Genomic DNA, 57,671 nt, shown 5'->3' with positions numbered 1-57,671 from the left:
GCTGAGTGGGTGAATCCGGCACGATCAGGTCCGGATGCTCCGCCTCGATTCGCTCCAACTCCTTGAACAGCTTGTCGTACTCCGCGTCCGGCAGATCGGGCTGGTCTAGCACGTAGTACGCGTAATTGGCGCGTTCGAGTTCCGCGCGCAGCCACGTGGCCCGCTCGGCGGGCGTGCTGGTTGCAGGGTTAGAGGCGGGGGTTCGGGCCATGCTGTCGGAAGCTTCTTCAAAGGAATTCAGACATTGGATTATCGCAGGAAGCGTGCCCCTTTACATCGGCCGAATGGCCAGTTTCGTGCGTTCGTTTTTCCGCCCCAAACGCTGTCCCAAACGCCAACGGCCGCACAGTGTGCGGCCGTCGAATACTGCGCAATTGCAAAGCCCTTACTGGCTGAACAGACGCCGCGTGGCCGGCGAACCCGCCGGAATACCCGCCTGTTCGAGCTTCGCGTAAAGCGTCATCAACTGCTTTTCGATCGCCAGCAGCGCGGTTTCCGGCAGCGGACGGCGCCCATCGTCGACCACCCGGCCGCCAATACGCTCAGCCAACGATTTCGCGTAGTCGCACATCAGGCGGAACGGCAGGATGTCTTCGTCCGCGACCGGCACGTCGAGCACCAGCGTGATCATCTGGCCGCCCTTGTAGGTCAGGTCGTCGCGCAGGAAATTGGTGTCGCCGAATTGCAGCATGAAGACCGGGCTCTGCTTCGCGTCGAGCTTGACGAAGCGCGTGCCGTCGCGCGAGAGCAGCAAGCCATCTTGCGAAGCGACGGCCTGGACATAATTGGCCGACCACGGCGCGCCATCGGAGAGCACGTTGATCGACAGCTGCGCATCGCACTGCGCGGCGAAACCATCGAGTTCGCGCGCCATCGCGACTGTTTCGAGCATGTCGGGAAATTCCGGCGACGCATCGAGCGCGTCGGCAAACTGCTGCACGCCGGTCACGAACTCGGAGAACTCCAGTTCGTTGAGCGCGCCACTCCGATTGGCCAGTTGCGCGGCCGCGCGGAGCTCTTCATAGCGCGCGCCGTTTTGCAGCAATTCCCACGCGCCGCCTTCGAGCTTGCCTTCGATATGCACCGGCTTGCTGCCGGCGCGGCGCAGACGCTGCGCAAGCGGAATCACCTTGTCGCCGGCCACCGGGCCGTTCAAACGAATCGGCACGATGCAGTCGATGCGGCGATCGACGATAGCCGGCGGCGCCGACGAAATCGTCGTGGCAGCGGGCAGGATCGGCTCATCGGCCGTCGCGGCATGGCCGCTTTCGGCTTCAGCAATGCCTTCCGCTTCGGGATAGCCATTCGGCGTAGTCGTCTCGGCCTGAATATCGGCCGGCGTATCGAGCGGCGGGGCGGTCGCGCCAAAAGTCGGTTCGACGCGCGCCGCCGAGGTTTCCGCCGCCTGCTCCGAACCCACTACCGGCTCGCGCCGCGTGGTCGGCCGGGCCGGTTCGATAAACGGGCTCTGCTCCTCCTGATCGTCCCGCGCGAAACTTTCGGCGGTATCGGCCGGCATTGGACGCGGCATCTTGCGGCGCACCTTCGCGCCTTGCCATGCGTTGTATACGACCACGCCCCCGACCACCACGGCACCCGCGCCGATCAAACCGAGTGTCAACTCGTCCATGCATGCTCCATCAGCAATTCTTCTGTCTGCGCGGCTTTGCGCCCGCCCCACGTGTCGCGCGGCCGATGGCCGCAGCGCTGAACGCGGGCGCCCGCGATGATCAACCTAAACGAAAACTTAAACGATATTCTGGGCGAAACCAGCCGCCGTTTCCATGTCGACCGCGACGATCCGCGATACGCCCTGCTCCTGCATGGTCACGCCGATCAGTTGCTGCGCCATTTCCATCGCGATCTTGTTGTGCGAAATGAACAGGAACTGCGTCTTGTCCGACATTGCGCGCACGAGGTTCGCGAAGCGTTCGGTGTTGGCGTCGTCGAGCGGCGCGTCCACTTCGTCGAGCAGACAGAACGGCGCGGGATTCAGCTGGAACATCGCGAACACCAGTGCGGTAGCGGTCAGGGCCTTCTCGCCGCCTGACAGCAGGTGAATCGTCGAATTCTTCTTGCCCGGCGGCTGCGCCATCACCTGCACGCCGGCGTCGAGAATCTCGTCACCGGTCATGATCAGCTTGGCCTGGCCACCGCCGAAGAGACGCGGGAACAGCTCGCCGAAATGACGGTTCACTTCGTCGAATGTGCCTTGCAGCAAGGTGCGCGTTTCGCCGTCGATCTTGCGGATCGCGTCTTCGAGCGTTTCGATCGCGTTGTTCAGGTCGGCCGACTGCGAATCGAGGAACGTCTTGCGCTCGGTTGCGGCCTTCAGTTCGTCGAGCGCAGCCATGTTGACCGGACCGAGCGCCGTGATGGCGTTGTTGATCCGCGTAACTTCGCCTTGCAGGTAGGACGGCTTCATGTCCGGCGTGAGCTTGGCCTGCAACTCCGCTTCATCGACGCCGGCTGCCGCCAGTTGCTCGATGAACTGCTCGCCGTTCAGGCGCGCGGCCTGTTCCTTCAACTGCAATTCGTTGATGCGGTCACGCAGCGGTTGTAGCGCACGCTCGGCGCTCAGACGGGTTTCGTCGGCGGCACGCAGCTTGGCCGTCAGGTCGTCCAGCTCCAGACGCGTGGCGTGCAGCGCTTCTTCCTTGACCGCGCGGATATCGAGCGCGTCCTGCAAACCGGTATGCGCGGTTTGCTCGTTGATCGTTTCCAGTTCGGCGCGCGCATCTTCCAGCGACGCGGCGACGCGTTCGCTCTGCTCGTGCGAGACCTGGATGCTGCGCTTCAATTCGTCGATGCGGTTCGCCATGTTGCGCGCGGCGAAGCGCGCGTCGGTGGCGGCCCGATCGAGATCGCGCGATTGGGCGCGCGCGGCGGTAAGCGATTCGTCGAGCGCTTCGAAGGCCATCTGGTGATCTTCGAAACGCGCCTGCAATTCGGCGAGTTCGGAATCGTGACGCTCGAAGTTCGCTTCCGATTCGCCACGCAAAGCGCGCTGCTCTTCGATCTGCCCGGTGATTTCTTCCAGCTCTTCGCGGATTTGCGTGCTCCGCTGCGTGTAACGCTCATGCGCTTGCGCGAGCTTGAGCACGTCCATCTGCAAAGCGTGCACGCGTTGGGTTGCGCGCTCCGACTGTTGACGCACATCGGTCAACGCTTGCGCGGCTTGCGTGTGCGCGGCTTCGGCGCGGATCGCGGCGGCCTTCGCCTCATCGGCGAGCAAAGCCTGCGCGCGCACCTGACGGCCCAGGTTTTCGATTTCCTGCTGACGGGCCAGCATGCCGGCCTGTTCGGAATCGGCGGCGTACAGCTGGACGCCGACGCGCGTCACGACGTGGCCGGCCTTGACGACGAACGAGCCGCCCTCCGGCAATTGCGCGCGCATGGCGAGCGCCTGTTGCAGATCGTCAGCGACGAAGGAGAGGCCGAGCCAGTCATTCAACACGGCGCGAATGCCTGCGTCGTCGATACGGACCAGCGACAGCAACGGACGCAATCCCGCCGGCGCAGCAGCCGGCTGACCAGCCGCGGGCGGCGCGTAGAACGCGAGCTTGGCGGGCGGCGCGTCGGTGGCGAACGCCTTGACCCAGTCGAGGTTCGACACTTCCAGCGCGGCGAGCCGCTCACGCAGCACCGCTTCGAGCGCGGCTTCCCAACCGGCTTCGACGTGCAGCTTCTTCCACAGACGCGGCAAGCCGCTCAGCTCGTGCTTTTCGAGCCACGGCTGGATCTTGCCTTCGGTCTGGACGTTTTCCTGCAGTTGCTTGAGCGCGGCAAGGCGTGCGTCGAGCTGATGAATCTGCGCGCTTTCCGACTGCACGCGTTCCTGGGCAGCGCGCCGTTCACCGTCCAGACGCGGCAGCGTTTCCTGCGCGTCGGCAAGACGGGCCTGCGCGTCGTGCAGGATTTCTTCGTGCTCGGCGAGCTGCGCGCGCATGTCTTCGAGCTGCGCTTCGTCGGGGGCATCCAGACCGCCCGCTTCCGACTTCAGCCGTTCGTGACGCTGCTGCAACTGCTGCAATTGCTGATCGGCATTACGCTGATGCGCCGCTTCGAGCTTGAGTGCCTGTTCGGTCTGCGCGATACCGCCGCGCTCGGCGTTCAGTTCGGTCTGCGCATCGCGCCAGCGCGCTTCGAGCGCGGGCATCGCATCATGCTTGGCGGCGGCCTCGTCTTCAGCCAGCGCGGCCTTTTCGTCGGCGACGGCCAGTTGTTCCTCAGCGTCTGCAAGATCGTCTTGCGCCTTCTGCGCCTGCGACTGCCACTGCTCGCGCTGCGCGGTCAACGCGGCAATCTGCGCCTGTGTGCGGTTACGCGATTCGACAATGAACTTGATCTCGGCCTCGAGGCGGCTGACTTCGGCATTCGCCTCGTACAACGCGCCTTGCGCGCCCTGCATCGCGTCGCTGGCGGAGTAATGCGCGACGCGCAGCGTTTCGAGTTGCGCTTCGACTTCACGCAGCTTCGCGGTTTGCGCTTCGAGGTCGATCTGCGCCTGTTCGATCGCGCGTTGCTGGCGTTCCTGCTCGCCGCCGGCTTCGTTCTTGCGCAGCAGCCACAACAGACGCTGCTTCTCTTCGCCGTCGGCCTGCAAATCCTTGTACTTGGTCGCGACGATTGCCTGCGCCTCGAGCTTCTCGAGGTTGGCACTGAGTTCGCGGACGATGTCTTCGACGCGGATCAGATTCTCGCGCGTGTCGTGCAGACGGTTCTCCGTCTCGCGGCGGCGTTCCTTGTACTTCGACACGCCCGCGGCTTCTTCGAGGAACACGCGCAGCTCTTCCGGCTTCGCCTCGATCAGGCGCGCGATCATGCCCTGCCCGATGATCGCGTACGCACGCGGCCCGAGGCCGGTGCCGAGGAAGATGTCCTGAATATCGCGGCGGCGCGCCGGCAGGTTGTTGATGTAGTAGCTCGAGGTGCCGTCGCGCGTCAGCACGCGCTTGACGGCGATTTCGGCATACTGCCCCCACTGCCCGGCGGCGCGGCCGTCGGCGTTGTCGAACACGAGTTCGACGCTGGCGCGGCTACCCGGCTTGCGCGCGGTCGAGCCATTGAAGATCACGTCCTGCATCGACTCGCCGCGCAGCTCGGAAGCGCGCGATTCGCCGAGCACCCAGCGCACGGCGTCGATGATGTTGGACTTGCCGCACCCATTCGGTCCGACCACGCCGACAAGCTGGCCCGGGACCTGGAAATGCGTGGGATCGACGAATGACTTGAAGCCAGCGAGTTTGATCGAGGTCAGACGCACGGCGATTTCGCTGTTTGAAAAGGGAAAATAAAAGGTGGCTCGTGAAGGCCGCGCCAGCCGTTCGCCGATGCAGCGAAACGGCCCGCGAACCCCCGCGACACGGGCGCCAACTGCACGCGATGAGGCATGCGCCGGCTAATGAGGGGCAATCATACCATCGCGCGCGAGCGGTTCTTAGCGTCCTTACGGTCCGCACCGAGGTCGGCGTCGCGGTCGACGTCTCGGTCAACATCAAGACCCGCATCCTGATTAGCCGGATCGGGCGGTAAAGCCTTGGTCCGGTGCACCCAACTGGACAATGCCGACGCCAGCACGATGCACGCGCCGCCTGCCCATTCGCGCGGGCCCGGCGACTCGCCGGCGAACAGCCATGCGGACAAAGCCGTCACCACGATCTCGAACAGCATGATGATCGAGGCCCGATTGGCCGGCACGCGTGCGAGCCCATACTGCACGAGCATATTGTTCGACGCCAGCAGAAAACCGAGGCCGAGCACTAGTAACGCGGCCGTGCCGAGATGCGCGCCGGTTGGCGGTGCCGGCATCGCCTCGAACAGCGACGCACAGGCGCTGAAAATCGCCGCGCCGCCGAAGATCGTCGCGGTGCGCATTTCGGGCTTCATCTCAGGCAGCACGCGGCTCGTCTTGAGGATCAGGACGTTGCTCATCGCGAAACCCATGCCGCCCGCGAGTCCCGCCCATTCGGCCAGGTTGCCGGGCACCGGGAGCCCCAGTTGCGGCGACCACAGCATGGTCATCGCGCCGGCCAGCGACAGCGCGGCAAGGCCTGCGCCCGACCAGGTGAGGCGTTCGTGCAGGATAAAGTGCGCAAAGAGCGCGGTCCAGGCGGGGGTGAGATAGAACAGCAGCAGGACGCGCATCACCTCGCCGTGGATCGATCCCCACACGAAACCGAGATTGGTTACGCCGGCTGCCAGCGCAAGGGCCGGTAGCAGCCAGTGCCAGCGCACTGTCTTGAGCGCACGATGGCGCACCAGCAGAACGAACAGACAACCGGCGGCGCTCGTCAGTGCGCTTGCCGCCGTGCCGGTCACGCCAAGCGCATTCAGCATGCGCAGCGGGTACCAGATCATCCCCCATACCGAGGCGCCCAGCATGATCGCGAGCGTGGGCCAGCCTGTGCGAAGCCAGTTGCTCATGATGTAAGGCTCCCGCGGCGGTTGCTGCTCCTGCGGGCGATGTTGCTGACTTTGCCGACGGCGGGGTTCTTGCGCCCGCTTCGTCCGAATCGTGCGGATGTCTCCATTGCTGCTACAAACATTGCTGCTCCTGCTTCTTTTTTGCGCGAACCGTCTGCGGTTCGCGTCGTTCCCGCTGCGTCGCATTGTCTGCGCCGCCTGGCGGGTTGCGCCGCGTCTTACACGCGGGGCGCCACCACGAATTTCCCGTACGCGCCGCCACGCTATAATCATTCGCTCGCCGCCGCTGCCGCCCTTTTCGCGTGTTTCATGCGTTTTACGGTCAGCATGCGTGCCAGCATTCCTCTGCGCCCATCTTCGATCAGGCTCGATCCGCCCAGTGAACCCGCTACTCGACTCCCTTCAGCCCTATCCGTTCGAAAAGCTGCGTGCGCTTTTCAAGGACGTCACGCCGCCAGCGGCCCTCGCGCACATCAGCTTCGGCATCGGCGAACCGAAACATCCCACGCCCGCGCTGATTCGCGACGCGGTGATCGCCTCGCTCGGCGGCCTGGCGGCGTATCCGGCCACCATCGGTTCGCCTGCACTGCGCGAATCGATCGCGAAATGGGCGACCCAGCGCTACAACCTGCCGCCGGTCGATCCGGCCACCCAGGTGCTGCCGGTGGCGGGCTCGCGCGAGGCGCTTTTTGCGCTCGCACAAACGGTTATCGACCCCAAGCTCAACGCGAACGGCGAGCCTGCGATCGTACTCTGTCCGAACCCGTTCTACCAAATCTATGAAGGCGCGGCGCTTCTGGCCGGCGCTCAGCCGTACTTCGTGAATAGCGACCCGGCGCGCAACTTCGCCTGCGACTATTCAGCCGTGCCAGCCGACATCTGGGCGCGCACGCAGCTGCTGTACGTGTGCTCGCCGGGCAATCCCACGGGCGCCGTGCTCACGCTCGACGACTGGCGCGAGCTGTTTGCCCTGTCGGACCGTTACGGCTTCGTGATCGCCTCGGACGAGTGCTACTCGGAAATCTACTTCGACGAAGCCAATCCGCCGCTCGGCGGTCTGGAGGCGGCCCACAAGCTCGGCCGCGGCTTCGAGCGCCTCGTGATGCTCTCCAGCCTGTCCAAGCGCTCGAATGTGCCAGGCATGCGCTCGGGCTTCGTGGCGGGCGACGCGGCGATCCTGAAAGACTTCCTGCTATACCGGACATACCACGGCACGGCCTTGTCGACGGTGTTCCAGAGTGCCAGCATCGCGGCCTGGAATGACGAAACGCACGTGCGCGAGAACCGCGCGAAGTACGTGCAGAAATTTTCCACCGTGACGCCGATGCTCGCCGAGGTGCTCGACGTGCGCCTGCCGGACGCCGCGTTCTACCTGTGGGCGGACGTCTCGCGCACGGGCCTCACGGACACCGAGTTCGCCCAGCGCCTCTACGCCGACTATAATGTGACGGTTCTGCCGGGCTCGTTCCTCGCGCGCACTGCGCATGGCGTGAACCCCGGCCGCAATTTCGTGCGCATGGCGCTCGTCGCCGATGTCGACGAATGCACGCAGGGCGCACAACGGATCGTCGATTTTTGCCGCGCGCTCGCGGGTTGAGGTTTTTCGCGAATTTTCATATTCGGCAACCCCGCGCACCGCACTCCCTTCTTCAGACTTCAACTCTTCAGAAAAGCACGCATATGTCGCAACAACTTCAGCAGATCATTGATACCGCCTGGGAAAACCGCGCCGACCTGTCGCCGAAGGCCGCGCCGGCCGAGGTGCGCGAAGCCGTCGCCCACGCCATCGAGCAACTGGACAAGGGCGCGCTGCGCGTGGCCGAAAAGAAGGACGGCGACTGGGTCGTCAATCAATGGCTGAAGAAAGCCGTGCTGCTGTCGTTCCGCCTGGAAGACAACGTGGTCCAACCGGCTGGCGGCTACTCACAGTTCTACGACAAGGTGCCGTCGAAGTTCGCCAACTACACCGCTGAAGACTTCGCCGCCGGCGGCTTCCGCGTCGTGCCGCCCGCCATCGCGCGCCGCGGCTCGTTCATCGCGAAGAACGTCGTGCTGATGCCGTCGTACACCAACATCGGCGCTTATGTCGATGAAGGCACGATGGTCGACACGTGGGCGACTGTCGGTTCGTGCGCGCAGATCGGCAAAAACGTCCACCTGTCGGGTGGCGTGGGCATCGGCGGTGTGCTGGAGCCTCTGCAGGCGAACCCGGTCATCATCGAAGACAACTGCTTCATCGGCGCGCGTTCGGAGGTGGTGGAAGGCGTGATCGTCGAAGAAAACTCGGTGATTTCGATGGGCGTGTACCTCGGTCAAAGCACCAAGATTTACGACCGCGAAACCGGCGAAGTCACGTATGGCCGCATTCCGGCGGGTTCGGTGGTGGTGGCGGGCAACCTGCCGTCGAAGGACGGCTCGCATAGCCTCTACTGCGCCGTGATCGTCAAGAAGGTCGACGCCAAGACGCGCGCGAAGGTCGGCCTGAACGAGCTGCTGCGAGGCGACTGATGGCACGCGGCACCAAGACCGTCGTCTACGGCATCCCGAACTGCGACACTGTGAAGAAGGCTCGTGTGTGGCTCGAAGAGCACGGCGTCGAGTTCGAGTTCCACGACTTCAAGAAGCACGGCGTGACTGAGCCGCTGGTTCAGGACTGGCTGAAGGACGTGAAGCTCGACGCATTGCTGAACCGTCGCGGCACGACCTGGCGTGGCCTGTCTGACGACATGAAGGCGGCGGCGGAAACGCAGCCGGGCGCGATCGCGTTGATGATTCACAAGCCGTCGGTGATCAAGCGGCCGGTGCTGGTGGTCAACGGAAAGGTCAAGTCGCTCGGCTTTTCCGCGGACGAATACACGGCGCTGTTTGCCTGACGCTGATTGTTAGCGCGCAGTCCCGCTTGCGTGACTCGACGCGCGGGACTGAACGCCAGGCTCAGCGCCTCGATCGAGTGCAACGAGTAGTAAAACGCGGCCTCGCCGTGTTGCTTAAAAGCTGTTGCCGGCTGCGGTGTCCCACCGCCAGCCGGCATTTTTTCATTTCAAAGTGGCTTGTACTGAATCCATGTCCGGCACCCTCGCCCTTACCGAACAACTGATCGCGCGCGCGTCTGTCACGCCCGACGACCAGCATTGCCAGCGCCTCCTGATCGAACGCCTGTCCGCGCTCGGCTTCGAGCACGAAACGATCGAATCGAACGGCGTGACCAACCTGTGGGCCGTCAAACGCGGCGTCGACGGCACGCGCGGCAAGCTGCTCGCATTCGCCGGCCACACGGACGTCGTGCCGACCGGCCCGCTCGAACAATGGCACTCGGCACCCTTCGAGCCGACCCATCGTGACGGCAAGCTCTATGGCCGCGGCGCGGCGGACATGAAGTCGTCGATCGCCGGTTTCGTCGTGGCAAGCGAGGAGTTCGTCGCGGCGCACCCGGCGCATCGTGGCTCGATCGCCTTCCTGATTACGAGCGACGAAGAAGGCCCCGCCACCGACGGCACCGTCAAGGTCGTCGAAGCGCTGCAGGCACGCGGCGAGCGCATGGACTACTGCATCGTCGGCGAACCGACCTCGAGCGCGCAGTTCGGCGACATGGTGAAGAACGGCCGGCGTGGTTCCATGTCGGGCAAGCTCATCGTCAAGGGCGTGCAAGGCCATATCGCCTATCCGCATCTGGCGAAAAATCCGGTGCATCTGCTCGCACCCGCGTTGGCCGAGCTGGTCGCCGAACGCTGGGACGACGGCAACGAGTACTTCCCGCCCACCACCTGGCAAGTGTCGAACATCCATAGCGGCACCGGCGCGACCAACGTCATTCCGGGCCATGCGGACGTGATGTTCAACTTCCGCTTCTCGACGGCGAGCACGGTGGAAGGCTTGCAGGCTCGCGTCCATGCGATCCTCGACAAACACAATCTCGAATACGACCTGCAATGGACCGTGAGCGGCCTGCCGTTCCTTACACCGCGCGGCGACCTCTCGAACGCCCTGGCTAAAGCGATCAAGGACGAAACCGGCGTCACGACCGAACTGTCGACCACCGGCGGCACCTCGGATGGCCGCTTCATCGCCCGCATCTGCGAGCAGGTGATCGAATTCGGCCCGCTGAACGCCAGCATCCATAAGATCGACGAACACATCGAAGTCGCACACATCGAGCCGCTGAAGAACGTGTATCGCCGCGTGCTCGAACAACTGATCGCCTGACCAAGGAATTTCTGCGATGACGCTCCCGTTTTCCACTGTCCGCGACCTGCTGCGTTTCGCGGTGTCGCGCTTTAACCAGGCCGAGTTGTCGTTCGGCCACGGCTCGGCCAACGCCTACGACGAAGCCGCCTATCTGATCCTGCACACACTGCATCTGCCGCTCGATCTGCTGGAGCCGTTCCTCGACGCGCGTCTCTCCCCGGCCGAAGTCGACGCCGTGCTGAACGTAATCGAGCGCCGCGCCGGCCAACGCGTGCCGGCCGCATACATCACGCAGGAAGCGTGGATGCACGGCTTTCGCTTCCACGTGGACGAACGCGTGATCGTGCCGCGCTCGTTCATCGGCGAGTTGTTGCAGGACGGCCTGCAGCCGTATGTCGAAGATCCTGAACAGGTCGGCGCCGTGCTCGAACTGTGCACCGGCTCCGGCTGCCTTGCGATCCTCGCGGCGCACGCCTTCCCGAACGCGGATATCGACGCCGTCGATCTCTCCGCGCCCGCTCTCGAAGTGGCCACGCGCAACGTCGCGGACTACCATCTCGACGACCGCATCGCCCTCTTCGAAGGCGATCTGTACGCGCCGCTCGCCGAGCGCCGCTACGACGTGATCATCAGCAATCCGCCGTATGTGAACGCCACATCCATGCAGGAACTGCCCGCCGAGTACAAGCACGAGCCGGACATGGCTTTGGCAGGCGGCGCGGACGGTATGGACATCGTGCGCCGGATCATCGCCGAAGCGCGCAACTGGCTGACCGAAGACGGCGTGCTGGTGGTCGAGATCGGCAACGAGCGCGCGAACGTCGAAGCGGCCTTCGGCGGCCTCGATCTGGTCTGGCTGTCGACGAGCGCCGGCGACGACAACGTGTTCCTGATTCAGGCCGCGGATCTGCCGGTGTAACGTTTTATCGCCGGACCGCCGGACCGCTTTATCGCACGACACGCGCGGCAGACGTTCATTGCCTGCCGCGCATGTCGCAGCGCCTGGCCGCACAGGCCAGCACCGCCCACCTCTCCCCCGCACACCCCGCTTTCGCGGAATCCCCGAAGACGCTGAACCATCACACCACCCCAACTCACGCACGTTCGGTAAGATGGGCGCGGTCAGCTGCACGCTGCGCCATCAGGCAGCAGCGGTAGCGCCCTGCCAACCCTTCGTCCGCCTATGGAATTCGACCTGCTTCACATCGGCACGCTGGTCGCCCTCGCCCATATTCTCGGCGTGGTAGCGGCGTGCCACGCGATTCTGAACACCCGCACATCGCAAGGCGCGATCGCATGGGCCGTGTCGCTGGTCGCGATGCCGTATCTGACGCTGGTGCCGTATCTGTTCCTCGGTCGCAGCAAATTCCAGGGGTATGCGGACGCTCGCCGCATCGAAAACGAATTGCTGCGCACCCGCGCCCATCCTCAGGCATGGGACACGCTGGCCTCGTCGGCCGGGCTGCCTACCCAGGAACTTGGCGCGAGACTCGTGCATTCGCTCACGCGCCTCGGTGGCATGCCGTTCCTGCCGGGCAATTCCGTGCGCACGCTGGTCAACGGCGCCGCCACTTTCGAGGCGATCTTCGAAGCGATCGAAGGCGCACGCAATTACGTGATCGTGCAGTTCTTTATCGTGCGTGACGACGCGCTCGGCGAGATGCTTAAGGACGCATTGATCGCGAAAGCGCAGCAAGGCGTGCGCGTCTATTTCCTGTACGACAGCATCGGCAGTTTCGATCTGCCCCACCGCTACGTGGCGGCGCTGCGCGCGGCCGGCGTGGAGACGCACCCGTTCGCCACCAATCGCCGTTTCGTGAACCGCTTGCAGTTGAACTTCCGCAATCACCGCAAGATCGTCTCGGTGGACGGTGAGCGCGCGTTTGTCGGCGGACATAACGTGGGGGTCGAATATCTCGGCAGCAAGCCACCCCTGTCGCCATGGCGCGATACGCATATCGAAGTGCGCGGCCCGGCTGTCGCCAGCATCCAGTTCGTGTTCACCGAAGACTGGCACTGGGCGACCCAGCAGTTGCCAGAGTTCGCCATGCCGGCTTTCCAGCCCTCCGACGAGGGCATGCACTGCCTCGTCGTGCCGAGCGGTCCGGCCGACAAACAGGAAACCTGCTCGCTCTTCTTCGTCGAAGCGATCAATGCGGCACGCGAGCGGATCTGGATCACCACGCCTTATCTCATCCCCGACGAAGCCGTATTCTCCGCGTTGCGACTGGCCGTGCTACGCGGCGTGGATGTGCGCATTCTGATTCCGTGCCGCCGCGATCACCGCGTGGTGTTCGCCGCCTCGAAACTGTATGCGTACGACTCGCTGCGCGCGGGCATCCGCATCTTCCGCTACCAGCCGGGCTTCCTGCATCAGAAGGTCGTGCTGATCGACAGCGCGGCGGCGGCCATCGGCAGCGCCAATCTCGACAACCGCTCGTTCCGCTTGAACTTCGAGATCATGGTGCTGACCGTGGACCGCGGCTTCGCCAAGGATGTCGAAGCGATGCTGCTCAAAGACTTCGCGGAGTCGCTCGAAATCGACCGCACCGAGTACCGCAACGCGAGCGCGCTGCGGCGCGTGTTGATGCACGTGGCGCGGTTGTTCTCACCGATCCTGTAGCGTCCCTGCCACCGCGCCGTGCCTTACAACTGCTTTTCGATGTCCTCGACAATCGCCTCGGGCTTGGTCAGCGGCGCATAGCGCTTCACCACGTTGCCGTCGCGGCCGATCAGGAACTTGGTGAAGTTCCATTTGATCGCTTCGAGCCCCAGCAAGCCCGGCGCCTCGCCCGTCAGATAGCGGAACAGCGGATGCGCATTGGCGCCGTTCACATCGATCTTGTCGAACATCGGAAAGGTCACGCCGTAATTCTTTTCGCAGAAACTGCCGATCTGCGTAGCGTCACCCGGTTCCTGCTTACCGAACTGGTTGCACGGAAAACCGAGCACCGCGAGGCCGCGCGCCGCGTACGTGTCATAAACCTTCTGCAGACCCGCGTACTGCGGCGTGAACCCGCATTCGCTCGCCGTATTGACGATCAGCAAGACCTTGCCCTGATAGCGCTCAAGGCTCACTTCCTCGCCACCAAGCGTACGTGCGGAAAACGAATAAATCGATGTCATATGCTCCCCCGTGAAAGCCGTCAGTCTATGCCAAAAGCCGCGCCGGTACAGTCGGCCGAATGGCCGATCCTGGCCGGGCGCCCGGTGTCAGCCCCAGCAGTCTAAAATAGCGTTTTTCTTCAGTCGGCCTCTTCGTGATCCGCTTTAACCAGTTCAGCCTCGCGCGCGGCACCAAGCCGCTCTTTGAAAACACCACGTTCACCCTCAATCCCGGCGAGAAGGCCGGCCTGGTGGGGGCGAACGGCGCGGGCAAGTCGACGCTGTTTGCCGTTCTGCTCGGCGAGCTGCACGCCGACGCCGGTGATTTCTCGATCCCGCCGAACTGGCAGATCGCTCACGTCGCGCAGGAAACGCCCGCAGCGGACAAAACCGCCCTCGCCTACACGCTCGACGGCGACGCCGCCCTGCGCGCGATCGAAGCGTGCATCGCCGAAGCCTCGGCGGCGCATGACGGCGCCGCGGAAGGCGAAGCGCACGCCGCCTTCGCCGATGCCGACGGCTACACCGCGCCCGCCCGCGCCGAAGCCTTGCTGCTCGGCCTCGGCTTCACGCTCGAACAAACGCGCGAGCCGGTTAGCAGCTTTTCTGGCGGCTGGCGCATGCGGCTGAATCTGGCGCAGGCACTGATGTGCCGCTCCGACCTGCTGCTGCTCGACGAACCGACCAATCACCTGGATCTCGACGCGATCGTCTGGCTCGAAGACTGGCTGCACCGTTATCCCGGCACGCTGATCGTGATCTCGCACGACCGCGAATTTCTCGATTCGGTCTGCAACGTCACGCTGCATCTGGAGCATCAGCAGATCAAGCGTTACGGCGGCAACTACTCGCAGTTCGAAATCCTGCGCGCGCAGCAGATCGCCTTGCAGCAAAGCGCGTATGAGAAGCAGCAGCGCACGGTCGAACATCTGCAGAGTTACATCAACCGTTTCAAGGCGCAGGCCACCAAGGCACGCCAGGCGCAAAGCCGCGTGAAGGCGCTCGAAAAGATGGAGATGATCGCGCCGGCGCATGCGTCCTCGCCCTTCACGTTCGAATTCCGCACGCCCGATTCCGCACCGAATCCGATGATGGTGATGGAAGACGTGCGCTGCGGCTATCGCGGTGAAGACGGCGAAATTCCCATCGTCGACCATGTGATGCTGTCGATCCAGAACGGTCAGCGCATCGGCCTGCTCGGCGCGAACGGCCAGGGCAAATCGACGCTGATCAAAACGCTCGCCGGCACGCTCGAAGCGCTCGGCGGCCATGTGCGCGAAGGCAAAGGCCTGCGCATCGGCTACTTCGCGCAGCATCAGCTCGAAACGCTGCGTCCGGACGACACGCCGCTGCAGCATCTGGCGCGTCTCGCACCGGATACGCGCGAACAGGAATTGCGCGACTTCCTTGGCAGCTTCAACTTTTCCGGCGAGATGGCGACCGCGAAAATCGCGCCCTTCTCGGGCGGGGAAAAGGCCCGTTTGGCGCTTGCGTTGATTATCTGGCAAAAGCCGAATCTGTTGCTGCTCGACGAGCCGACCAACCACCTGGATCTCGAAACGCGTCACGCGCTGACCATGGCGCTCGCGCAATTCGAGGGCACGCTGATTCTGGTGTCGCACGACCGGCATCTGCTGCGCGCCACCACCGATGTGTTCATGCTGGTGGCCAAGCATCGTCTGCAGGAGTTCGACGGCGATCTCGACGACTACCGCGACTGGCTGCTGCAACATGCCGCCGACCAGCGCGCAGCGCTCAAGGCGGGCACGGCATCAGACGGTGCGGATAGCGCGGACAGCGGCGTCAATCGCAAGGAGCAACGCCGTCTCGAAGCGGAAACGCGTCAAAAGCTCGCGCACCTGAAAAAACCGCTGCAAAGCCGCATCACCAAGATCGAAACGGAAATGGACGCGCTCAACGCGGAGAAGGCGAAGCTCGATGCATTCGTCGTCGATCCGGCCAGTTACGAGCCCGAGCAGAAGAGCAAACTGACGGAAGCGATCCGCCGTCAGGCAGATGTGAACGCGCGCCTCGAAACGCTCGAAGCCGAATGGCTCGAGACTCACGAGGAACTCGAACAAATCGGCTAGCGGCAGGCTGTTCGCGGTCCGCGCCGGCATCGATCGGAGGTAGCCCTTGTCACCCGTGATCTCGTCTGCGTCCTCGTCTGAGTCGTCTGATGCTTCAGCCGCGCCATCGGTTGCGCCGTCGTCCGCAGCGGCGCCTGCACCGCTGCAAGGCCTGCGTGTGCTGGACCTGACGCGCCTGCTGCCGGGTCCGGTCGCCGCCTTGCGGCTCGCAGAACTCGGCGCAGAAGTGCTCAAGATCGAAGCGCCAGGCGCCGGCGACCCCACCCGCACGATGATGCAGTCGTCCGGCGACCGCGTAGCGGGCCGCCCCGGCGCGTTTTACCGGCTGGTAAATCGTGGCAAGCGCGAAACGCGCCTCGATCTCAAATCGGATGCAGGACGTAATGTATTGCGCGCGCTGGCGGCCGAATCAGACGTGTTGATCGAAAGTTTCCGTCCCGGCGTGATGGAGCGCCTCGGCGTCGGCTACGAAACCCTGCGCGCGCTCAATCCGAGGCTGGTGTACTGCGCGATCAGCGGTTACGGCGCCAGCGGTCCGTTTGTCGACCATGCCGGTCACGATCTCAACTACATCGGCTACGCGGGCGTGCTCGATCAGTTGGCGGGCCGCGACGGCACGCCGATCCTGCCGAATTTCCAGATCGCCGACCTGCTCGGCGGCGCGTTGAGCGCGGTGACGCAGATTCTCGCCGCGCTATGGCACGTGTCGCGTGGCGGCGAAGGCCGCTTCGTCGACGTATCGATGACGCACGCCACTTATGCGCACAACGTCGTCGCGCAAGTGGCGCTCGCCAATGAGGGCGCCGCGCCCGCGGCGGGCGCCAGTCTGCTGAATGGCGGCGTGCCCTGCTACAACCTGTACCGGACGCTCGACAATCGCTGGCTCGCGGTCGGCGCGCTTGAACTGAAGTTCTGGGAAACGCTATGCATGGCGCTGGACCGGCCCGAATGGGCGACGCGCCACTGGAGCCTCGGCCAGGCGATCGGCGGCCCGGACGCCGCTGCGCTGACGCAGGAGCTGGCCGACCTGATCATCAAACGGCCGCTGGAAGAATGGGTATTGCTGCTGGAATCGCTGGACTGCTGCGTCTCGCCGGTACTGACGCCAGCGGAAGCCGCGCAGCACCCACTGTTCAACCGCGAGGCGTACGCGGCGATGAACGAAGGCCAGAACGGTTAAGCACTACCTCGCAGTGCAAAACCTTAGCGCCGCACCACCGTTTGCCGCGGCAAAACCTGGCGCGGCGTTTTTTCGTCGTCGTACAGGACATGCTTGCGGCCTTCCACGTGACGGTTGATCGTCGCGCGAACTTCGGCGGCGGTGACATCTTCGGCCACCACCCGGCGCGAAATCTGCCCGGTCGTGTCGATCCACTCGACAATCCGGCAGGCACCACCCCAAGGCTGGCGAATCGGCTCGGAGACGCGGCAGCCGCGCACCTGCATGGGCCGCTCGGCCACGGTTTCGTATGACTGTTTCAAGGCGCGATCCTTTTTCGGGCATCAGAAGGGATGCAATACCCTGCCAGCTTAGGAAAAAGGAATGTCGGGTAGGTTACAGCCAATATGGAGATATTTACTGGCCATTACGGACGGACAGGCGCCCGCAGGCGCCGGAACCCCGTCTAGTCAAGCGTGCGGACCCGATCGATGGCCTGTTCGATCCGTTCCACCGCAACAACTTGTAAGCCTTCAATCGGCTGTTTCGGTGCATTGGCCTTTGGAATGACCGCCACCGAAAAGCCCAGTTTGGCGGCTTCCTTAAGACGATCCTGACCGCGTGGCGACGGCCGAATTTCGCCGGCGAGGCCCACTTCGCCGAATACGACGAGCCCCTTGGGCAGTGGCTTGTTGCGCATCGAAGAATGGATCGCGAGCAGCACGGCGAGGTCGGCGGCGGGCTCAGTGATCTTTACGCCGCCCACCGCGTTCAGGAACACGTCCTGATCGAAACAGGCAATGCCGGCGTGCCGGTGCAGCACCGCCAGCAGCATCGCCAGGCGGTTCTGTTCCAGCCCTACGGCAAGGCGCCGCGGGTTCGGCGCGTTGGCCGCATCGACCAGCGCCTGCACTTCGACCAGCAGCGGCCGCGTGCCTTCCTGCGTCACCAGCACGCACGAGCCCGGCACGGATTGCTCGTGCTGCGACAGAAACAACGCCGACGGATTGGCGACACCGCGCAGACCGCGCTCGGTCATCGCGAACACACCGAGTTCGTTGACCGCGCCGAAGCGGTTCTTGATCGCCCGCACGAGGCGATACGACGAATGTGTGTCGCCCTCAAAGTACAGCACCGTATCGACGATGTGCTCGAGCACGCGCGGCCCGGCGAGCGCACCTTCCTTCGTCACGTGGCCGACCATGATGATTGTGGTACCCGACTGTTTGGCAATGCGCGTCAACTGCGCCGCGCACTCGCGCACCTGCGCGACCGAGCCAGGCGCCGAGGTCAGCGCGTCGGAGTAAACGGTTTGAATCGAGTCGATCACGGCGACGTCCGGCCGTTGCTCGGCGATGGTCGCCTGAATTTTCTCGAGCTGGATTTCCGCCAGCAGTTGCAATTCGCTCGCCTTCGAGCCGGGCTCCAGCAACGAAAGTCGTTGCGCACGCAACGCAATCTGCGCGGCCGATTCTTCGCCGCTGATATAAAGCGCGCGTTTGTCCGCGGCAATTTCCGCGAGCGACTGCAGCAGCAGCGTCGATTTGCCGATCCCCGGATCGCCGCCGATCAGCACTACGCCACCCGGCACGAGACCGCCGCCCAGCACACGATCGAACTCGCTGACGCCGGTCGAAAAGCGCGGCACGTCGGACGCCTCGATGTCGGCGAGACGCCGCACAGGCGCACTCTTCGCGAGCGACTGGAAGCGATGCGTGGACGGCGCCTCCGCGACCGATTCCACCAGCGTGTTCCACGCATTGCATGACGGGCACTGTCCGGCCCACTTCGGCGATTGGCCGCCACATTCACTGCAGATGTACAACGTCTTCTGTTTAGCCACGCGCCCCTGCCTGTGTTGCTGTTCTTTGGATTGATGCGTTCGCCGGGGTCCTCGGTGAGCAGTTCAAACTCCAACTCACCGTGGACCTCACTGCGACCGTCTTTGGGATTGTCTTTGCACCGTCAAGGAGACCGCCAGCGCGGCGGCCCACACAGCCAGCCTGTCAGTGCCGCGCCTTACTCCGCCCGCACCGGCACACGCGGCGCCACCGCGCACATCAGCTCGTAGCCGATCGTGCCGCACGCCTGCGCGACGTCGTCGATCGGCAGGGACGTACCCCACAGCTCGACGCGCGAGCCGACATTGGCTGTCGGAATCGGCGTCAGGTCGACGGTCAGCATGTCCATCGACACCCGTCCGACGATCCGCGTCCGCACGCCGTCGACGATCACCGGCGTGCCTTCCGGCGCGACCCGCGGATAACCGTCCGCGTAACCGCAGGCCACTACGCCGATGCGCATCGCCCCACGCGCCTTGAACGCCGAACCATAGCCGACCGTATGGCCTTCGGCGAGCGTCTGCACGGCGATCAGTTCGGAGGCGAGCGTCATGGCCGGTTGCAGGCCGGTGCCGGCGATCGCCGCCGTCACGCCCGAGGGCGACGCGCCGTACATGATGATGCCCGGGCGGACCCAATCGAAGTGGGCTTCGGGATGCCACAGCGTGGCCGCCGAATTCGACAGGCTGCGCGCACCGGCAATGCCTTGCGCGCCGCGCTCGAACGCTTCCATCTGATGGGCAACGCCACGCTCGCCGTCAGCATCCGAGAAATGGGTCATCAACGTGATCTGGCCGACGCCCTGGCAGGCCCGCGCGCGCTCCCACGCGGCGCGGAATTTTTCCACCGTGTAACCGAGGCGGTTCATGCCGGTGTTCATCTTCAGCTGGATATTGACGGGCTTGGACAGGCGCGCCATTTCGAGCATGCGCAGCTGCTCGTCCGAGTGCAGCGCCGTGGTCAGGCTGTAACGGTCGATCACGTCGATATCGGTCGGACGAAAGAAGCCTTCGAGCAACAGAATCGGGCCGGCCCAGCCCAATTCACGCAACTTCACCGCTTCTTCCAGGTCGAGAAGACCAAAGCCGTCGGTTGCGCGCAAGCCGGGAAAAGCACGCGCGAGCCCGTGCCCATAGGCGTTTGCCTTGACCACGGCCCAGATCTTGGATTTTGGTGCGTAGCGCCGGGCGACGGCGAGGTTATTGGCGAGTGCGGCAGTGTGGATCGTGGCTGAGAGGGGGCGCGGCATGGGTAATTTTCGTAAAGACGCTTGCGAATCAGGAGCTTACAGGGCGTTTTCAGTGCTCGGCAGCCCGCTGGGCGGTGCGATCAAGGATTCTGCTAGTCCGAATCCAGCTATTTTCATGATATAAAGCCGTGCGCACAACCCATTTCGAACGGTATAAGCCCGGACGCTTTGCACACGGCCGGGGCGGACAGACCGCAGCGAGGACAGCATCGCATCAGATGAAAAAAGGTTTTTACACCATCATGGCCGCGCAGTTTTTTTCGTCGCTGGCCGACAATGCGCTTCTGATCGCTGCTATCGCACTGCTGAAAGATCTCCACGCCCCGAACTGGATGACGCCGCTGCTCAAGTTGTTCTTTGTGCTGTCGTACGTCGTTCTGGCCGCCTTCGTGGGCGCCTTCGCCGACTCGCGGCCGAAAGGCCACGTGATGTTCGTCACCAATACCATCAAGGTGGTTGGCTGCATCACGATGCTGGTCGGCGCGCATCCGTTGATCGCCTATGGCATCGTGGGTTTCGGCGCGGCGGCCTACTCGCCCGCCAAATACGGCATTCTGACCGAACTGCTGCCGCCTGACCGGCTGGTCGCGGCGAACGGCTGGATCGAAGGCACCACGGTCGGCTCGATCATTCTCGGCACCGTGCTCGGCGGCGCGCTCATCAGCCCGCACATTGCCGCACCGATCCTCAGGCACCACATCCCTACCGTCAACACACCCGCTGAAGCGGCGATGCTCGTGATCATGGCCATCTACGTGATCGCGGCGCTCTTCAATCTGCGCATTCCCGACACCGGCGCACGCTATCCGAAACAGGAACGCGGCCCGATCAAGCTGGTCACCGATTTCGCCGACTGCTTTCTCGTGCTGTGGCGCGACAAGCTCGGTCAGATCTCGCTCGCCGTCACCACGCTTTTTTGGGGCGCCGGCGCGACGCTGCAATTCATCGTGCTGAAGTGGGCCGAGGTGTCGCTGAACATGTCGCTTTCGGAAGCGGCCATTCTGCAAGCGGTAGTTGCGGTTGGCGTGGCAGTCGGCGCGATTTACGCCGCCTCGCGCGTGCCATTGAAGAAGTCGCTGACGGTACTTCCGGTCGGAATCATGATGGGTATCGCCGTCATGCTGATGGCGTTCTACACACGCGATCTGTTCCCCACGCATTGGGGCCTGTATTTCGGCCGCGTGCATGTGCCGGGCTATCTGATCGTCGCGTATATCTTCCTGATGATCGTCGGCGGGCTGTCGGGCTTTTTCGTCGTACCGATGAATGCACTGCTCCAGCATCGCGGCCACGTGCTGCTGTCGGCAGGGCACTCGATCGCCGTGCAGAACTTCAACGAAAATCTCTCGGTGCTCGTGATGCTGTGCCTGTACGCCGTGCTGGTGTGGCTTGATGTGCCGGTTACGGCGGTGATCGTGCTATTCGGCACCTTTGTCTGTGTGATGATGTGGTTCGTGATGCGCCGCCACCAGGCAAATCAGCGCGCGTTCGACTCGGTCGCGCTGATCGGCGAAGTCAAGCACTGACCCGCGGCGGGTACTGCACTTAGCAGTGCCCGCGCCTTTCCCCTTTCCTCGCTTTGCCATGACTCGACCCATTCCCAATGTGCTGACGATCGCCGGTTCCGATTCCGGCGGCGGCGCCGGCATTCAGGCCGATCTGAAGGCTTTCTCGGCGCTCGGCGCTTACGGCGCGAGCGTGATCACCGCGCTCACCGCGCAGAACACGCGTGGCGTCACGGCGATTCATGCGCCGGAGCCCGCCTTCATCACCGCGCAACTCGATGCGGTGTTCGACGACATCCGTATCGATGCCGTGAAGATCGGCATGCTGGCGAATGCGGGCATCGCGCGTGCGGTTGCCGAGGCGCTGCGGCGGCACAAGCCGAAGCACGTCGTGCTCGACACGGTGATGATTTCGAAGAGCAATCATGCGCTGTTGCTGCCGGATGCGGTTGCAGCGGTGCGCGACGAGTTACTGCCGCTCGCTGATCTGCTGACGCCGAATCTGCCGGAAGCCGCGGCTTTGCTGGGCGTGCAAGCTGCCATCGACGAAGCCGGGATGGTCGAACAAGGTGAAGCGTTGCGTGCGCTTGGCGCGCGGGCGGTGCTGATGAAGGGCGGGCATTTGAGCGCGGCGGACAGTCCCGACTGGCTCATACAGGAAAGCGGCACGCTGCGTTTGGGCGGCCCACGCGTGCCGGTGAAGAATACGCACGGGACGGGCTGCACGCTGTCATCGGCAATTGCGGCGCTGATTCCGCAGCGCGCCGATCTGGCGAGCGCGGTCGCCGACGCCAAGCTGTATCTGACCGGCGCGTTGCAAGCGAGCGATCAACTGGATGTCGGCAGAGGCGTCGGGCCGGTGCATCATTTTTATCGGTGGTGGTGAGGGGCTGGGACAGGGGCGCGCATGGCTATGCCTGGCGATGCGGCCCGTTCGACTCAGACGCTGGGTTCAACGGCGAATCTGATCGGAAGGCAACGGCCACGCGTCGGGTAGCTCGGCGTCAATCTCGCCAACAGTCCTGCTACTTCCGCGCGTAGATCTGCGCCTGTTCTGGCCAATCGTCCGGCACGATGAAGCCGCGCGAAAGTTCTGCAACAGTACCCACGCCGTCACTGGCGAATGCCGCGACCATCGTTGGTCCATGCTGATGTAATGTTTGTTCAGCAAGCATCAGCTGATCGACGAAAGCAAACCCCGCGGCCTCCACTTCACTCTCTTTAAGCCGCCGCGGCGCGAGCCATTCCAACCGTGGCAACACACGCCACATTCGCGCATGCGCCGCGGCAAAGTCTGTCCATTCGCTGCGGGTCACCCACCAGCCACGCCCATGCGACGGATCGAGCTCGACAGGATCAGCCGGTGTCTCGCCAGCACGATAGAACAGCCAACCTTTGATGAACATCTGCGGCGTCCACGGCCCTGCGTGACCCACTGAGGCGAACTCTTCGCGCGCGCTCAACGGTAGCTGATGATTCAGCACATGCGCGAGCTTCAGATCGAAGCGGTCTTTCAGATTCGGTCCGACGTAATCAGCCAGGCGCGCCGCCGACTGCGTGGTTGACTGCGCGCGGCTCTCGCCCGCATGCAGATAGCACTTCACCGCCAGCTCCCAATGCAGCCGCGCGCCCTGCTGCGTCTGCACGAGAAAATCGCATTCACCGAGCGTGACGCCTGAGCGCCGCAACGGTACGCCGGCCGCGACCAGCCGCGTAGCCGGCCCGTGTTGCAAGAACCAGCCGAGCAGCCGCTCGGCGTAGCGGCCAAGACGCGTGATACGTGTCGCAGCGAGATCTCGGTGCAGGTCGGCCGGATCTGCGTCCAGCGCGCGTAACCAGTCGACGGTTGCGTCAGCTTCCTGCGGCGTGTCGAAAGGACTCGCGAGCGCACCAACCGGTGGTTGCGCGCGCAACAAATCGGCGCTCAGCAGCAGCCACGCGAGATCGCGCACGGCCGGTTCGTGCAATGTATCGAGCAACTGTTCGAGGACCGCCGCCGATGTGCCGGGCGCGGCTGCAAAGCGCGCCGCCGGCCCGTTCGCGTCCGTCACTTTGTCGCGTTGGACGGCACGCCGCCCGCAGCGAGCCACGTGTCGCGCGCGAGGCACAGGTCCGCCCAGGCCTTCGCCTTGTCGGGCAGGCTGCGCAACAAGTATGCGGGGTGATAGGTGACGATGACCGGCACGCCTTCGTATTCGTGCACGCGGCCGCGCAGCGATGAAATGCTCGCTTCGGTCCTGAGCAGACTTTGCGCGGCGAAGCGGCCGAGCGCGACGATCACTTTCGGCTTGACCAGCGTGACCTGGCGTTGCAGATAAGGCTCGCAACGCGCGACTTCGTCCGGCTCAGGATTGCGGTTACCCGGCGGGCGGCACTTGATTACGTTGGCGATATAGACGTTGCTGTCACGCGCGAGCGTCAGCGAACGCAGCATGTTGTCGAGCAGCTTGCCGGCCTGGCCGACGAACGGTTCGCCGAGGCGATCCTCATTCTCACCCGGTGCTTCGCCGATCAGCATCCAGTCGGCGTTGCGATCGCCGACGCCGAATACCGTGTTCGTGCGTTTCTCGCACAGACGGCAGCGTTCGCAGGCAGCGACCTGCTGGCTCAATGCGTCCCAATCGAGCGTCTGGATCGATGAGGGCTCGGGCGCCTCGCGGCGCGCTTCAACGGCAGCGTGAGCGTGGGACGGCTGGTCGTCGAACCATGCGAAATCGTCGTCGGGTGGTGCGTCGAACGGCGGTGGCTCGGGTGTACGAGACTGCTGCGGTGGCTGCCGCGTTTCGACAGGCGCCGGCATGGGCCGTGACGAATCGCTTGCACGTGCGGGAGTCTGACGATCGAATCGATCGCGCGTTTCCGCAGGTGGCGGCGCTTGATCCGCGCGTACCGGCGCACGGCGATCTCCCTGCAGTTGTGCCGAATCGGCTTGTCCAGCTTCGCCGGTTCGCATCGCGGGCCGCGCAGCGTCCCGGCCATCCTGAGCGAGCGTGGACGACGATGCGTCACTCCCCGCCATCCGCGGATCTTCGCGACGCGCTACCTGATCCGCCAACCCCGCACCGCCCTGCTCGGCAGCGGCTTCGACTACGGGTTCCTGCGCCGCCGACATCCCGCGACGCACCCACAGCGGCGCGAGTCCGAACTCTTCCAGTACCGATTCATGCAGCGCCATCTGCGCCCTCCGTGGCAAACGAGAAACGCATCACGATGGCGTCCTCCCGGCTGCGATGCCGCGCCGGATAATAGTTTTTGCGCCGGCCAATCGACGCAAAGCCAAACCGCTCGTAAAGCCGGATCGCCCGGTGATTCGAGGGCCGCACTTCGAGCAGCAGACCCTCGAGTTTTTCAGCGCGCGTAATGCGCACCGCTTCACGCAGCAGCGCGAGCCCGGCGCCGGCACCTTGCGCAGCGGGCGTCACGCACAAATTGAGCAGATGCATTTCATCGACCACCGGCATCAGCACGCAATAGCCGATCAGCGAGCCCGTTACGTGACGCATGCAGATGCCGAAATAGCCATTGCGCAGCGAGTCGCCGAAATTGCCGCGGCTCCAGGGGAATTCGTAGGCGATCTTTTCGATGGCCGCGACCTCGTCCAGGTCGGCTTCGGTCATCGGCGACATATAGCGATCCGCCAGCAACACCCCGCTCATTGCCGGCCCTCACCTTGATCCGCTTCATGTGCCACCTTGGCAGCTTGTTCGGCCTTGGCGGCTTTTTCAGCGACGCGTTCCGCCGTGGTCTGAGCAACCTTGTCGCGAATGTATTCCGGCGCGGCCTGATCCGCGGGCACGGTGCGGCCGGCGCGAAACGCGCGCAACGCCGCGTGCGCGAGCGGCACAGCATGCGGCAGCGCTTCGCTGTCGACGGTTCGCGCAGCCGCGACGGCGGGCAGCCGCGCGCCGAAGGCCGCAGCAGCGTTGCCTGCCAAAGTGAATGGGACGTCGGGCAACACGAGCCGTTCCGGCGCGTCCAGCGAAGCCGCCTGTAGCGTGCGCCATTCGCCAACGGCCGCGTCCCAGGCGTAGTCGGCCCAATAGATTTCGTCCATCCGGGCGTCGAGTGCGGCGAGCACGCGGGTCGCCGACGGATCGCGCAACCGTGCGCTTTCCGCGCAGGCCAGCAGCGTGCTGACCGGCACGACCGGCAGGTTCAAGCCGAACGCGAGGCCTTGAGCGACGCCCGTCGCGGTGCGAAGACCCGTGAATGAGCCGGGGCCGGAGCCGAAGGCGATGGCGTGGCAGTCCGCCAGTTTCAGGCCAGCTTCGTCGAAAAGTTCGCGAATTGCGGGCAAGAGGCGCGTGCTGGAGACTGCGCCGGTTTGCTCGTGGCGCATCCAGATCCGGGGTTCGGCGTTGCCTTGGTCCGCTGTCTGGCTCGCCGCGCCGCCGACGGCGGACAGGAGCGCTACCGAGCAGAATTCGGTCGAGGTATCGAGAGCAAGAAGCACAGTTTGAGTCATGGACCGTATTGTAATCGGCACGGCGCGTGCAGATGCGGTTTTGGGTGTGCCTGCCGGGCGGGCAAGAATGTTTGGAATAAGCCCTCGGCCCCGCTGCCGCATGCAGTTGTTATGATCATCGGCCCAGCCAGAACCAACCCCGCCAGCCGGGCAAAAACCACCATGACAGACATCAACGCGCAATTCGTCCAGGCCCAGGAAGACGCCAAGCAACTGCCCGAGCGTCCGGGCAACCTTACCCTTCTGCGCCTTTATGCCCTCTACAAGCAGGCGATCGACGGCGACGTCCACGGCGACAAACCCGGCTTCACCGATATCGTCGGCAAATACAAGTACGATGCGTGGGCCGCGCTCAAAGGCACCGCGCCGGACGCCGCAAAGCAGCAATACGTCGAACTGATCGAAGCCCTCAAGAGCGGCACCGCCGCCTGAATCTGACCCCGCGGCTAAATCCGTCGCCCGGACTTGGCCGCGGCAGCCCCGCGGGCAAGTCCTTAGGTGTGGCCCAGCAGGCCGGCTCCTTAAGCCCACTCGGGCAGCCAGATGAAAGTTTTCCCCCAGGAAACTTCCTAACAGTGGCGCAGTGCAACAAAACCCTATACAATGCTGCCTGCGCTTCACTGCTTTGCCCGGCTTTCCTCTAGCGGCCTTTGCGGCGCAGCGCCTCGTAGCGTTTAGCTCCAATCCAGTTTAGAACCTGTCCCCTCCTGCCTAGCCCCCTACGGGCGATCATGTCCCAGGCTGGCGGCACGCCGTGTTGGCATGTCGCATCCGATACAGCTTCTAACGAAAAGCTCGCCTTCATTGTCGCGAGCTGCCCCCGTTTTTCGATTTGCTCGCTGCTTCTTTGCTCGCTGAATCCGACGACTTGGGTATGCCGATTGGCGCCGACGTTTTAATTCCCTGTGTACCAAGGATTCTCATGACTTCGAGCAATACCCCCAGCAGCCCGTTGAACGCCATCGCCGATCAAGCCCTCGGTTTCGCCGACGCACCCGCACAAGCCGCAGCTGTTGCTGCCGCTCCGGAAGCTGTCGCCGCAGAAGCCGCAGCGCCGACCGGCCCGTCGTTCGCGTCGCTCGGTCTCTCCGCGGATGTCGTCTCCGCCCTGACCGCCGCTGGTTATCAAAACCCGACTCCGGTTCAGCAACGCGCGATCCCCGCTGGCATCGCCGGCCGCGATCTGATGGTCTCGAGCCCGACCGGTTCGGGCAAGACCGCCGCGTTCATGCTGCCCGCCATCGAACGTTTTTCGCAACTGCAAAAAGCACAAGCCAGCCAGCCGCGTGAAGCGCGTCCGGCTGACGGTGCCCGCACGCGCCGTCCGCAACCGGTTGCCCGTCCGACCATGCTGGTTCTGACGCCGACCCGCGAACTCGCGATGCAGGTCACCACCGCCGCTGCCACGTACGGCAAGCACCTCAAGCGTCTGCGCACCGTCAGCATTCTGGGCGGCGTCGCTTACGGTCAACAGTTGATGCTGCTGGCAAAGAACCCGGAAATCCTGGTTGCTACGCCGGGCCGTTTGATCGACCACCTGGAACGCGGCCGTATTGATCTGTCGCAACTGCAGATCCTCGTGCTCGACGAAGCCGACCGCATGCTGGACATGGGCTTCATCGAAGACATCGAAACGATCGTTGCCGCTACGCCGGCTTCGCGTCAAACCATGCTGTTCTCGGCTACGCTCGACGGCAAGATCAGCTCGCTGACCGGCCGCCTGCTGAAGGATCCGGAACGCATCGAGATCGTTCAACGCCTCGAACAACGTACCAACATCGCGCAAACCGTCCACTATGTTGACGACCGCGATCACAAGGATCGTCTGCTCGACCATCTGCTGCGTGACGAAGGCCTCGACCAGGCTATCGTCTTCACGGCAACCAAGATGGACGCTGACCAACTGGCTGGCCGTCTGGCCGACGCCGGTTTCGAATCGGCAGCTCTCCATGGCGACCTGCCGCAAGGCGCACGTAACCGCACGATCAAGGCTCTGCGCGAGCGCCGTGTGCGCGTGCTGGTGGCAACGGACGTCGCCGCTCGCGGTATCGACATCCCGGGCATCACGCACGTGTTCAACTACGACCTGCCGAAGTTCGCTGAAGACTACGTGCACCGTATCGGCCGTACCGGCCGTGCTGGCCGCTCGGGTATCGCAGTGAGCCTCGTGCACCACGCGGAACAAGGCGCGTTGAAGCGCATCGAGCGTTTCGTGCGCACCCCGCTGCCGGTGAATGTCGTCGCAGGCTTCGAGCCGCGCAAGTCGGCTCCGTCGGGCGGTGGCCGTCCTGGCTTTGGCGGCCGTGGCCGTCCGGGCGGTGGCAATGGTGGTGGCCGTCGCTTCGGTAGCGGCAGCGGCGCAGGCAAGCCGGCCGGTAACGGCGGCGGCTCGCGCAGCGGTAGCGGTAATGGTGGCGGCTGGGCCGGCAAGTCGGCTGGCGGCGGTTCGCGTGAAGGCGGCTTCGGCGGCGGTTCACGTGAAGGCGGCTTCGGCGGTGGTTCGCGTGACGGCGGCTACGGCGCACGCCGCAGCGACGGCCCGCGTACGGCGCGTCGCGGCAGCTAAGCAGCGACTGCCTGGCAGTCACCAGGCAAGCCTATTTACGCGGCTCGTTTAGCGCGTAGGGCGGCCTGAAAAGACACGAACGGCCTCGCGCAGTTCGTCAGTCTGAAAGGAACCGGTGCTCAGGCACCGGTTTTTTTTCGTCCACACTTTGGGCACCGGCGAAATTTCACGATGTGGAAAATTTTTTTGCGTCGTAAAAAATCGTGCTGCAAGGCACAACAAGGCCTATTGCAAGATGGGAAAAGACGTTTCTTAATGCGAAACGTGTGACGCAAGCAATTGATTTTTAACAAAAATAAATATTAAAAAAACGCTCCTCGGCAGCTATTGCGCGACGGTCGATTTGCCTAGACTCTTATATAAGACTTCACGAAACGAAACGCCTCAACGGGCCAAGCGCTTTCGACGAAGAGACAAGAGTCATCTATCCATTACAGGCAACCAAGGAGCACACCATGTCGCGCGAACAACAAGCCAAGCAACTCCAACAGCAATGGGAAACCGATCCGCGCTGGAAAGGCGTGAAGCGTACGTACACCACCGAAGACGTGATCCGTCTGCGCGGCTCGCTGCAAGTGGAGCACACGCTTGCCAAGCGCGGCGCGGAAAAGCTGTGGGAAAGCGTCAACAACGAGCCGTTCGTGAACTCGCTCGGCGCGCTGACCGGCAACCAGGCGATGCAACAGGTCAAGGCTGGCCTGAAGGCGATCTACCTGTCTGGCTGGCAAGTGGCGGGCGATGCGAACGTGGCCGGTGAAATGTACCCGGACCAGTCGCTGTACCCGGCGAACTCGGTGCCGCTCGTCGTGAAGCGCATCAACAATACGCTGACGCGCGCTGACCAGATCCAGTGGTCGGAAGGCAAGAATCCGGGCGACGAAGGCTATATCGACTACTTCGCCCCGATCGTGGCCGACGCGGAAGCCGGTTTCGGCGGCGTGCTGAACGCATTTGAATTGATGAAGGCGATGATCGAAGCAGGCGCCGCAGGCGTGCACTTCGAAGACCAGCTCGCTTCGGTGAAGAAGTGCGGCCACATGGGCGGCAAGGTGCTCGTGCCGACCCGCGAAAACATCGCCAAGCTGACCGCTGCTCGTCTGGCCGCCGACGTCTCCGGCACGTCGACCGTGCTGCTGGCTCGCACCGACGCTGAAGCCGCCGACCTGATCACGTCGGACGTGGATGACAACGACAAGCCGTTCCTGACGGGCGAGCGCACGGTGGAAGGTTTCTATCGCACGAAACCGGGTCTGGAACAGGCAATCTCGCGTGGCCTCGCCTACGCGCCGTACGCCGACATGATCTGGTGCGAAACCGGCAAGCCGGACCTCGAGTTCGCGAAGAAATTCGCCGACGCGATCCACAAGGAATTCCCGGACCAGCTGCTGTCGTACAACTGCTCGCCGTCGTTCAACTGGAAGAAGAACCTGGACGACGCAACCATCGCCAAGTTCCAGCGCGAACTCGGCGCAATGGGCTACAAGTTCCAGTTCATCACGCTGGCCGGCTTCCACGCGCTGAACTACTCGATGTTCAACCTGGCGCACGGCTATGCCCGCAACCAGATGACCGCCTTCGTCGAAATGCAGCAGGCTGAATTCGCTGCGGCCGAAAAGGGCTTCACCGCGGTCAAGCACCAGCGCGAAGTCGGCACCGGCTACTTCGACGCCGTGACGCAAACGGTCGAGCGCGATGCATCGACGACCGCGCTGCACGGTTCGACGGAAGACGAACAGTTCTTCGACAAGAAGGTCGCGTAAGTACCCTGCAGTCTGATCGCGGGAACGGCAAGGCAGACGAAAAAGCGGCTCCGTTAGAGAGCCGCGGTCAGGGAGGAGCAGCCATCAGGGCGGAAGCACGCCGGTCTGCCCTGATGGCTGGAATCTGGGAGAGATGGCGGCAGTGGAGAAAAAGTCAGCACAACGCATTGTGCGGCGAGCATCGGACGCGCCGGCCTCATCGCCGGCGCGTTTTTTTTGCTATGCCGGTTTTGCTACGCAGCTTTAGCCCGCGACGGGAATCGCGAACGCGCGCCTCAGCGGTACACGATGACCGGGATCTTCGTATGCGTCAGGACCCGCTGCGTCTCGCTGCCGATCAGCAAACTGCCGAGGCCGCGCCGTCCATGCGACGCCATGAAAATCACGTCACAGGCGCCCTGCTCCGCGGCTTCGATGATGCCGAGGTACGGCGCCGGATGCACGCTCGTGCGACTGTCGAACGCGACGCCGACGCGGCGCGCGGCCAGTTCCACTTCTCTCAGGTGCACGTGCGCTTCGCGCTCGCTGCGCTGCAGAAACTCGACCGGCGGCTCGATCACTACATCGGAGAACGGCGAGTATGGATATTGCGGCAGACACGCGTAGGCGGTAACGCGAGCACCGACGGCCTGCGCGAGATCGATGGCGCCGTCTATCGCTTTGCGTGACAGGTCTGAACCATCGGTCGGAACCAGGATGTGCCTGAACATGATGCCCTCCGTCGCCGGCTGCGTGCAGCGCGGCGTCAGCGTCCCACGAGGCGCGGCTTGGAAACCGCTTCAATCGATTGTAGGTCGCAGAAACGCGCTCAAGGCCGTCGTGCGGGTCTGTCCGCATATCGAAAACCCGCTGCGCGGATCCGCATGGCAGTTGTGTGTCGCGGTTGTGCAGGACGGCATAAGGGGCCGTTGTGCCTGATCAACGGACCGCCGGACCGCAGCCGCAACTCAGCCGCCCTCGCCCCAGTAATCAGGATGGCCGTACGTATGCTTGAGAAAGTCCAGAAACAGCCGGACCCGCAGCGGCAAATGCCGACGCTGCGGAAAAACCGCATGGATGCCGATCGGCGGCGCGGCGAACTCGTCGAGCACGCTCACCAGCCGGCCAGCCGCGATATCCGTGCCGACCTCCCACCACGAGCGCCATGCGAGCCCGTAACCCTCGAGACACCACTCGTGCAGCACGGCGCCGTCCGAGCATTCCATCGTGCCGGACACCTTGATCGACACGACCTTGTCCCCCTGCTGGAACATCCAGCCGCGCTGCTGGTTGGCGCTCGCACCGAGCGCGAGGCAGTTGTGATGCGCGAGATCGGCCAGCGAGTGCGGCGAACCGCGCCGGCTCAGATACGACGGCGAAGCCACGCATACGCGGCGGTTCTCACCGAGCTTGAGCGACACCAGCGACGAATCCGGCAATTCGCCCAGACGCACGGCGCAGTCGAAGCCCTCGTTGACGAGGTCGACCAGCCGGTCGGACAGGTCGAGCGTAATCGATACATCCGGATGCGCGACCGTAAACGCGGGCACCAGGGGCGCAACATGCCGGCGCCCAAACCCGGCCGGCGCCGACAGCCGCAAATGGCCACTCGCCTTCACGCCGCCCGCCGACACGCTGGCCTCGGCGTTCTGCATGTCATGGATGACGCGCTGGCAATCCTCGAGAAACGCCGAGCCTTCGAAGGTCAGCGTGATCTTGCGCGTGGTGCGCACCAACAATTTGACGCCGAGACGCTCTTCGAGCGCATCGATGCGACGGCCGATGATCGCGGGCGCGACGCCCTCGGCGAGCGCCGCGGCGGACAGGCTGCCTTTGGCCGCGACGGTAACGAAAGTCTCGATCTGCTTGAAACGATCCATGGGGAACGGAGCCGCGCGCCTCGAAGGATGTCCCTTTGGGGGCGTTTGTGCAGCAAAGTGGTCGGTGCGCGTCAGATTAGGTGTATGAAAGTAAAAGATCAAGTGATGTTTAGCCTCTTTTTTAGCGTATGGCATCACTAATACAATCCATCCTGACCTCTGATAGGAGTGCACGGCAATGTCGGCCACAACGACACCCTTCCCCAAAGCAGTGATTTTCGACGCGTACGGCACGCTTTTCGACGTGCATTCGGTGATCGCTGCCGCGGAGCAGATGTTCCCGGGCCACGGCGACGCGCTCTCGCAGTTGTGGCGCCAGAAACAGATCGAATACACGCAGCTGCGCACGCTCGCCGATCCGGCCGGTGCGCCCGGTGCACATTACCGGCCGTTCTGGGACATCACGCTCGACGCCTTGCGCTTCGCCGCCAAGAAACTGCATCTCACGCTGGGCCGTGCGGCAGAGAAGCGTCTGATGGACGAATATGCGTGCCTGTCCGCTTTTCCCGATGCCGTGCCCGCGCTGCGCCAGTTGCGCGACGCGCCTTCAGCGTCGTCCGGATCCACATCCGCGCCTGCTGGCGCCAAAGCCGGGGCAGGCGCGAATTCAACAAGGCCCGGTCTCGCGATCCTCTCGAACGGCAATCCGCAAATGCTCGACATCGCCGTGAAGAGCGCCGGCATGACGCGCCTGTTCGACCATGTCCTGTCCGTCGACACGGTACGCGCCTACAAACCCTCGCCCGCGGCCTACACACTCGGCACGCAAGCCTTCAACGCTGAACCGCGCGAGATCGTCTTCGTGTCGTCGAACGGCTGGGACGTGGCAGGCGCGGGCTGGTTCGGCTTCACAACTTTCTGGCTTAACCGGCAAAACGCACCAGCCGAAGAACTGGGCGTCACGCCGCATGGCGCGGGCGGAGGCATGAACGATCTGCTCGCTTTTCTGAAGTCCCTCGCGTCGCCCGGCCGCAATAGCGGCGCGGGCAGCACCGGCAATCCCGGTGGCAGCCGCACACGCCACAGCCCTGGCGCATGACGGCTACCACCAGGATCGCGCGACGCAATTCAACCGCATCTCAACATTTGCACCTTTGCAATCTGACCGACCAAGGAGAAACCATGGCGAATCCGCTGTCATCGCAATCATCATTGTCGCTGCCGCAGGGCATGGAAATCACGGCTGAGATCAAGCCGGGCTATGAAGCAATCCTCACCCGCGAAGCGCTCGAGCTCGTCGCCGCGCTGCATCGCACGTTTGAACCGCGCCGCCAGCAGTTGCTGCAGGCGCGTGTGGAACGCACCAAACGTCTCGACGCCGGCGAGCGCCCCGACTTCCTCGCCGAAACGAAAAGCGTGCGCGAAGGCGACTGGAAGATCGCGCCGCTGCCGCAGGATCTCCAATGCCGCCGCGTGGAAATCACCGGACCGGTCGAGCGCAAGATGATCATCAACGCGCTGAATTCGGGCGCGGATTCGTACATGACCGACTTCGAAGATTCGAATGCGCCGAGCTGGGACAACCAGATTACCGGCCACATCAATCTGAAGGACGCGGTGCGCCGCACGATTTCGCTTGAACAGAATGGCAAGTCGTACACGCTGAACGACAAGATCGCTACGTTGATCGTGCGTCCGCGCGGCTGGCATCTGGACGAAAAGCACGTGACCGTGGACGGCAAGCGCGTCTCCGGCGGCATCTTCGATTTCGCACTCTTCATGGTTCACAACGCGAAGGAACAGGTTGCGCGCGGCACGGCACCCTACTTCTATTTGCCGAAGATGGAGAGCCATCTGGAAGCGCGTCTGTGGAACGACATCTTCCTCGCCGCACAGGAAGCCGTCGGCGTGCCACGTGGCACGATTCGCGCGACCGTGCTGATCGAGACGATCGTCGCCGCCTTCGAAATGGACGAGATCCTGTACGAGCTGCGCGAACACAGCTCGGGTCTGAACGCCGGCCGTTGGGACTACATCTTCTCGGCGATCAAGAAGTTCAAGAACGACCGCGATTTCTGTCTCGCTGACCGCTCGCAGATCACGATGACCTCGCCGTTCATGCGTGCGTACGCGCTGCTGTTGCTGAAGACCTGCCATCGCCGCAATGCGCCGGCAATCGGCGGCATGAGCGCGCTGATTCCGATCAAGAACGATCCGGCCGCCAACGACAAGGCCATGGGTGGTGTGCGCTCGGACAAGGCGCGCGATGCCGGCGACGGTTACGACGGTGGCTGGGTCGCGCATCCGGGCCTCGTGCCGATCGCGATGGAAGAATTCGTCAAGGTGCTCGGCGACAAGCCGAATCAGATCGGCAAGCAACGCGACGACGTGCTCGTCACGGCTTCAGACCTGACGGACTTCCGTCCGGAAGCGCCGATCACCGAAGGCGGTTTGCGCAACAACATCAACGTCGGCATTCACTACCTGGGTTCGTGGCTCGCGGGCAATGGCTGCGTGCCGATTCACAACCTGATGGAGGACGCCGCCACCGCCGAGATCTCGCGCTCGCAAGTGTGGCAATGGATTCGCTCGCCGAAGGGCAAGCTCGAAGATGGCCGCAAGGTCACGGCCGAGCTGGTGCGCGAGTTGTCGGCACAGGAGCTCGACAAGGTGAAGCAGGCAGTCGGCGGGGATACGAAGCCGTACGATCGCGCTGCACAAATCTTCGAAGAGATGTCGACGTCGGAGCAGTTCACCGACTTCCTGACGCTGCCGCTGTACGAGGAAATCTGAGGCATCTGTGCCTCATGCATCAGCAATAACGACGTCGTACCAGGCCCGCTTTCAGCAGCCACGCAAGATGAAAGAGCGGCCTGGGTCACAAGGCTGACCGACCGGGCGGCCCGACAGGCGTATGCCTGCCGGGCCGTTTTTTTATGTGCTCGTTGTGCGCCGGTGATGCGCTCGCGATGTGCGCGTCATGCATTGGTTATGCTGCGGCGCGCTCGCCGTGGGCCAGCCATACACCCTGTCAGCGCGTGCTGCGGTACTCGACCCAATCACCCGACCTGATTTCCGGAAGCCCCTTCGCCGCCTGAGGCGCAACCGGATAGAACCGGCAGTTCACGACGTTACCGTCGACTTTCACCATCACTTCCCGCGCGAGGAATCGATCTTCAACACCGGGATACACGGCTTCGATCTCGTCGAGCACCGCAACCAGTTCATCGTCGATTTCGTAGACGTCGCCCGTGACGTCTACGCCCGCTTCGTCGACCACGAGGCCCGGGTACAGACCGAAGTCGAATAGATGGCCGCGCACCGTGGCCGTGCCGAGCAGATTCGGTGCGGCGATCTCGTTGCGCGCCGCAGCCTCTCTAAGATCGTTCACTTCACCGGCTCGCAACGTGCCGTATACAAAAACGGTCTGCATCGTCGTTTGTTCTCCTTGATGATGAGTTCGGCTTGCCCCCGGCTGTTGCCTAGGGTTCAGTTCAGCGGCGCGCTCGCCACCAGCACGCCGTCGATATCCACATAGATCCATTCGCCCGGGCGTACGAGCGCGCCCGGCAATTGCACCGGCACGTCGCGCTCGCCGGCGCCGAGCTTCTTGCCACGCCGTGGGCAGGTCGTCAGCGCCGCGACGCCGACATTGACTTCATTGAGCTCAAGCGCGTCTCGCACGCAGCCGTTCAGCACGATGCCCGCCCAGCCATTCTGTTCGGCGATTTGCGCGAGGTTGCCGCCCACGAGGGCGCAACGCAGACTGCCACCACCGTCGACGACCAGCACCCGGCCGGCGCCCTTCTCCTCTAGGGTGGCGCGCACGAGCGCGTTGTCTTCGAACACCTTTAGCGTGACCGCCTCGCCGCTGAAACACTCGGCACGGCTGAAGAGATGAAAGACCGGTTCGAGCACGCGCAGTGTGCCCAGCGCCAGTTGGTCCTCGTGTGCGTCGCACAAGTCGGCGGTTGCAAAACTCATGACCTTCTCCTCGGGATCCGTGCAATCGGGACATTATGCAACGTTGACTCCGACGTAACACCTACAATGAGAGGCTCGCGGTGGTTTTGGGTCTGGGCCTTTGGGTCTTGCCTGGCCCGCGCACTCAGGTCCGCGCTTGATGGCTCTATGCGTGAGCGCTCCCTGCTTGCGGGTTGCAGGTTGCAGGTTGCGCGCATACACCTACTGCGTTTTTGCGTTCCATCCATTGGATCGATCTTCAAGATGAATTCGTCCACTGACTCAGCCCTGTCGAGCCAGGTCCACTTCGCCGACATCCCGCCCGAATTCCAGCCGACGCAAACGCACCCGATCCGCGTGCGCTCGCGGCTGATGCCTTCGGGCTGGCGTATCGCGCGACACACGCATGCATGGGCCCAAGTGGCCTATGCATCACGCGGCGTGCTGCGGGTTGCGACGACCGGCACGACATGGATGGTGCCGCCATCCCGGGCGATCTGGGTGCCGCCGCACGTGACACACGAAGTGGTCGCAGTCGAAGATGCCTTTCTGCGCACGCTCTACATCACCGAAAGTACCGTCCCGGCCGGACTGGACACGCCCCGTGTGGTCGAAGTATCGGATCTGCTACGCGAAGTCATCGCCGCGCTCGACACGCCAGGCATCTCGGTGACGCGCGAACAATTGCTAGGCGCGCTTGCACTCGATGAACTGACGCGTTCGGAACCGCTGCCGCTATCGGTGCCGATGCCGAACGAAAAGCGTTTGCGCGCGTTATGCGAGGCCGTGATCGCGGACCCGACGCATGGCGAATCGCTCGAACAGTGGGCATCGAGCGTGGGGGCGAGTACGCGCACGATTGCGCGGCTGTTTCGTCAGGAGTTGGGCGTGAGCTTTTCGCAATGGCGTCAGCAGGCCATTCTCGCGCGCGCGATTCCGCTGTTGAGCCAGGGGCGGCCGCTTTCACATGTAGCGCAGGAACTGGGCTATCAGAGTCAGAGTGCGTTCTCTGCGATGTTCCGGCGAGCATTCGGCGAAAGCCCACGAGCGTTCATCGAGCGTGGCGCTGAACATCGTGTAGAGAGTGGAGATCGCGGCGATAGCGAGGCGGACGAAGAGACCGCGCAAAAGTGACGGCGTAAAGCGTAACCGGCAGCCACTCGCCGCAGTGCGTCAAACGCGCCGCGCCAGATGACGGATCGCCCCGAGTTGCGCCAGACGCGGCCCCGCCAGCTTGTACCCCTTGCGTTGGTACAGCCGCGCGGCAGGATTGTCGACGAACACGCGCAACTGCAACTCGCGCAGCCCGCGCTCGCGCGCCCATTGATGCGACATATCGAGCAGATACGTGCCGGCGCCGAGGCGCCGATGCCCTTCGGCAATCTGCACGTCGCGGATATGTAGCGAATCGCCTTCCTGGGTGATGCGCAGCACACCGATCGGCGCGCCGCCCACTTCGAGAATGAAATTCTCCGACTCGCGCCAACTGCCGAGAAACAGATCGCCACGCCACACCAGATGGTGCCGACGATAGTAGCCGCCCATGTTATTGCGAGTCAGCGCCTCGGCGAACTCGAAATCGTCCATGCTGGCCGGGCGCAGATGAAACGGTGACGGAGCTTCGGTTGGATCGAACATGGTGGAACGACGAAGATGAGTCGGGTCAACGGTAAAACAGGCCGCGTGCGCTGGCAATGGCTGTTTGTCCCGAGCATACCCGGACGATACCCAGGCGAACCGGCTGCGGAAATAAAAAAAGCCCACTTCTTTCGAAGTGGGCTTCTTAAAATCTGGCGGAGCGGACGGGACTCGAACCCGCGACCCCCGGCGTGACAGGCCGGTATTCTAACCAACTGAACTACCGCTCCAGATTTTTGCACCGTAGCTTATGAGCCTGGCTCATTTACCACTTGCACCGCTCATACTGCTAACCGAACGACGCCGATGTTGCTGGCGTCCCCTAGGGGATTCGAACCCCTGTACTCACCGTGAAAGGGTGATGTCCTAGGCCTCTAGACGAAGGGGACAACGTACTGCTTACACCTTTAATGAAAAAGCCCGTTCAGGTTTGTATGAACGGGCTTTGTCTGGCGGAGTGGACGGGACTCGAACCCGCGACCCCCGGCGTGACAGGCCGGTATTCTAACCAACTGAACTACCACTCCAGTTTGCCTATCATGACTTGCGAGCGTTGGTTTTTTCTCTGCAAGCTGCGCTGCTTTACTACTACCAAGCGACGCTGATGTTTGGCGTCCCCTAGGGGATTCGAACCCCTGTACTCACCGTGAAAGGGTGATGTCCTAGGCCTCTAGACGAAGGGGACATAATCTTTTCAGATTTGTCTTTATCTTGCTGCTAATTCACGCTAACTTCGTTTTCGTCAGCAGCAAAGACCGATATTCTAACTACGTTACAGCTGTTTGTGAAGTCTTTTTTGCTACAAGCTCCAGACTTCGGAACGACTTCACTCTGCTCTGATAGGGGTAAGCGGGATCGAAAAATTCCCTGCAGACCTACGCCACCAAAGGCTCTCGTGAATCACGAGCCCCATCCGGTACGACTTGGAGTACATGATCTACGATTCGACGCTTTCCAACAACATCTCGCTCTGAAACACCCTCTTGCAACTTGTCCCGGAAGTCACAGCAGCGAAGAACGCAATTATACGCAGCTACCTTTTCACCGCGCAAGAATTTTCTTTCACCGCTCTATCCGACATCCAGACGGCCTTCGGATGCCTATGCACCCGAAGCACCTAGCCCATGTGTGCCAAGTGCAAAAGCCGCTATCAACAGAAGATCGCCGAGACGCGAACACAACCATATCAAGATTGAGAGAGGCCGCCATGCCGACCTTCGCCGGGTTGTACTGCATCCGTGATGCCGGGTCGCGGTACAGATTCCATCGTCGTCCGCTCCGGAAGCTCTTGTCGTGCGAGGCAATCGACCAATAACCCCGAAATGAAGATGAGAATCATTCTCATTCCTTGACGGACTTCCTACGTTGCCCTATTCTGCTTATCAATCTTCAAGCCAGCGTATCCACGCAAGAAAATAGAGATACCGCCGAAAGAATTCGCAATAGTAGCGGTTCGCGAACCCTTTCACCCATGCAATTCAACCACTCTAAACACCTATTCCTTTGGCATAGGTAATTTGGATTACTAACGAGGAAAATATGAGCTGGGGCGACGAAAATACCGTTTATGACGTAGTCGTGAATCACGAAGAACAATATTCAATTTGGCCTACTTACAAAAACTTGCCGGCTGGCTGGAACACCGCGGGCAAGCAGGGCACCAAAGCCGAATGCCTCGCATATATCGACGAAGTGTGGGTCGACATGCGCCCGCTCAGCCTGCGCCAGGCGATGGACGCTCCGGCTGAAACCGCGAGTGCAGCCCCCGTCGGCGCAGCAACGCACTAATGCACTAACGCACCTTCCATGCAGCCGATCACATTGTTTTGCCTGCCGTATGCGGGCGGGGCGGCGGCCGTCTATCGGGAATGGCCACAAGCGGCACCGTCGTGGCTACGGATCGCGCCATTGCATTTACCTGGCCGCGGCGTGCGTCTCGACGAGGCGTTGTTGCCGGATTGGGGGCGTCTGATCGACCGACTGGTCGCCGACGTGCGCTCACAGCCCAATCGCCCTTTCGCATTGTTCGGACACAGCCTCGGCGCGCTGCTCGCATTCGAGTTAGCTCACGCGCTGTGTCAGCGGACCGGTGTCGAGCCTTGCTGGCTCGGCGTGTCCGGCTGTCCCGCACCGGCGCATCACGTGGCTGAAACGGATTGGCTGGTGTGCCCGGAGCAGGATGTGCTCGACGAATTGAAGGCGTTCGGTCAGACCTCGGCGGAGTTGCTGGCGGATCGTGAGTTTGTCGAACTGATCGTGCCGGTAGTGCGCAACGATTTCCATCTGTATGGCACGTGGCGCGCGCCGCGCCCCGGCACACGGAATCCGCTTGATTGTCCGATCCACGCATTCGGCGGCAGTCGCGACGACGTCACGCAAGATGCGCTCAAGCTCGATGCGTGGCGCGACGAGAGCCGCGGCGCCTTCGATCGCTCGATTTTCGACGGCGGCCATTTTTTCATCGACAGTCATCGCGCCGAACTGATCGACGCGATCGCTGTTTCGTTGCGGCATGCCACGTTGGAGCAGACGCACGCAGACCTGCAATCTATCGGCTAACGCGGCCGTCAGCGGTACGCGCAGCGCGTTACCTGCTCGCTGCGCTCATAGCCGCCCTGTTCAATGCAATGGAGTCGCTTTCCCATGAACCCAACCGTCTTCCCCGCCCTGTTCGATTTCGCCGCGCAGCATCCGCAGCGTGAAACTTTTCTGTCGCTGCTACGCGAATTCGCAGCGTGCGATCCATTCCGCAGCGCATCGGTGGATGAACTGGTGCTGGACGACGATTTCTACCGGCGACCGCTGCGGCCGGAAGACTTCAACTTTCTGCAGTACCAGAAACCCGTACGCGCCGACAACGTCAGCCGGTTGCCGTCGCTCGCCACCAACCGCACGCTGTTGACGCTAAACGAGCTCGACATCGCCCGCGCACCGGGCCGCAGTCACGACGAGCAACAGCGTTGTGCTTCGTTTTACGCCGACAAACAGCGCATCATCGGCGCGCAGATCCGCCCTTACCTGGAAGCGTACGCATTCGACTATCTGGGCGATCAGGCGCAACCCGGCGAAACCCGCGCAACACTCAGCACACGCCTCACCGCAACCCTGAATGACGAACTGCAGTTCTGGAGCACACGCTTTGACAGACTGCTGCAGCGCGACTTCCTCGAAGAAGGCTTGCGCTTCATCGTCATTCAGCGCTGGGCGACGCTGCCGTCGCGCCGTACCGCGCTGGCACGGGCTGCCGGCTCCAACTATTTCGACTGGCTCGATCCCGAACTTCGCCCGAGTCTATCGAGCCAGCTGCCGGACGACGCAACCTTCGCGCGCATTGCCGGCATGTGCGGCGTCACGCGCCAGACCCATTCGTACTGGCAGTTCTATCTGCCGACCACGCTGGCCCGCTGCAATCTGCTCTACGCACTCGGCTCGCGGCCGGACCGCGCATTCGCGCTCGCCGGCGCGGCGTTCGTTGCCGAGGCCGAGCATCTCGCCTTTGGCGGCGCGCTGCTCAAAGCCTGTGCCCACATCGCGCCCGGCGCCGCCGCAGGCGCTAGTGTCGAGACGTTGCGCGCGGACCTGCAAACACGCTTCGAACGCACGATCGACACGCTTATCGCGCGGCACGGCGAGCAGGCATTGCACCAGTTCGCGCAGGGCGTGGCCGGCGCGCAATTGCTGGCGCAGCGCGCACGCTGGGACCTCGGCGAACAACTGGACTGGCTATCGTCGATTGAAACGTATTGCGAGTACGCACGCCGGATCTACGACAAGATCGAGATCGATTTTCCGGACATCGACCGCGACACGTTCATCGAACCTCATGAACTCTGCTCGACCACCCACGTGCACAACGAACATCGGCTGGTCGTGATCGAAAGCGGCGACATGCTGTTCTGGGGCAACCTCGGCATGAAGCTTTCGATGCATCCCGGCGACATGGTGCTGATTCCCGACGGGCGTCTGCACGGCTCGACCGTCGAGTCCGATTCGTGCACGTATCACCAGCCGATCATTCCGGACGAGTGGATCGCCGAACTCACCGATCCATCGACCGCGGGCAGCGCCGCCGTCACAACGGCAACCACCTGACGCACATCGGCCGGCGGGACTCGGGCCGCGCCTGAATCCCGCCCACGCCGTTCACTCAAGGCTCGATCACAGAGCCGCCTGTCCCCCCGGATCAAGCCGTCCGGCTCGCGCATCGCAAGCCGGCGTTAGCACACGCACATCTGGAGCACCTGATGCAGCCTGAAAAGGACCCTGTTCGCCCGAATCTCGAAAGCGACACGATTGACGTATCCGACTGGCGCTCCCGCATCATCCTGGGGCGCCGAGTGGGCGCAAGCACGTTCGATCGTGCGTTACCCGACTGGTTGCCTGCGTCGTACGAGCGCCTGCGCGCCGACGTGATGGACCCGGGTTATCCATGCTTCTTCGGCACCCAGGCGGAAAAGCGCGGCGAAATGTTCTACTCGTGGGTCGACGGCAAGGACATCTCGTCACTGCCGGACACCATGGCGGCCTTTGCCGAACTCGCCACGCTGCCGCAGTACGAAAAGAACAACATCGCAATCTTTTTCGAGCCCGACACACAGCCGCTTTCGCACGAGGCCTATCACGACGCGTTCTGGCACACGCTGCAATATCTCCACGACCGCGACCCCGATCCCAAGGTGGGGCAGCAACTCGACCCGTCGCATCCGGATTGGGAGTTTTCCTTCGCCGGTCTGGAGACTTTTGTCGTGTGCGCGTGCCCGTCGTTCGGCGCGCGTCACAGCCGCAATCTCGGGCCCGGCATGGTGCTGCTGTTCCAGCCGCGCGCCGTGTTCGTCGATAAGGTCACGAACCGGGCAATCAGCACACAGGCGCGCTCCGAAGTGCGCCGCCGCCTGAACATCTGGGACGAAGTGCCACCGCACGCCGATCTCGGCTATTTCGGCGACACGGACAATCGCGAGTGGAAGCAATATTTTCTGCCCGACGACGAAACACCGAACTTCGGCGCGTGCCCGTTCCTGCGGCGCAATCCTGGCTTGATGCAAGCCGCGATCGAATCGAACCAGCACGGCGGGACGCAGGCGGCGCCGCCCGCATCGACCTTAACGAGCGCACATTCGGCGGTAGCGAAGCCGCCAGCGACCTTGCTCGACGCGCTCGCCGGGCACCTCGAACGGCAACCTGAGCAGATCGCCATCCGCTTTCTCGCCGACGGCGAACGCGACGAGCGCACGCTGACCTATCGCGAACTCGACACCCGCGCCCGTGAACTCGCCGCCACATTGCGTAGCCACGCCGCGCCAGGCGACCGGGCCATGTTGCTGCTGCCGTCGGGACTCGACTACCCGGTCGCGTTTCTCGCCTGTCTGCATGCCGGCATTGCGGCCGTACCGGTGTATCCGCCCGAGCCCACCCAGGCGCAGCAATTCGAACGGCTGCTGGCGATTCTCGACGACGCCCAGCCACGTCTGCTGCTCACCGATCTGGCGCACGCGGACGCCGTTCACGCGCTCGCCGACGAGTACGCGCAGCCTGGCAGCGAAGCCGTCACACCACTCACGCTGCCGGTTGACGACCCGATGCGCAGCAACGCCGCAACTTCGAACGCACCCATTGACATCGACGGTACGACGATCGCCTTCCTGCAATACACCTCAGGTTCGACCAGCACCGCGAAAGGCGTCATGGTCAGCCACGCGAACCTCATCGCGAACGAACGCGCGATCAGCGCCGCCATGGCCTTCACGCCCGCCGATACGATGGTCAGCTGGCTGCCGCTGTTTCATGACATGGGTCTGATCGGCGGCCTCATCGCGCCGCTGTTCGGTGGCTTTCCGCTCGTCCTGATGACGCCGCAGCATTTTCTCGAAGCACCGATCCGCTGGTTGAAGGCGATTGCCGCGTATCGCGGCACGGTCAGCGGCGGGCCGAATTTTGCGTTCCAGTTGTGCGCCGATCGCGTACGCGCCGCACAACTCGAAGGGATCGCACTCGACAGTTGGCGCGTCGCCTTCTGCGGGGCAGAGCCGATTCGCGCGGAGACGCTCAGCCAGTTCGCCGGCCATTTCGCCGCACAAGGTTTCGACGCCAACGCGCTCTTCCCCTGCTACGGTCTCGCCGAAGCCACCCTGCTCGTGAGCGGTGCCGAGCCCGGCAAGGGGATGACCGTGCGCCACGTCGCGCCGCAAGCGCTCAGCGAGGGTGCGCTCAACACGACGGGCGAAGGCGTCGTGCTAGTGAGTTGCGGGCGGGTTCCTCAGGCGCATGGCGTGCGCGTCGTCGAGTCCGGATCGCATGCAGTGCTTGATGATGGTCGGATCGGCGAAATCTGGGTCAGCGGGCCGAGCGTCGCAACCGGCTATTGGCAAAATCCGGAAGCGAGCGCCGAAACGTTCGTGACAGGCGACGCGCCGGCTGAACGCTGGCTGCGTACCGGCGACCTCGGTTGCGTGCTGGACGGCGAATTGTTCGTCACCGGCCGCGTCAAGGATCTGATTATCGTCCGTGGACAGAACACTTATCCGCAGGATGTCGAGGCGATGCTCGCGAAGCGGGTCGAACGCGTTCGCAAAGGCCGGATCATCGCGTTCGCGGCAACAGAGAATGGCACCGAAGGCATCGGCATCGCCGCCGAAGTTTCACATGCCGTCGCGAAGGCCGATCCCACCGAACTCTTTGCACAGATCAATCGGGCGATTGCCGAAACCCACGGCGAACCGGCTAGCGTGATTCTGTTGCTTGCGCCCGGCAAGCTGCCGCGCACCTCGAGTGGCAAACTGCGCCGCAGCGCCTGCGCCGCCGGCTGGCGCGAACGCACGCTGCCCACGGTTGCCGTCTATCGGCGTGCCGAGGATGTGGGCGCCACGCTGGCACGCGCGCCCTATCGCGCACCGGCGTCAGCGCTGGAGCACAGTCTGGCCGGGGTATGGGAGGCCGTATTCGGGCACGCACGGCTCGGCATCGACGACGACTTCTTCGATCTCGGCGGCGACTCGCTGAAAGCCGCACGACTGACTGCGCGGATCGGCGAGACATTCGGCGTGGTCCCCCCCGTGCGACTCGTTTTCGAGGCACGTACAGTTGCGCTGCAAGCCAGTTGGCTGGCACAGCAAAACGCGAGCGCCTCGGCCGCAACGCTTGTGCAGACCGACGCCACCGGCACGCATGCCGGCGTCGTCGCGACCGGCGCGACGTTCCCACTGTCGCCGGCCCAGGAAGGTCTCTACTTCGAGTGGAAGCTCGATCCGGCGAGCACCGCGTATCACGTGTCCGGTGCGTTGCGTGCGCGCGGCGCACTCGACGCAGCGCGACTGCACGACGCCCTCGCGCAAGTCTGCGCGAGTCACGACGCGCTGCGGGTGCGCTTCGACGAACACGACGGCGTGCCGCATCAGGTTTGCAGCGCCGCGCCGCGCTTCGACTGGCACGTCGCCGACGTCACGTCGTTCGATGCCGCGAGCCGCGAGGCGCATCTCCAGGATCATCTGATCGCGGTTGCGCACGCGCCCTTCGATCTTCGCGAGGACGCCTTGCTGCGCGCCACGCTCGTGCGTGTGGGCCCGGACGAGCACGTGCTGCAACTGACAATGCATCACATCGTCGCCGACGCGTGGTCGTTCAAGCTGGTCGTCGAGTCGCTGTTTCAGTGCTACGAAGGACGCGAGGCGTCCCCCGGCGCCCAGGCTTCCACGTATTTCGCCAGCATCGAGCACGCACGCCGTGTCCTGAGCGCCACGCGCAGCGACGAACAACTCGCCTATTGGCGCGCGCAACTCGGCGACACACGCGCGGAAATCATTTTGTCGGGTGCCCGTCGCGACGCGACACGCGCGTCGGCCGGTGCTCGCGTCACGCGGCGCCTGCCGGCCGAATGCATCGCGCGCGCCGGCCGCCTTGCACGCAACCACGGCGTCACGCTGCCGATGACGCTGATGGCAGCCTTCGCCGCGCTGCTCTATCGCTACGGCGGGCAGACCGATATCCGCATCGGCGTGCCGCTGAATAGCCGACGCGACGCCGCCACCGAACGCACGATCGGCTACTTCGTCAATACGATCGTGGTGCGCGTTGCGCTCGCGGGCGCACTGTCGTTCGACGCTCTGTTGCGCCGTACGCGCGACGCCCTGCTCGACGCGCAAGCGAATCAGGACGTGCCGTTCCATCGCGTGGTCGCAGCTTTGCAACCGCATCGCGAACGGGGGCAAACGCCGCTATTCCAGACCGTGTTCAACTTCGACCAGGTCGACTGGCGCGACGCCCTGCATTCGACGACGCTGCAATTGCAGCGCTTCGAGCACGGCGCCGAGGCGACCCCGTTCGATCTCGCGCTGAATCTCGCGCGCGACGATAACGGCGTGCAGATCGCATTCGACTATCCGGTCGATCTGTTCGACGGCGAAACCGTCGAGCAACTGGCCGATGCGTATCTCGCTATCGTCGCGCAGGCGGTCGAAGGCGCGAGCCTCGACGTACGCGATTTCGTCTTGCACCAGCCGGCCGCCACGCATGCCGATTCGCAGCATACGCTGGCCGCCGGAACGGCTGAAACGGCCGAAGCCGCGCCTCTGCCGGTCACCGTCCAGTTCGCCCACGCGGCCAACACTCATCCGCAACGGATCGCGCTCGAATGCGACGCGCAGCAACTGAACTACGGCGCGCTCGACCGCTGGTCGGACCAACTCGCGCAGCGCCTGCTGGAAGCCGGCATCGGCGCCGACGCGTGCGTGGGCCTGTGCGTCGAACGCTCGCCCGCCCTGATCGCCGCCCTGCTCGGCATCTGGAAGGCCGGCGCGGCGTTCGTGCCGCTCGATCCGGTCTATCCGGCCGAACGCCTTCGCCACATGCTCGACGATGCACGGGTACGCATGGTCGTCGGCGACAGCGCCTGTCTTGGCGGACTCGCCGACGTCTTCAGCGCCTGCGCGACACTCGACATCGCTGCGGCACCGAATCTCGATCTGTCTCAGCCAGTCCGTCGTTTCGCGACCTCGCATCCGGAACAGCTTGCCTACGTCATCTACACCTCCGGTTCGACCGGCATGCCGAAAGGCGTCGCCATCAGCCATGGCGCCCTGGCGCGGCATCTCGCCGACTTTATCGCCACCTACGCCATCACCGAACACGATTGCCAATTGCAATCGTCCACGATCAACTTCGACGTCGCCTTGCATGAGCTGCTGCCCGCACTGATGCAGGGGGGCCGCGTCGTCATGCGGGGTCCGCAGGCGTGGGACCTTGCCACCTTGAGCCAGTGTCTGATCGACTCGCGCGTCACCTTCGCGCGCATGCCGACCGCCTATTGGCAGCAGTGGCTGCAAACGCCGCCCGCTCGCGAGAGCCTGAGTGCATTGCGGCAGATCACCGTCGGCGGCGAGGCGCTGCCGGGTGACGCGCTGGCGCGTTGGAACGCCGGCCCGCTACGCGGGATTCACGTCGACAATCTGTACGGCCCGACCGAAACGACGGTCGCCTGCCTCTACCGCCGTACCGGGCCGGCCGACGCCGAACAACCCATCGTGCAGATCGGCGTGCCATTCCCGTCGCGCAACGCGCAGGTGGTCGACGCCGATGGCAATGCCGTGCCGGTCGGTGCCGTGGGCGAACTGTGCATCGGCGGCACCACGCTCGCGCGCGGCTACATCGGTCAGGCCGCCCTGACGGCCGAGCGCTTCGTGCCGGACCCGCACGGCGTGCCCGGTTCACGCTGCTACCGCAGTGGCGACCTGTGCCGCCGCCGCGCCGACGGCGGCTTCGATTTCCTTGGCCGGATCGACCGGCAGATCAAGCTACGTGGTTTTCGCATCGAGCCCGGCGAGATTGAAGCCATGCTGCGGCAATGCGAAGGCGTGCGCGATGCCGCCGTCGAAGCGCGCGGCAAGGATGGCCATCTGCGTTTGATTGGCTATGTGGCCGGCGCCGCCTCACTCGATTTGGGCGCGTTGCGCGATACGCTCGAAGCACGCCTGCCGGCCCACATGGTGCCGGCCGTGTTGATGCAACTCGCGACGCTGCCGCTGATGCTGAACGGCAAGGTCGACCGGAGCGCCTTGCCCGACCCGAAGGAGTCCAGCGGGCATGGTGAAGGCGAGCTTGCCGCTCGTGCGCCACGCAACCCGCAGGAAGCCGAATTGCTGGCGATCTGGCGCGCCGTGTTGGGCACGGATGCCATCGGTATCGACGACAATTTCTTCGCCATCGGCGGCGACTCGATCCTGAGCCTGCAGGTGGTTGCGCGGGCCGCGCAGCGCGGCCTGCATTTCAACCTGAAGCAGTTCTACGCCCAGCCGGTCATCGCGCGACTCGCCCAGTTGCCACCAGGCGCCGAATCGGGCAGCGCGAGCGCGCTCGCACTGCCGGCCGAGCGGCACGTACCCCTGCCGCTCACGCCGATTCAGGCCTGGTTCTTCGAGCGCTTTCCGCACGGCGAGTCGCACTGGAATCAGACGGTCGCATTGCGCGTGCAAGGCGAACTCGATGCAAGCTTAATCGCCCAGGCGCTGCACGCGGTCGTCGTCGCGCACGATGCGCTGCGCCTCAAATTCTTCCGTGACGCTCACGGCTGGCAGCAACAGGTGCAAGCATCCGCTTCGGTGCCGGACGCCGCCGCGTTGCTCGACGTGATCGATGTCGACGGAGGCACCGAGTCCCCGCAATGGCCCGAGCGTCTGCTCGCGATCGGCACGCCGTTGCAGCAAAGCCTCGATATCGAAGCCGGACGCCTGATCAAAGCGGCGTACGTCAGACTGCGCGGCGAAGGCCGTCTGTTGCTGACGATCCATCATCTGGCTGTCGATGGCATGTCGTGGCGCGTGCTGCTCGAATCGTTCCAGTTGGCCTACGAACAGCTTGCCCAGCAGCAGCCGGTCACGTTGTCGGGCGGCTTGCCCTGGAGCGCATGGGTCGCGTTGCAGCAGAGCGCGCCCGAAGCGGCGGCGCTCGACGCGGAATACGCGTCATGGCAACGCATGCTGGCAGCGCCGTGCTTGCGTGAAACCGCACTGCCGGATGACAAAAAAGCAGCGCTTGTCAGTGGCTCGCCAGCCTGGCAGGCAAAGCAGGCGGATGAGCAGCCGGATGAGCAGCGCCGGGTTCGCGATAGCGCAACGCACACACTGCAGTTGTCGGCGGAACTCACCTCTACGCTGCTGCGCGACGCGCCCTTCGCCGCACGCACCACAACCGAAGCACTGCTGCTCGCCGCGCTGAGCGCATCGCTCGGTCAATGGAGCGGCGCAGACGGCGCCTTGCTGTCGCTAGAAGGCCATGGCCGCGAATTTCACAGCAGCGATCCGCAGGACGTGCAGACAAGCACGTATGAAAACCGTAGCGCCGCGCACGACACGAGCCGCACGGTCGGCTGGTTCACCACGCGCTATCCGGCATGGTTCGATCTGCGAAGCGACCCGCTCGTCGCGGCGACCCGCACCTTGCGCGCCATTCCGTCACGCGGCGTAAACTGGCACCACATGCGCGAACGTTTCGCCGAAGCGCTCGCCAGGCCGCAGATCAGCTTCAACTATCTCGGCCGCTTCGATCAGAGCCTGCCGCAAACCGGCGCACTCGCGGGCCTGCTCTCGTTCGCGCTCGACGAGCCGCTCGGCGCCGCGATCGCCGACCACACGCCACTCGAGTACGCGCTCGATATCAATGCGTGGGTGTCGAATGGCCGCTTGACAGCCACCCTGCGCTACGACCCGGCGCAGATCTCGCCGGATGTCGCTCAAGCGCTCGCAACCGATTTCGAGGCGCAACTCGCCGCACTCGCTGCGCGCAGCATGAAGGGCGACGTCCAGCTCGATACCGCCGACTTCCCGCTCGCGCGACTCGATCAGCCCGCGCTCGACGCACTGCGGCTCGACGCCGCGAACGTCCAGGATCTCTACCCGGCCACGCCCTTGCAAAAGGGCCTGCTGTTCCACGCGCTGATGGACGGCGGCCACGGCCTCTACGTCAATCAGTTGCGGCTGACCCTCGCAGGTCCGCTCGATCGCGACGCGCTGCGCGAGGCATGGGCCGCCGCGCTCGCGCGGCACGATATTCTGCGCACGCGTTTCGTCGTGCCCGCCGGCGCCGATCCGTTGCAACTCGTGCAGCGCAGCGCCGCGTTGCCGTTCGTCGAATGCGACTGGTCCGCCTGCGACCCGGCACAGTATGAGCGCGACCTGCAAGTCTGGTGCGACGCCGACCGTCAACGCGGATTCGATCCGGCCCACGCACCACTCCTGCGGCTTGCGCTTTTCACGCGTCCGGACGGCTGTCACGATCTGGTCCGCACGATTCATCACGCGTTGCTCGATGGCTGGAGCAGCGCGCAACTGCTGGGCGAGATCGCCGACGACTACGTCGCGCGCGTCGCCGGGCAGCCGTTGCCGCAGCCCGAAGTCTTGCCGTACCGCCGCTACGTGGAATGGCTGTCCGCCCAGACGCCGCCACGCGACTGGTGGCTGGCGCAACTCGCCCGCCATTCCGAACCGGCCACCTTGCTGCAACATCAGCCGCCGGCCGCCGGCGCAACGCGCGAACACGGCGCGTCGCTGACGCTCACGCAGCAACTGGGCGAGGCACTCGTCGCGCGGGTGCGCGAAGCGGCGCAGCGCCATCGCGTCACCGTCAATACGCTGGTGCAGGCTGCCTGGGCACTCGTGCTCGCGCGGCGCGGCAATCGCCGCCACGTTGCATTCGGAAGTACCGTCGCGGGACGTCCCGCGCAGTTGCAGGGCGCCGGCCGGATGGTCGGCCTCTTCATCAACAGCTTGCCCGTATGGATCGAAGTCCCGGCCGCGCAACGCGTATCGACGTGGTTGTCCACGCTGCACACCGCGCAGGCGGAGCGCCACCAGGCCGAGCATACGTCGCTGGCCGATCTGCAGCACTGGAGCGGCAAAAGCGGCGACGCGCTGTTCGACAGCCTGCTCGTGTTCGAAAACTATCCGGTCGACGCCGCGTTACGTGGCCGCTTCGGCAGTCTGAGCGTCAGCCGGGTCGAATCGACCGAACGCACTCACTATCCGCTGACCATGCTGGTTTCGAACGACGCGCAAGGCCGCGTCGTCTGGCTCGCCGATGGCGCGCGGATCACAACGCCGCTACTGTCCCGGCTCGCCGACGACTGGCGTGACGTGCTCGCCGCGCTGAGCGACGCCGACGACCCGGCAGTCGGCAACATCATGCCGCGCGGCAACGTGGCCGCCGAGGCGTCGCGTGAGGTGCTGCGCCGCGTCGCCGGCCATCGCTTCCAGCCAATCGGCGCACGCCTCGCCGCGCAGGCCGCGCGCAAACCGGCGGCACCGGCCCTCGGTTGCGAAGGCGACGCGCTGAGCTATGCCGCACTCGATGCCTGGTCGAACCGCATCGGCCGCCGCCTCAAGTCGCTCGGCGCGCGCGCGGAGCAACGGATCGGCTTGTGTGTCGAACGTTCGAACGCGCTGGTCGCCGGTTTGTACGGCATCACCAAAACGGGCGCCGCCTATGTGCCACTCGACCCGCATCATCCGCCGCACCGTCTGCGCCGCATCCTCGACGATGCCGGCGTCGATCTCGTCGTCACCGACGACGCCAGTGCCAGCCGCCTCGCCGATTGCCTCGCCGGCCGCACGCTGGTGCGCGTCAGCGACGTTCACAACGAAGCGTCACAGGGCTGGCCGCAGCCGGTCGAACCGCAGCAGGCCGCCTATGTGATCTACACATCCGGCTCGACCGGCGAACCGAAGGGCGTGTGCGTGACGCACGCGAGTCTCGACCGCCTGCTCGCGAGCGTCGCCGCGCACCTCGATTTCGACGACAGCGACGTCTGGCTCAGCGTGACCACGCTATCGTTCGACATTGCCGGACTGGAGTTGCATCTGCCGCTCACGCGCGGCGCGCGCGTCGAACTCGCCTCGCGCGACACGGTGCTCGATGGCGCCCGTCTGCTGCGGCTCATGCAGCAAAGCGGCGCCACCGTCATGCAGGCGACGCCAGCGGGCTGGCGCATGCTACTCGACAGTGAAGCGCGCGCCGGCCTCGTCTTGCGCGGCCCACTGCAGGCGCTATGCGGCGGCGAAGCGCTGCCGGCCGATCTGGCGGCCGCGCTGCTCGAACGCGGTATGACGCTCTCCAATATGTATGGCCCGACCGAGACGACGATCTGGTCGAGCATGGCGCCGGTCACAAGCGCCGCACCCATCACACTGGGTGAGGCGCTGCACGATACCGCGTTGCGCGTACTCGATCCAGACGGCTTGCCGACGCCGCCCGGTGCGGTGGGGGAGTTGTGCATCGGCGGAGATAACCTCGCGCGCGGTTATCTCGGCCGCGCGGCCTTGACCGCTGCGAGCTTCGTGCCCGACCTGTTCGGCGCGCCCGGCGCGCGGCTCTATCGCAGCGGCGACCTGTGCCGGCGCCGCGACGACGGCGGTCTCGATTATCTCGGCCGCCTCGATCAGCAATTGAAGCTGCGCGGACACCGGATCGAGCCGGCCGAAATTGAAGCCGCGCTGCGCACGCTGGACGAAGTGCGCGACGCAGCCGTGGTCCTGCGTCACGACGGCGACGCGCCTCATCTCGTTGCATATGTAGTCTGTGCGGACGGTCACGTGGCCGATCACACGCAATGGCGTAACGCGCTGGCCGAGCGTCTGCCGGCAGCGCTGATTCCGTCCGCGTGGGTCGTACTCGACGCGTTGCCGCTCACGTCGAGCGGTAAGCTCGATCGGCGTAGCCTGCCCGCGCCCGCCGCCGATACCGCCACGCTGATCGCGCCGCGCAACGCGCTCGAAGCGCAGTTGCTGACGATCTGGCGCGCGCTGCTGCCGTCCGCCGCACTCGGTGTCACGACGGATTTCTTCGCGGCGGGCGGCGATTCGATCGTTAGTCTACGGATGGTCGGCGCCGCCTTGGACGCAGGCCTCGCGCTGACGCCGAAGCAGGTGTTTCAGCACCCGACCATCGAGCAGTTGGCGCGAGTCGCCACGCCTGTCGAGCAAGCGGCCGCAAACGCGCCGAATCCTGCCGCTACGCCCACGAACCCGCCGCTTGACGAAACACTCGATGCAGCATTGAGCGACGCACTGCAATTGACCGAGACTCAACGCGCGGCGCTGCAAGACCTGTGCATCGCAACGCCACTGCAACAAGGCCTGATATCGCTCGCTCAACGTTCGGCGCGCGACCCCTACTATTTGCAACGCGTGTTCGAACTGAACGGGCCGTTCGCAGCCGACGCGTTCGTCTCTGCATGGCAAAGTGCGATAGACCGGCATCCCGCGCTACGTACCGACTTCCGTTGGGACGGGCTCGACGCTCCCGTGCAACTGGTGCGCAAGCATGCCGCCGTCGACGTGCGCTCGCTCGACTGGCGCCATCTGAGCGAAGGCGACGCGCGCGACGCCCTGGCGACGCAATGGCGCGAGGTGCAGGCACGCGGTTTCGATTTTGCGCAGACTTCGCACGCGCAGTTGCTGTTGATCGAGCGCGGCACGCAATGCCGCTGGTTCGTGTGGCGCTTCCATCACGCGCAACTCGACGGCTGGAGCATCGGGCTCGTGCTGCGCGACGTGCTGCAAGCATACGACGCCGCACTGAGCCGCACCTCCTCGATACCCACGCCAAACGCCGCGCCAGCATTCAGCCACTACGTGCGCTGGCTCGAGCAGCAGAATCGCGACGGCGACGCGCTGGCGCAATGGCGTCCGCTGCTCGCGGACTGGTCGCGCACGCCGCTGCCGCTGGCGGCCTCATCACACGCTCCGCACATTCCACACGCTTCACACGCAGACGCTAGCCTGCCCGACAGCGCCGACCACGGACAGCCGCTCGAACACACCGTGCGGCTGCCGCAAGCACTAACGGCGCAGGCCGAACAATTCGCCCGCGCTGCCGGTGTCACGTTGAACACACTGATCCAGGGCGCGTGGGCCTGGCTGCTGTCGCGTCACGCGAACCGGCGCGAAGTCTCGTTCGGCGTCACCGTGTCGGGCCGCGGTGACGGCTGGCCGGGCGCCGGCGACACGGTGGGCCTGTTCATCAATACCTTGCCGCTGTCGGTTGAATTGCCGCCGGCGATGACCGTGCACGCCTGGCTGGCGGCACTGCAATCGCGCAATCTCGCGTTGCAGGAACTCGCGCAGACGCCGCTCGCGCAATTGCAGCGCGAGATCACCGGCGCCGCCGGCGAACCCCTGTTCGAGAGCATCTTCGTATTCGAGAACTATCCGCTCGATGCATCGCTGCGCACGCCGCTCGTGCATGGTCTCGCGATCGAGCGGCTCGCCACCGGCGCGGACGGTCATGCGCACGATGGCCGCAATCATTTCCCGCTGAGCCTGATCGCGGTACCGGGCGATGAATTGACGCTGACGCTCGCCGCGCAATCGCAGCGCTTCGACGGCGCGACCGTGCGGCGTCTGCTCGCGCAATTGCAGCAGGCGCTCGCGATGTTCACGGCCAATGCCGCGCGCACGCTCGGCGCACTGCATCTGCCCAGCGACGCGCAAATCACCGGGAGCGCGAAAGACATCACGTCGGCGCGGTCGACGCCAGAAACTGCGGCATCGGCAGCATGGCAAGGCGGCCTGCTCAAGCGCATCGCCCAGCATGCGCACAGCCAACCCACCGCAATCGCATTGCACGATGAAACCCGCACGCTCGACTGGGCGACGCTCTGGCGTCTGTCCGGCGCCCTCGCCGCGCGCCTCGCCGCAGCCGGTGTGCGTACCGAAACAACCGTGGCCGTCGTCTTGCCGCGCCGCGCGGAATTGATCGTTGCAATGCTCGCCGTGTGGCGCGCGGGCGGCGTCTATGCACCGTTCGATCCGGCCGCGCCAGGCGAACGGCTCGGTTGGCAAATCCGCGATGCCGAGGCGCATTGCCTGATCGCAGATGCAGACGCCGACTGGCGTCCGGACAACGTGGCGCTGGTGGCATGCACGCCCGAATGCGAATCCATGCCGGACGCCGCATCGGCCACATTGCCGACACTGGCCGCCCTGCCTGCCGATCTCGCCGCCTACCTGATCTACACGTCCGGCTCGACCGGCACGCCGAAGGGCGTGCTGGTCTCGCACCGCTCGCTTGCCGCATACACCGAGGCGCTACTCGCCCGTCTGCCCGATGACATTCGCAGCGCCGCGTATCTGTCGACGCCGGCCGCCGATCTCGGCCACTCGACCTTGATGGCGGCGCTGTGGTCGGGCTGGACCCTGCAGTTGATCGACGATCGGCGTGCCTTCGATGCCGACGCGTACGCCGACTGGTGCCGCGCGCATCCGGCCGATCTGCTCAAGATCGCGCCAAGCCATCTCGAAGGCCTGCTTCATGCGGCGGATGCGCACGCGGTATTGCCGAAGCGCGCGTTGCTGCTGGGTGGCGAAGCAAGCTCCCGTGCACTGCTCGAGCGTGTCTCGCTGCTGCAACCCGAGTGCGCCATTCTTGGCCACTATGGACCGACCGAGTCGACCGTCGGCATCATGACGTCCGAACGCGGCGCCGATGACGGATTGCCGCTTGGCCGCCCACTCGATCACGCGCGCGTCTATCTGCTCGACCCCGACGGTCATCCCGCCCTGCCCGGCGCTCGTGGCGAAATCCACGCGGGCGGTGTCGCGCTGGCGCGCGGCTATCGGCAGCAAGCGGCGCTCACCGCCGGTCGATTCGTGCCCGATCCGTTCGTGCCCGGCGCACGCGTCTATCGCACCGGCGATCAGGCGCGCCGGCTCGACGACGGTCAGCTTGAATTCCTCGGCCGCGTCGACGATCAACTGAAAATTCGCGGCTATCGCGTCGAACCCGCCGAAGTGGCCGCGCAATTGCGCGCGCTGCCCGGCGTGCGCGACGCCGTGGTGATCGGTCGTGCGGATTCGCAGCAACGGATGCGCCTGATCGGCTACGCGGTCGGCAACACGCTCGATGCTGAACAATTGCGCGATGCGCTCGCCGTCCGCTTGCCGGCAGCGTTGGTGCCCGCAGCCATCTGTCTGCTCGACGCGCTGCCGTTGACACGCAACGGCAAGATCGACCGCACGGCGCTGCCCGAGCCGGTAGAGCACCTGTCGGCGGACACTCGTGCAGCGCCTGAAACGCCCTTGCAACATGCGCTGCTCGATGTCTGGCGGCAAGTGCTATGTCAAGCGGCGCTCGGTATCGACGACAACTTCTTCATGGCCGGCGGCGATTCGATCAGCGCGTTCCAGGTCGTCGCTCAGGCGCGCCGTGCTGGTCTTGTATTCACCTCGCGCGAGCTGTTTGCCCGGCCGACCGTGCGCGCACTCTGCGCCGTCGTGCAAGTGGGTCCGGCCGGCGTCGACGGACCGTCGACGGCAGCGGTCGTACCGCTCGATGCGCACGCGCTTGCCGCGCTCGGCTTCGATCCGCTGCAGGTTCAGGATGCCTATCTGGCCACGGCAATGCAGCAGGGTCTGCTGTTCCACAGCCTGGCCCAGCCCGATAGCAGGAACGGCAACGGTGGAAGCGGCGGCATGTACGTCACGCAGCGACGGCTGACGCTCGCCGGCTCGCTCGACATTGCGCGCTTGCAGGCTGTCTGGCACCGCGTGGTTGCGCGGCACGATATTCTGCGCACGCGTTTTGAATGGCGCGACGACGATGCATGGCAAGTCGTCGAGCGAGCTGTCGAGTTGCCGTTCGGTGTGTACGGCGCGGGAGCAGAAACCGCTGCAGCATACGAAACGCGACTCGCCACGTGGATGCACGACGACCTCGCGCGCGGCTTCGACCTGGCGCGTGCGCCGCTGATGCGCGTCGATCTGTTCGCACGGCCCGATGGCGCTCACGATCTCATCTGGACCACTCACCATGCGCTGATCGATGGCTGGAGCGCCGCGCGTTTGCTCGCGGAAATTGGCGAGGGGTATCGTGGGTCGGATGCGTCGGCTGCACCGGAAGTGTCGCTGAATAACTCGCGCGCCGAGCCGGTGCAACGCGCTACGCCGTATCGCGTTTACGTCGAATGGCTTGCGGCACAACCGGACGCCCGCGCGTGGTGGTCCGCAGCCGCAGCGGCTTGCGAAGACCCGGCGACCCTGACGACCTCCGTCGCGGGGCCCGCAGTCCCTCAGCCTGGCGCCTATCGTTTGGATCGCGAACTGGGTGCGGCACGCGACGCGCGTCTGCGCGCGGCCGCCAGCACCTTTGGCATCACGCTCAATACGCTGATGCAGAGCGCGTGGGCGCTGCTGCTCGCGCGACACGGCAATCGCGAACAGGTGGCGTTCGGCACGACCGTGTCTGGGCGGCCCGAATCGCTCGACGGCGCCGAACAGATGCTGGGGCTGTTCATCAACAGCTTGCCGGTGTGGGCGAGCGTGCCTGGCGCCGAGGACGTCGGCGGCTGGTTGCGTCGCATGCAGACGCAGTCGGTCGAGATGCGCCGCCATGAACACACGCCGCTCGCGCAATTGCAGCGCTGGGTCGGGCGCAGCGGCGATGCGCTGTTCGACAGCCTGTTCGTGTTCGAAAACTATCCGCTCGATGCCGCGCTCGACGCGCTGAATATAGCCGGCGATAACGATACGGGCGACGGCTTGCGCGTGAGCGCCGTGCAGTCGATCGGTCGCACGCACTATCCGCTGACGCTGATGGTCGTGCCGCAACCCGCGCTCAAGCTCGAATGGGAATGGGACGGCTTGCGGCTCGACCAGCCTGGCGTCGAACGGTTGTCGCTGGGGTATGTCGAGTTGCTCGATCAGTTGGCGACGTGTGCCGAGGCTGAGGCGGATGCCGCACCGCGTCGCTTGCGCTCGCTGACAGTGAGTTCGCCGAAGCGCGAGGCGGTGCCGCTTGCGCGTTATACGTTTGTGCCAGTGAGCCAGCGTATCGCACAGACCGGGGCGCGGCGACCTGATGCCGTTGCCCTTGCCGGTGAGCAGGAAAGCCTCACGTATCGTGAACTGCTTGACCAGGCTTCGGCCATCGCCCAGCGGCTGC

At 64.3% G+C, this 57,671-nt stretch carries 37 protein-coding genes and 4 tRNA genes (1 of these 41 running past the window's edge); 20 read left to right on the top strand and 21 right to left on the bottom strand.

The window, feature by feature from the left end; all coding sequences use genetic code 11:
* From ligA to M0D66_RS21375, 4 genes are all read right to left on the bottom strand, one after another.
* Positions 1 to 211 carry the start of an NAD-dependent DNA ligase LigA gene (gene ligA / locus M0D66_RS21390; protein ID WP_093633339.1) on the bottom strand. The gene continues 1,856 nt to the left of window position 1, outside the view, so 211 of the gene's 2,067 nt are visible here — the first part of the coding sequence; the start codon lies at positions 209 to 211; its stop codon lies off the left edge, out of view.
* A gap of 174 nt (positions 212 to 385) precedes the next feature.
* On the bottom strand, positions 386 to 1,630 hold the full coding sequence (locus M0D66_RS21385; protein ID WP_266211517.1) for a cell division protein ZipA C-terminal FtsZ-binding domain-containing protein: 1,245 nt from the start codon (positions 1,628 to 1,630) through the stop codon (positions 386 to 388).
* Positions 1,631 to 1,747: 117 nt separating this feature from the next.
* Positions 1,748 to 5,266: a chromosome segregation protein SMC gene (gene smc, locus M0D66_RS21380; RefSeq protein WP_211701180.1), complete on the bottom strand. Its 3,519-nt coding sequence runs from the start codon at positions 5,264 to 5,266 to the stop codon at positions 1,748 to 1,750.
* Positions 5,267 to 5,415: 149 nt separating this feature from the next.
* Positions 5,416 to 6,426 (bottom strand): DMT family transporter, encoded by a 1,011-nt coding sequence (locus M0D66_RS21375; RefSeq protein ID WP_200652045.1) that lies wholly within the window; start codon positions 6,424 to 6,426, stop codon positions 5,416 to 5,418.
* A gap of 379 nt (positions 6,427 to 6,805) precedes the next feature.
* On the opposite strand from M0D66_RS21375, the gene dapC reads away from it, so the two are divergent.
* The 6 genes from dapC (at position 6,806) to cls (ending at position 13,234) form a co-directional block, all read left to right on the top strand.
* Positions 6,806 to 8,023 (top strand): succinyldiaminopimelate transaminase, encoded by a 1,218-nt coding sequence (gene dapC / locus M0D66_RS21370; protein WP_266211584.1) that lies wholly within the window; start codon positions 6,806 to 6,808, stop codon positions 8,021 to 8,023.
* Positions 8,024 to 8,106: 83 nt separating this feature from the next.
* Positions 8,107 to 8,934: a 2,3,4,5-tetrahydropyridine-2,6-dicarboxylate N-succinyltransferase gene (gene dapD / locus M0D66_RS21365; protein ID WP_054041009.1), complete on the top strand. Its 828-nt coding sequence runs from the start codon at positions 8,107 to 8,109 to the stop codon at positions 8,932 to 8,934.
* A complete protein-coding gene (locus tag M0D66_RS21360; protein ID WP_093633344.1) occupies positions 8,934 to 9,299 on the top strand; it encodes an ArsC family reductase in 366 nt (121 codons plus the stop codon). Before dapD ends, M0D66_RS21360 begins: the two co-directional genes overlap by 1 nt.
* Before the next feature lie 190 nt (positions 9,300 to 9,489).
* A complete protein-coding gene (dapE, locus tag M0D66_RS21355) occupies positions 9,490 to 10,629 on the top strand; it encodes a succinyl-diaminopimelate desuccinylase (RefSeq protein ID WP_054041013.1) in 1,140 nt (379 codons plus the stop codon).
* Positions 10,630 to 10,645: 16 nt separating this feature from the next.
* Positions 10,646 to 11,530 (top strand): 50S ribosomal protein L3 N(5)-glutamine methyltransferase, encoded by an 885-nt coding sequence (prmB, locus tag M0D66_RS21350; protein ID WP_054041015.1) that lies wholly within the window; start codon positions 10,646 to 10,648, stop codon positions 11,528 to 11,530.
* Between the two features lie 264 nt (positions 11,531 to 11,794).
* Positions 11,795 to 13,234, top strand: coding sequence for a cardiolipin synthase (gene cls / locus M0D66_RS21345; protein ID WP_266211516.1), 1,440 nt, complete (start codon positions 11,795 to 11,797; stop codon positions 13,232 to 13,234).
* 23 nt (positions 13,235 to 13,257) lie between these two features.
* Here cls and M0D66_RS21340 read toward each other — a convergent pair whose 3' ends face one another.
* Entirely contained in the window at positions 13,258 to 13,737 is a 480-nt protein-coding gene (locus tag M0D66_RS21340) for a glutathione peroxidase (RefSeq protein WP_054041016.1), read from the bottom strand.
* 134 nt (positions 13,738 to 13,871) lie between these two features.
* Here M0D66_RS21340 and M0D66_RS21335 point away from each other — a divergent pair, with 134 nt between their 5' ends.
* Entirely contained in the window at positions 13,872 to 15,806 is a 1,935-nt protein-coding gene (locus tag M0D66_RS21335; protein WP_200652050.1) for an ATP-binding cassette domain-containing protein, read from the top strand.
* Between the two features lie 142 nt (positions 15,807 to 15,948).
* Positions 15,949 to 16,986: a CaiB/BaiF CoA-transferase family protein gene (locus M0D66_RS21330; protein ID WP_093633640.1), complete on the top strand. Its 1,038-nt coding sequence runs from the start codon at positions 15,949 to 15,951 to the stop codon at positions 16,984 to 16,986.
* Positions 16,987 to 17,009: 23 nt separating this feature from the next.
* On the opposite strand, the gene M0D66_RS21325 is transcribed toward M0D66_RS21330, so the two are convergent.
* The 3 genes from M0D66_RS21325 to alr all read right to left on the bottom strand — a co-directional run bounded on the left by M0D66_RS21325 (position 17,010) and on the right by alr (position 20,055).
* Entirely contained in the window at positions 17,010 to 17,288 is a 279-nt protein-coding gene (locus M0D66_RS21325) for a DUF2866 domain-containing protein (RefSeq protein WP_093633348.1), read from the bottom strand.
* Positions 17,289 to 17,431: 143 nt separating this feature from the next.
* Positions 17,432 to 18,808, bottom strand: a complete 1,377-nt coding sequence (radA, locus tag M0D66_RS21320) for a DNA repair protein RadA (protein ID WP_054041018.1) — start codon at positions 18,806 to 18,808, stop codon at positions 17,432 to 17,434.
* A 176-nt stretch (positions 18,809 to 18,984) separates the two neighbouring features.
* Entirely contained in the window at positions 18,985 to 20,055 is a 1,071-nt protein-coding gene (gene alr, locus M0D66_RS21315) for an alanine racemase (RefSeq protein ID WP_093633349.1), read from the bottom strand.
* Positions 20,056 to 20,273: 218 nt separating this feature from the next.
* Between alr and lplT the strand changes: the two genes are divergently transcribed.
* Both lplT and thiD read left to right on the top strand, forming a co-directional pair.
* Positions 20,274 to 21,581 carry a lysophospholipid transporter LplT gene (gene lplT / locus M0D66_RS21310; protein WP_093633350.1) on the top strand — a complete coding sequence of 436 codons (1,308 nt, stop codon included), beginning with the start codon at positions 20,274 to 20,276 and terminating at the stop codon, positions 21,579 to 21,581.
* A 58-nt stretch (positions 21,582 to 21,639) separates the two neighbouring features.
* Positions 21,640 to 22,446: a bifunctional hydroxymethylpyrimidine kinase/phosphomethylpyrimidine kinase gene (gene thiD / locus M0D66_RS21305; protein WP_266211515.1), complete on the top strand. Its 807-nt coding sequence runs from the start codon at positions 21,640 to 21,642 to the stop codon at positions 22,444 to 22,446.
* A 139-nt stretch (positions 22,447 to 22,585) separates the two neighbouring features.
* On the opposite strand, the gene M0D66_RS21300 is transcribed toward thiD, so the two are convergent.
* From M0D66_RS21300 to tsaB, 4 genes are read right to left on the bottom strand one after another with little or no spacing between them, the layout of a single operon-like run.
* Positions 22,586 to 23,611 carry a DUF1853 family protein gene (locus M0D66_RS21300; RefSeq protein WP_266211514.1) on the bottom strand — a complete coding sequence of 342 codons (1,026 nt, stop codon included), beginning with the start codon at positions 23,609 to 23,611 and terminating at the stop codon, positions 22,586 to 22,588.
* Positions 23,608 to 24,735, bottom strand: coding sequence for a uracil-DNA glycosylase (locus M0D66_RS21295; RefSeq protein ID WP_266211513.1), 1,128 nt, complete (start codon positions 24,733 to 24,735; stop codon positions 23,608 to 23,610). Before M0D66_RS21295 ends, M0D66_RS21300 begins: the two co-directional genes overlap by 4 nt.
* Positions 24,722 to 25,216, bottom strand: coding sequence for a ribosomal protein S18-alanine N-acetyltransferase (gene rimI, locus M0D66_RS21290; RefSeq protein ID WP_093633354.1), 495 nt, complete (start codon positions 25,214 to 25,216; stop codon positions 24,722 to 24,724). Before rimI ends, M0D66_RS21295 begins: the two co-directional genes overlap by 14 nt.
* Positions 25,213 to 26,025, bottom strand: a complete 813-nt coding sequence (tsaB, locus tag M0D66_RS21285; protein WP_200617917.1) for a tRNA (adenosine(37)-N6)-threonylcarbamoyltransferase complex dimerization subunit type 1 TsaB — start codon at positions 26,023 to 26,025, stop codon at positions 25,213 to 25,215. Before tsaB ends, rimI begins: the two co-directional genes overlap by 4 nt.
* A 162-nt stretch (positions 26,026 to 26,187) precedes the next feature.
* On the opposite strand from tsaB, the gene M0D66_RS21280 reads away from it, so the two are divergent.
* From M0D66_RS21280 to aceA, 3 genes are all read left to right on the top strand, one after another.
* Complete coding sequence (locus M0D66_RS21280; RefSeq protein WP_054041059.1) at positions 26,188 to 26,457, top strand: acyl-CoA-binding protein; 270 nt, start codon at positions 26,188 to 26,190, stop codon at positions 26,455 to 26,457.
* 490 nt (positions 26,458 to 26,947) lie between these two features.
* Positions 26,948 to 28,591: a DEAD/DEAH box helicase gene (locus M0D66_RS21275; RefSeq protein WP_200652053.1), complete on the top strand. Its 1,644-nt coding sequence runs from the start codon at positions 26,948 to 26,950 to the stop codon at positions 28,589 to 28,591.
* A 455-nt stretch (positions 28,592 to 29,046) separates the two neighbouring features.
* A complete protein-coding gene (gene aceA, locus M0D66_RS21270) occupies positions 29,047 to 30,351 on the top strand; it encodes an isocitrate lyase (RefSeq protein ID WP_266211512.1) in 1,305 nt (434 codons plus the stop codon).
* 275 nt (positions 30,352 to 30,626) lie between these two features.
* On the opposite strand, the gene M0D66_RS21265 is transcribed toward aceA, so the two are convergent.
* The gene (locus M0D66_RS21265; protein ID WP_175053195.1) at positions 30,627 to 31,061 is read right to left on the bottom strand and encodes a universal stress protein; all 435 of its coding nucleotides are present in this window, start codon (positions 31,059 to 31,061) and stop codon (positions 30,627 to 30,629) included.
* Between the two features lie 237 nt (positions 31,062 to 31,298).
* On the bottom strand, positions 31,299 to 32,210 hold the full coding sequence (locus M0D66_RS21260; RefSeq protein WP_200617916.1) for a LysR family transcriptional regulator: 912 nt from the start codon (positions 32,208 to 32,210) through the stop codon (positions 31,299 to 31,301).
* Between the two features lie 178 nt (positions 32,211 to 32,388).
* On the opposite strand from M0D66_RS21260, the gene M0D66_RS21255 reads away from it, so the two are divergent.
* Together M0D66_RS21255 and aceB are read left to right on the top strand one after the other, a co-directional pair.
* Positions 32,389 to 33,249, top strand: coding sequence for a (S)-2-haloacid dehalogenase (locus M0D66_RS21255; protein ID WP_266211511.1), 861 nt, complete (start codon positions 32,389 to 32,391; stop codon positions 33,247 to 33,249).
* An 83-nt stretch (positions 33,250 to 33,332) separates the two neighbouring features.
* Positions 33,333 to 34,943 carry a malate synthase A gene (gene aceB / locus M0D66_RS21250; RefSeq protein WP_266211510.1) on the top strand — a complete coding sequence of 537 codons (1,611 nt, stop codon included), beginning with the start codon at positions 33,333 to 33,335 and terminating at the stop codon, positions 34,941 to 34,943.
* A gap of 238 nt (positions 34,944 to 35,181) precedes the next feature.
* Here the strand turns inward: aceB and M0D66_RS21245 are convergent, their stop codons facing one another.
* Both M0D66_RS21245 and rraA read right to left on the bottom strand, forming a co-directional pair.
* Positions 35,182 to 35,583 (bottom strand): gamma-glutamylcyclotransferase, encoded by a 402-nt coding sequence (locus M0D66_RS21245; protein ID WP_093633361.1) that lies wholly within the window; start codon positions 35,581 to 35,583, stop codon positions 35,182 to 35,184.
* A gap of 56 nt (positions 35,584 to 35,639) precedes the next feature.
* Positions 35,640 to 36,134: a ribonuclease E activity regulator RraA gene (gene rraA / locus M0D66_RS21240; protein WP_200617913.1), complete on the bottom strand. Its 495-nt coding sequence runs from the start codon at positions 36,132 to 36,134 to the stop codon at positions 35,640 to 35,642.
* 243 nt (positions 36,135 to 36,377) lie between these two features.
* Here rraA and M0D66_RS21235 point away from each other — a divergent pair, with 243 nt between their 5' ends.
* Positions 36,378 to 37,247 carry a helix-turn-helix domain-containing protein gene (locus M0D66_RS21235; protein WP_266211509.1) on the top strand — a complete coding sequence of 290 codons (870 nt, stop codon included), beginning with the start codon at positions 36,378 to 36,380 and terminating at the stop codon, positions 37,245 to 37,247.
* Between the two features lie 39 nt (positions 37,248 to 37,286).
* On the opposite strand, the gene M0D66_RS21230 is transcribed toward M0D66_RS21235, so the two are convergent.
* From M0D66_RS21230 to M0D66_RS21210, 5 genes are all read right to left on the bottom strand, one after another.
* Positions 37,287 to 37,751, bottom strand: coding sequence for a GNAT family N-acetyltransferase (locus M0D66_RS21230; protein WP_211701174.1), 465 nt, complete (start codon positions 37,749 to 37,751; stop codon positions 37,287 to 37,289).
* 153 nt (positions 37,752 to 37,904) lie between these two features.
* Positions 37,905 to 37,981 (bottom strand) — tRNA-Asp (locus M0D66_RS21225).
* Between the two features lie 83 nt (positions 37,982 to 38,064).
* Positions 38,065 to 38,140 (bottom strand) — tRNA-Glu (locus M0D66_RS21220).
* 61 nt (positions 38,141 to 38,201) lie between these two features.
* A tRNA-Asp gene (locus M0D66_RS21215) sits at positions 38,202 to 38,278 on the bottom strand.
* 82 nt (positions 38,279 to 38,360) lie between these two features.
* Positions 38,361 to 38,436, bottom strand: a tRNA-Glu gene (locus M0D66_RS21210).
* A gap of 854 nt (positions 38,437 to 39,290) precedes the next feature.
* On the opposite strand from M0D66_RS21210, the gene M0D66_RS21205 reads away from it, so the two are divergent.
* From M0D66_RS21205 to M0D66_RS21190, 4 genes are all read left to right on the top strand, one after another.
* On the top strand, positions 39,291 to 39,539 hold the full coding sequence (locus M0D66_RS21205; RefSeq protein ID WP_093633364.1) for an MbtH family NRPS accessory protein: 249 nt from the start codon (positions 39,291 to 39,293) through the stop codon (positions 39,537 to 39,539).
* A gap of 18 nt (positions 39,540 to 39,557) precedes the next feature.
* Positions 39,558 to 40,310 (top strand): thioesterase II family protein, encoded by a 753-nt coding sequence (locus tag M0D66_RS21200; RefSeq protein WP_266211508.1) that lies wholly within the window; start codon positions 39,558 to 39,560, stop codon positions 40,308 to 40,310.
* A gap of 84 nt (positions 40,311 to 40,394) precedes the next feature.
* The gene (locus tag M0D66_RS21195; RefSeq protein ID WP_266211507.1) at positions 40,395 to 41,843 is read left to right on the top strand and encodes a peptide synthetase; all 1,449 of its coding nucleotides are present in this window, start codon (positions 40,395 to 40,397) and stop codon (positions 41,841 to 41,843) included.
* A 152-nt stretch (positions 41,844 to 41,995) separates the two neighbouring features.
* A partial coding sequence (locus M0D66_RS21190; RefSeq protein ID WP_266211506.1) for a non-ribosomal peptide synthetase occupies positions 41,996 to 57,671 on the top strand: 15,676 nt, incomplete at its 3' end.

Source organism: Paraburkholderia sp. SECH2 (assembly GCF_030464795.1).
Classification (GTDB): Bacteria; Pseudomonadota; Gammaproteobacteria; order Burkholderiales; family Burkholderiaceae; genus Paraburkholderia; species Paraburkholderia aspalathi.
The sequence above is the reverse complement of the archived record's forward strand: the minus strand, read 5'-3'. Positions and strand labels throughout refer to the sequence as shown.

Bases quoted from the DNA above. Each gene is read 5' to 3' on its own strand.
- M0D66_RS21385 (WP_266211517.1), bottom strand. From the start codon at position 1,630: ATGGACGAGTTGACACTCGGTTTGATCGGCGCGGGTGCCGTGGTGGTC.
- M0D66_RS21375 (WP_200652045.1), bottom strand. From the start codon at position 6,426: ATGAGCAACTGGCTTCGCACAGGCTGGCCCACGCTCGCGATCATGCTG.
- dapD (WP_054041009.1), top strand. From the start codon at position 8,107: ATGTCGCAACAACTTCAGCAGATCATTGATACCGCCTGGGAAAACCGC.
- M0D66_RS21360 (WP_093633344.1), top strand. From the start codon at position 8,934: ATGGCACGCGGCACCAAGACCGTCGTCTACGGCATCCCGAACTGCGAC.
- dapE (WP_054041013.1), top strand. From the start codon at position 9,490: ATGTCCGGCACCCTCGCCCTTACCGAACAACTGATCGCGCGCGCGTCT.
- prmB (WP_054041015.1), top strand. From the start codon at position 10,646: ATGACGCTCCCGTTTTCCACTGTCCGCGACCTGCTGCGTTTCGCGGTG.
- cls (WP_266211516.1), top strand. From the start codon at position 11,795: ATGGAATTCGACCTGCTTCACATCGGCACGCTGGTCGCCCTCGCCCAT.
- M0D66_RS21340 (WP_054041016.1), bottom strand. From the start codon at position 13,737: ATGACATCGATTTATTCGTTTTCCGCACGTACGCTTGGTGGCGAGGAA.
- alr (WP_093633349.1), bottom strand. From the start codon at position 20,055: ATGCCGCGCCCCCTCTCAGCCACGATCCACACTGCCGCACTCGCCAAT.
- lplT (WP_093633350.1), top strand. From the start codon at position 20,274: ATGAAAAAAGGTTTTTACACCATCATGGCCGCGCAGTTTTTTTCGTCG.
- thiD (WP_266211515.1), top strand. From the start codon at position 21,640: ATGACTCGACCCATTCCCAATGTGCTGACGATCGCCGGTTCCGATTCC.
- M0D66_RS21295 (WP_266211513.1), bottom strand. From the start codon at position 24,735: ATGGCGCTGCATGAATCGGTACTGGAAGAGTTCGGACTCGCGCCGCTG.
- rimI (WP_093633354.1), bottom strand. From the start codon at position 25,216: ATGAGCGGGGTGTTGCTGGCGGATCGCTATATGTCGCCGATGACCGAA.
- tsaB (WP_200617917.1), bottom strand. From the start codon at position 26,025: ATGACTCAAACTGTGCTTCTTGCTCTCGATACCTCGACCGAATTCTGC.
- M0D66_RS21280 (WP_054041059.1), top strand. From the start codon at position 26,188: ATGACAGACATCAACGCGCAATTCGTCCAGGCCCAGGAAGACGCCAAG.
- M0D66_RS21275 (WP_200652053.1), top strand. From the start codon at position 26,948: ATGACTTCGAGCAATACCCCCAGCAGCCCGTTGAACGCCATCGCCGAT.
- aceA (WP_266211512.1), top strand. From the start codon at position 29,047: ATGTCGCGCGAACAACAAGCCAAGCAACTCCAACAGCAATGGGAAACC.
- M0D66_RS21265 (WP_175053195.1), bottom strand. From the start codon at position 31,061: ATGTTCAGGCACATCCTGGTTCCGACCGATGGTTCAGACCTGTCACGC.
- M0D66_RS21260 (WP_200617916.1), bottom strand. From the start codon at position 32,210: ATGGATCGTTTCAAGCAGATCGAGACTTTCGTTACCGTCGCGGCCAAA.
- M0D66_RS21255 (WP_266211511.1), top strand. From the start codon at position 32,389: ATGTCGGCCACAACGACACCCTTCCCCAAAGCAGTGATTTTCGACGCG.
- aceB (WP_266211510.1), top strand. From the start codon at position 33,333: ATGGCGAATCCGCTGTCATCGCAATCATCATTGTCGCTGCCGCAGGGC.
- M0D66_RS21245 (WP_093633361.1), bottom strand. From the start codon at position 35,583: ATGCAGACCGTTTTTGTATACGGCACGTTGCGAGCCGGTGAAGTGAAC.
- rraA (WP_200617913.1), bottom strand. From the start codon at position 36,134: ATGAGTTTTGCAACCGCCGACTTGTGCGACGCACACGAGGACCAACTG.
- M0D66_RS21235 (WP_266211509.1), top strand. From the start codon at position 36,378: ATGAATTCGTCCACTGACTCAGCCCTGTCGAGCCAGGTCCACTTCGCC.
- M0D66_RS21230 (WP_211701174.1), bottom strand. From the start codon at position 37,751: ATGTTCGATCCAACCGAAGCTCCGTCACCGTTTCATCTGCGCCCGGCC.
- M0D66_RS21205 (WP_093633364.1), top strand. From the start codon at position 39,291: ATGAGCTGGGGCGACGAAAATACCGTTTATGACGTAGTCGTGAATCAC.
- M0D66_RS21200 (WP_266211508.1), top strand. From the start codon at position 39,558: ATGCAGCCGATCACATTGTTTTGCCTGCCGTATGCGGGCGGGGCGGCG.
- M0D66_RS21195 (WP_266211507.1), top strand. From the start codon at position 40,395: ATGAACCCAACCGTCTTCCCCGCCCTGTTCGATTTCGCCGCGCAGCAT.